Raw genomic sequence first — 57,671 nt, forward strand, 5'->3', positions numbered from 1 at the left:
AGTTGCAAAGACGATAAGTGATACCCGAACACAATAATTAAGGTTTGGTGAAGAATGAAATATGGGTAAACTGCATCGTTAAAGTAACTTAGCTTAGTGGAAGGTTTGTTCCAATACTTTGCTGCTAAAGCAAAAACAGTGAGTGCCCCTAAGACTCTTAACAAACTGTAATTAAATAACCCTAGTGAAATTAACCATTGAGGGTGATTACTGGTGCCGTGGATAACATCTAACCAAACGAGGTTATAAAAGACAGCAAAAACACCATAACCGATAATTAAACTTACCAACAAGATTAAGCCATTACTTTTAACACGTTGCCAAAATAACGGATCCCAACCGATCAGATAACCATAGATCATCAAGGTAAAACCGACAGGATACCTTACTTCATCCATGCCCCAATTTAACTGAATAATAAATAACGGAGTGACAGCAAGGCCAAGCGCAATAATCCCTGGTTGCCTAAACAGCCATTGCATTGAGGCAGTTCCCCAACGGCTGTTTAGCAGAGGAAGTAAGCATAAAATTACTAAAGAGTATTGCCATAGCGAGCGAATAAACCACAAATGGTTTACATCGATATGAGGCCAAATACCATAGTTGTACTTGGCGAAAACTGTCGTGTCAGTGGAGAAAAACTCGCGAAGAAATTGCCAATAGCTCATTGACAAGTCACCATTATAGGTCATTTCAACATAAAGCTGTGGCGGCACGATAACGAGTACACCAAATAATAGGGGCAGCAATAATCGGATACTGCGCATGACAATAAAACGTCCGGCAGATACTTTTGCCATAACAAAACGAATAGCGATGCCGGCGATTACCCAAAGCACTGCCATTCGCCATGGCTCAATGGTCAGCATCACGGTCTCTAGCCATTGTGAACGATAGTCACTTTTTATATGCCATCCCCAGTTTAAGGTGTAAAACATACCAGTGTGGAATAATATTAATAACCCAAATACTGTAATTCTCAGCCAATCTAAATCATAGCGCCTAGCCGGCATATCGATGGTAGAGGGCTTAAAAAGTCGCAGGACATTAGCGAGCAATGAGTGATGTTTATTGAGATACATAATCCTTTTCCAATGCGTTAATATGGGATTATCATCACGGAAAATGGTATTAATTAAATGCCTAAAAGGTTGAAATAACAAAGGTTAGGGATAAGTGGTGGTATAGTGTGATGAAAGTTTTTAAGAATTAATAATACCAACTCCAATAAATACTAAGTCTTTCAGAGCTTGACCAGAAGTTTCATTTCAAGGCAACGAAATGCAGGAATGTTTAACACCTTTCAAATTACGTTAACAAAGAAAAGGAACTTCTGGAAAGCTTCTTTGATGGGGTTATAAAGACTTTTTGCTTTGTTGAATGTACTTGACATAGAATGACTATGCCTGCATACCTTCGCCGCGCTTAAAGCCTTTATAGCACCCACTGAATGATTGAATACTTAATGGAATTGGTATAAGGAACAAACAATAGTGTCACGTCTTGCTCATTTTCAACAATACAAACTTCGCTACGAAGTATTAATGCTGTTTTGTTTTTTCTTTATTAATGCCACGATTATTGCCACTTCGGTGATCATGGAAGCTAAGCGTGATGATAAGCTATTGCCATTTGATTTGTGGGAACCTTTTGTTTGGGAATATACCAGTGGGTTTGCATCGCTGTTGTTATTTCCATTAGTCGCACAACTTTTAAAAAGATACCCTTTCAACTGGCAAGCGATCAAACGCTCACTTGTCGCATATTTTATTGCTTCGATTATTTTTTCGCTTTGTCACGTTGGTTTAATGGTGATATTTCGTGAGTTGATCTATCTACTGATGGCAGGCAATTACGATTTTGGTGATATCGGCTACGAACTGCTATACGAATACCGTAAAGATTTATGGAGCTTTTGCTTTTTTATTGTTCTAATCCAAGCCTATGGCTTTATTGTTAGCCGCCTGCAAGGAGAAGCTAATCCAGTTTCGGAAGGCGAAGAGGCAATCAGTCCGAGTTTTGATCGCCTATTGGTAAAAAAACTAGGCAAAGAGTTTATCCTTAGGGTTGAAGATATCGAGTGGCTTGAATCGTCTGGTAATTATGTCAATTTGCATAGTAAAGGACGGATTTATCCAATGAGAACAACCTTACAAAAATTATCAAAGCAGCTTGAATCAAAAGGTTTTTGTCGTATTCATCGTTCCGCGGCAATTAACATGGATTGTGTTGACTCTATTACGCCACTGCCGAGTGGTGACAGCGAAGTTAAATTAAACACGGGCAAAGTGCTAAATCTTTCAAGGCGTTATAAAGAAGCATTTAAAGAGCTACTCACCTAGCTGATTGTTTAAATAAATACTGAATTTTCGACAATATGAATATTTTATGGAATTGAATGTAGACTTTGATCCAATGCAAGGTCATGTCGACAATATGGACGCCTATCAAGCGCAATTGTCCACTCCACCTTTGAGTAACTGGGTAAATAGCTTTTGGCAGCTTAATGTTCCTCACGGCAGGTTTAACTATCATAGTATTCCGGATAACTGTGTTGACTGGGTGATCAACTTGAATTGCTTCGAAGACAATTTTGTTGTTCGGCCATTTTTAGCGCCGATTGTTTACGAAATTTCTGGGCCCGCGACTTACTTTGGCGTCAGGTTTACCATTCTCGGACATCAAGGACTATGCAGTATTCCAGTCGGTGCATGGGGAAATGACGATGCCATCAACGCTTCTGATATTTTGCCAAGCTTTATTGTTGAAGCAGTATTTGAGCATCTTAATAACACAATATTGTTTGAAGAGCGTTGTCAGCAGGTGTCTCAGGTATTTTCTTCTTATATGTCCGCTCAAGTTTTTGATACAAGGGTGGTACGTTTTATCCAGTATTGTCATCATAATTCGACGTCTAACATTAACCTGTCTAGCGAACAGTGCATGGAGTTTGGTTTATCAAGCAGGCAGCTTCGGCGTTTAAGTCAGCTATATTTAGGTGTGAGCCCGAGAGACTTCGCTAGAGTGATCAGGTTTCAAAGAGCCATTAAGTTGCTTAGAACAGCACCTGATAAAATATCTTGTTACGGGCCATATTATGATCAATCACATTATATTAAAGAGTTTAAAAGACTGTCTGGCATGACACCCAAAAATTTTTGGAAGATGTCCGTTTTGTACAATTCTTCGTAGCATTGTTAAGTCACACTAACTCCTAAGCATACTTATACATTTAGGAGAAAAGTCAATGATTGAGATAGATGCAATGTTTCCAGTAATGGTGTCATCGAAACTGGAAGCAATTAAACTGTTTTATGAGTCATATTTTGGTTTCAATGCGGTTTTTTATGATCCCAATTTTTATTTACATCTGGTTTCACCTAATTCAGGAATTCAGCTTGGATTTTTATCGCCCAACCATCCATCGCAGCCTCAATTTCTTCACTCGTTAATGTCACCTGACGGCTATGTCATCTCATTTGAGGTTAAGAATGCCGCGCTGGCTTATGATCAAGCAAAGAATGTGGGCTTGGACATTGCGATGGAGCTAAAAGAAGAAGTATGGGGGCAAATACATTTTATGGTAACTGATCCTGACGGGTTTAGAATTGATATTGTTCAACACGTCGATTGAGCAAGGAAAGCGTAAAAATAGGAAAACTGCTGCTAGCTGGTATTAAGCAATAGCTATTCAATGAACTTGGTTAATGATTAGTCAAAAAATATCACTAGTGCACTATGCAGAGATTGCCTAAAAGTTAATCTCTGCATATCTTCAAGATAATCACTATTTAATGATATTTCTAATTTTGTTCCACCTAACATCATAGTTTGGTAAAGTCGAAAAGTTGGTCGTTTGACCGCATTTTATTAAGGAGCTTTGGCGTATGATGAGGTTTAGAAAAGCCAATAGTGATGACATCGCGGCAATGTCCCAAATCAGGCTTTCGGTTTCTGAAAATGTTCTTTCAGATCCGAGTTTAGTGACATTACAAATGTATGAAGACTATCTTGAGAAGTTCGGTAGTGGATGGGTTTGTGAGAAAAGTAACCAAATTATAGGTTTTTCATATGCTGATAGAGAAAATTCTTCTATTTGGGCGTTGTTTGTTAAGCCAGAGTTCGAAGGAATTGGCGCAGGTAAGGAGCTAATAAAACTAGCGAGTCAATGGCTGTTTGAACAAGGGGCTGAAAAAATAACCCTAAGCACAGACGCAAATACTAGAGGCGATAAGTTTTATAAATTGCAAGGATGGACTCGAGAAGGACTGAAAGATGAATGCGAGGTTTTTTATTCATTAAGGCGAAATAGTATACGTTAATTCTGTTTATCATCGAAACCCTCTGATATTGGTAAGTAATCTAGATAATAATGAGAAAAACGAGATTAAGAGATTTGCAAGGGTTTGGCCCTAAAAGTGAAGAAATATTAGCAAAGGTTGGTATTCACTCCGTAGAAGAATTCATGGCTATTGACCCATTTGAACTGTATAAGCAGTTAAAATTAACCGTTAAAGGTACTGGATTAAACTCTATTTATGCCATTATTGGTGCGCGAGAAGGAAAGCATTGGCAAGAAATAGCAAAGACTCAAAAGACAGACATATTGTTGAAATTGGATGATATGGGACTAGCGCCGAAATAACCGGTATTATTTACAAGTAGACCTCACGGTCATTCATCTATTAAGGAATAGGGTATGCCTCACTGTATTATAGAGCATTCTAGTGATATCGATGCACAACCGCTTATCGAAAAAGTTTATTTAGGTGCGTTGAACGCTAATTTGTTTGCTGCTGATGGCAGCGATATTAAGCTTAGAACCATGGCCTATGAACATTATCAAACTGGTGAAGAGCGCCAGAGTTTTGTGCATGTTAATGTGCGAATACTTTCTGGCCGTAATCAGCAACAAAAAAGTCATTTGTCAGATTGTGTTATTTCTAAGCTCAAGCTAATAGGCTTACGTGATGCGTCTTTAACTGTTGAGGTTATTGATATCGATCGCGATAGTTATGCAAAAGCCTTGGTCTAATATAACCTCAGCTCTGCATAAGGAATGCATTTCTAACGCCTATTTTTACTTACTTCTGCGTTATATTGTGGTGAAATAGCTGGCTATTCTTACAACAATACGCCTTGAATTAAGTAAAAAGTAGCCAGCTAGAAAATGACAGTGAGTTTAAGTGTTTGATTTTATTATTTTTGTGCTATTTCTTATACAAACCTGAGGTTACTATAGAAAGCATTTAGATCCTCTATTCTTTAGAGAAGCTTTTACCGAGTAACTCTTGTTTTACGTCATCTTGATAGGTTTTTGATACTGGCACTTGCAAGTCATTTTCTAAAACAACCACGAGCTTACGCCGATCTTTTTGCGTGCAAGCAACAGCATCTTTAGCCACCCACCAAGAACGATGGGTTTGAATACCGGGAAAATGCTCCAGTTGCTTGAGTGCATCTTTGAAACGCATGAGCAATAAATGATGTCCTTTATCCGTATGCACTTTAAGGTAATGATCAGACATCTCTAAACATAATAACTTTCCACGTTTTTCGATAGGCAATTGTTCAATAAATTGTTGAAAATTTTTGTCATGTATTTGGTTGGTGGCTTGTTGCTGAGCAGATAATTTTGACTGGGTTTCTCGTAACGCTATTCGTTGTTTTATAAGACTCTCTTTGAATAACATGATAAGGGTTACCACTCCTCCTATGATAATTGCTTTAGGAAAAATAGTTACAAATTGATAGCGAGGATTGATTGTACTATCAAAAATCGCCCAATCTAAAAAAGGGATCGCTAACGACATCAATGCACTTGCGACGGTCGAACTGATAGCAATACGTATCCAGAGGTGATTTACTTTCTTACTAAGAAAGTGTTCGCCAGCGTTTATGCATGAGCTATAAATTAAATAGCCCATAATACAGATTAAAACCCAATAAAGTATGGTAATGGAGCGCGGTAAAGCATGCATACCAAAGGGGGATAAGTAGCCTAAAAACATCCCTATTGCGGTACAAAGTAGAAGATTAAATATGAACTGTTTGATAGATGGATTCATTTTAAGTTTTTGTTTATTAATGTTTATTTAGCGATTCGTGAGTTGGGCACTTTATTGTGAGAACAATTGACGAAGTATATGTTTCATTTGGCGAAATCTCGCTTTGTTTTGTCACTTAGTCATTTTATCTTCTTTATCGAACAACGCAATTAATGCGCAAATAAATATATGTATAGAGGGAAAAATTAGATGAAAAGCCAATCATTGTTGTTAGTTAGTATATTGTTAGCGGGTCTATCTTTAATTACAGCATCGGCAAGCGAGATTAGATTTGATATTGAAGGTATAAAAAGCGAGCAAGGTAAGTTATACATTCAATTATTTGAAGGGGAAGATAATTATTCGAATGGGAATGCATTAAGAGCAGCAATTGTTGCGGCCAAAGAAGGCAAAGTTACCGTTAAGTTTGACGGCATAGCTCCTGGGGAATATGCCATAAAATTTTTTCATGATGAAAATGACAATGCTCAGTTAGAAACCAACATCTTTGGTATGCCTGTAGAAGGGTTTGGCTTTTCTAATGACGCCAAACCGAGTTTTGGGCCAGTAAATTATCGTGATGCGAAGTTTGATATTTCAGTTGAACAAGTTGAAGTGGTAAATACAGCAACGGTTATTTATTAGGTTCATTGAAGTAGGGAGGCATTATGAATAAATTTACTGAAAATGACCAATGGCAACATCGATGTTCGTTTAAAATGTCTGCAACCAGACGACAATTGTTAAAAGGCTTAGGTGTCGCGAGTCTTACAACAGCTCTGCCATTGTCTTTTAGTGCACTTGCGAAAGGACAAGTTGGTGGTAACCTTGCAGCATTTAATGTTAAAGCACTTTTTAATGAAGCCTTAGCAAAACGCCCAGAACTAATTGGCTTTGCCAATGTTGAGCAGAACCTTAGTGCGGATTCTTTGTCGATTGAGGGGCGAATTCCCCTTGATTTACAAGGGCAGTTTTTAAGAAATGGCCCTGCAAAGCATGAACGAAATAACATTCGCTATAAGCATGTTTTCGAAGGTGATGGCATGGTGCAACGTTTTGAGATTGCCCAAGGTAGGGTTAGCCATATCGGGCGATTTATTGAAACGCCAAAATACACCAAAGAGCAAGCTGCTGGTAAGTTTCTATATTCGGGGCCAGATACAAAAATAGCCAATGCTAAAGCTGTTACTCATCCAAACGTTATCAATACAGCCAATACAAATATTATTAATGTTGGCAACGATTTATGGGCACTATGGGAAGAAGGCGCTGCTTCTAGGTTAGATAGTCAGACGCTTGATTATAAAGAACAAATTAATCTAGGCGCGAAAGGTAAGTATGGCAACACACTAAAAGGCTTGCCATTTTCTGCTCACCCTAAAGTCGATAGCAATGGTGATATTTGGAATTTTGGCTTAGACAAATCTGGTCATGTTGTGGTTTACCACCTATCCGCATTGGGTAGCGTTAAAAACGCCGGTATCGTGAGAGCCAACTATAAAGGCTTGATGCTGCATGACTTTTTGATAACACATCGTCATGTTTTGCTAATATTGCCTTCATTAGTAAGTGATAAGACGACTCCCGGACACTTCACAAGTATTGGTTTTGATAAAAACTTGCCTATGACGGTACTCGTTGTGGACAAAAATGATTTAACCGTGAAAAAACGGCTGGAATTGCCACCTGGGTTTGCCTTTCATTTTGGCAATGCCTGGGAAGAGGCTGATGGCACAATTCATTTTGATGGCAGCTTGTATGACAATGTAGATATTTTGCATCAATTGTCTGATGTCATGTCTGGAAAGGAAAAACCTAGCACCACTTATGGCCAAGCAACCTTGTTTAGTCTGTATTCTAATGGTGCAATTAAATCGCACGTTTTTAAGGGGAAAAGTGAGTTTCCACGCATTTCGGCTCATTTAACTGGACGTAAAAATCGTTATCTTTATCACTTATCAACGCAGGCCGATAGTATTTGGGATGATACAATACGTGCAATAGACCTACACACAGGTAAATTGGATAGCTATTTTTATGGTGAAGACTTCTTGGTAGAAGAGCACGTGCCATACAACCCCAAAGGTGTCGAAGGGCAAGGCTATCTAATCGGAACTGCTTTACATGTGCCTAGTAAACGCACATGCTTAAATATCTTTGATTTAAGCGGCTTATCACAAGGACCTATCGCTAGAGCGTGGTTACCTTATCACTTGCCGCTCGGTTTTCATGGTAATTTTATTGCCAGTTAAATAAATAGGTGCTTAGGCAGATACTTCGTTTTGAAATAGCTAGCTGTTTATATCAAGGTATTTAAACAACTAGCTAATCAATTTTTTCACCGTCCACCCGCCGCTTAACAGGTTAAATGACCGCTTATATAAATTATCAATTATTCGGTGATTATCGGCAGTAAGATTGTTCCCTACGTTAAAAGGAGTAATCAGATGAGAAAAGTTATACCAGTGATTATAGTTGCAGCTTTTACTGCTGGCTTAATAGCATGTGGTGACAATGTTACGGCAAATGATGATAAGCCTAGTGCCAGTATGAATATGGAAACGTCGACAAGCTATAACCAAGAATTGATTGGACGTTGGGTCGGTACATTACCAGTGAATGAATCTCATTCGTTAGAGATGACATTATCGCTAAAACAGGAGGAACAAAGTGTTGCAGCGATTATGGATGTGCCATCGCAAGGCCAACTTGGTATTCGTTTTGATAAAGTAAATCTTTTAGACAATCAAGTTAAGATAGCTCTGACTGCAGCAGGAATAACAATTGAAGGAACATTACAAAACGGAAAAATAGTCGCTCAATATCAACAAGGTGGATTTAGCGCGCCAATTGAATTTACCCCTAATGCAACAGTGGCTAAACGTCAGCCAAAGCCTCAAGAGTTAGGTGGTAAAGATGAATACCAAGTCGTTGATGTGAGTTTTGAAAACAAGCTTGCCGGTCATAAGCTATCAGGTACATTGACGATACCGAATGGAAGCGTAAAGCATGCTGCGATTATCCTATCAGGATCTGGTCCTTCAACCCGCGATGGCGATGTGTTTGGCCATAAAGTTTATAAGGTTTTGGCTGACCAACTCACTAAACATGGAATTGCTGTTTTAAGGTATGATGATAGAGGTGTTGGTGAATCAACAGGCGACTTTGCATCAGCGACAAGTGCTGACTTTGCAACCGACGCCAATGCTGCGCTTGAGTTTTTAAATAACTACGATGCACTAAAAGATACTAAAATTGGCTTTATCGGTCACAGTGAGGGGGGGTTGATTGCCGCAATCGCGCTGACGATTCAAAGTGCACAAACAGCCGATTTTTTTGTTTCACTTGCAGGCCCTGGTACGCCAGGGCAACAGTTGATGGTTGATCAACTTCAAATGATATTAAAACAGCAAAATGTTCCTGAAGATGCTTATCAACAAGCTTCTGGTCAACAAAAACAGATAATGGCGGCAATCGCTAATGATACCGCTAAAGAAACATTGTTTGAGTTGTTACTTGAAATGGGCATGCAAGAGCAGCAAGCACAAGGAGAAGCAGCACAATTAACCTCAAAGTGGATGCGTTATTTTGTTAAAAGTGATATTCAGCAGTATTTAAGGCAACTCAACATACCGGTTTTAGCGCTTAATGGTGCAAAAGATGTACAGGTGCCAGCCAAACAAAATATCGATGGATTTATCGCGTCAGTTGATGAAAAATGGTTGGACTATAAAATTTACCCAGAGTTAAATCATTTGTTTCAACCCGCAAAAACAGGATTGCCCGCTGAGTATGGTAAAAGCGAAATCACGATATCAGATCAGGTTGCTGAAGATATTTTTGGCTGGTTGAGCGCGCTATGAATCATTATCTCTCGTTTTGGCTAGTGCAAGTGATGGTGTGGGGCAGCTTTACGCTGCTCAACATGCTGGTACGCGGGTATTTTGTTAATTTCAACCATGTCGAACTAATTAACTCGCTTACACTCTTTATCGCCTTGATGTTATCAAGTGCCTTTATGAAAAAGTTTTATCAACAACGCAACCCCGACACTATGCCTCAAGTAATTAAGTACAGTGTGCTGGGCAGTGTTATCGGTACGCTAGTCGCGGTTATTGTTTTCGCCATTGTCTTGCTTCCCAACAAGGCGCTCATTCTAGGAAGTATGGCTAAATATGCTTATCTACAAATTCTTTCATCTATTCCGTTTCTATTTACCCTTTTATTGTGTTGGTCGTCAGTCTATTTGTTAATAAAAAGACAATATGCGTTGCGCATGGCTCAAATTCGAGAGCGAGAGTTAAATGAGCAACTTGCCACGAGTCAAATGGACTTATTGCTGAACCAATTAAATCCACACTTTATGTTTAATGCTATTAATAATATTCGCGCGTTAATTTTGGAAGACACTGAAAAAGCGCGAGAAAGTTTAGCGCAGTTATCCGATGTCTTGAGAGTTACATTGCAAGCTAAACAAGATAAGCTTTGGCCTCTTGCTCAAGAAATAGAGCTAACAAAAAGTTTTATAACTCTCAATGAGTTGCAGTTTGAAGATCGGCTAACCGTTCAATGGGATATACGAGGAAATATCGATTCATGGCAGGTGCCCACGCTTTCGTTGCAGCTATTGGTTGAAAATGCTATCAAGCATGGTATTGCGAAAAAGGTAAAGGGTGGTGAAATAATCATTAGTATTAGTGCATTCGATACATTGGTTATTGAAGTGACTAATCCAGGAAATATAGAAGTCCATGATAATAGTTTGGGGCTAGGTATTGTTAATATCCAGCAGCGCCTTCAATATTTATTTGGAGAGTTTGGCACCTGCTCATTACAACAAGAGGGAAAACTCGTTAAAGCTCAGATAAAATTGGATGAAAATTTATGTTCCGCGCCATGATCGTTGAAGATTCGAGATTAGCTAGAGTCGAATTAAAATCACAATTAACGCACATAGAAAATATTAATGTGGTTGCTGAGGCTAACAGTCTATCAGAAGCTCGCCAGTATCTGAATGACAGTAAAATTGATGTGATATTTTTAGATGTAGATTTGCCTGATGGCAATGGCTTTGATTTGCTAACCGAGTTAATGCCAGCACCCAACGTTATTTTTACCACCGCCTTTGAACAATATGCGCTCGACGCTTTTGATAACAATGCTGTTGATTATTTACTAAAGCCGATAACACAAAAAAGGTTAGTTAAAGCATGCCAGCGATTAGTTGAAGTCACCAACAAGCAACCTCCCAAAGAAGAAGCTAAAATGCTGTTAGAGCAACGATTCTTTGTTAAAGACGGGCAGAATTGTTATTTAATACCATTAGAAAATGTCGAGCAATTTGAAGCCATGGGTAACTACACCAAAGTGCATTTTGACAGAAAATCTCCAATGATTCATCGAACACTGGCACAAATTGAAAAACGCCTGCCTCAAGCACACTTTTTTCGTGCAAGTCGCAGCAGTATCGTACAGTTGGATAAAGTCGTTGCGGTCCAAGCGTGTAGTTCAGGTGGTTTAGAACTGACGATGACGAGCGGTGCTATTGTCGAAGTTTCTCGTCGTCAAACAAGCCAATTTAAAAACCTCTTTTCACTTTAAAAACATTTTCAGCGGCATTTCATCCGTTTCTGGTCAGTCATTCATTGCCAATCTGCACTATCATGGTGTTTCGCTCCATTAATGCACGATTTTTGTGCAAAGCAATGTCGAGTCTCTAAAAGGAACCAACATAAATTAGACGACTAACTCGTTGATATGTTGTTTTATTTTAGAATTTCTGCTTTGCTGGCATAAGAGTTGATTGCTTCACTATTATGAATTGGTAAGGAAAACACTATGTTGACAGCGTTTATGAATAAGCATCGGTTACCAGATAGTTTTGCGAAATTAGCAACACAATGCTATCAGCCAGAAGCAGAGCGCATTTACCAGCTAGCTCAACAGGCTAGAAGAGCCCCTTTTTTTGTAGGTATCAATGGCTGTCAAGGTAGTGGTAAGTCAACTTGTGCACAGTTTTTAGCCGATTATCTATCTGAGCGCTACCACCTAACTGTGTTGTCGATGTCTTTAGATGATTTTTATTTTGATCGCCAGCAACGTCAGCACTTAGCAGAAACAGTGCATCCTTTGCTGATTACTCGCGGCGTACCCGGTACTCACAATACCACTCAATTAAGCGATGTTTTAACGAAGCTTTCTCAACATGAAAGTAACCTGAAGATCCCAGGGTTTGATAAAGCCACTGATAACCCTAAATCCCAAGAGCAGTGGTGCCATATTGATTACCCTGTCGATATGGTTTTAGTTGAAGGTTGGTGTTGGGGAGTACCGGCACAAACTGAAAAACAAATGCGAGAACCAGTCAATCCACTTGAAGCGACTTATGATGCTGACGGTGTATGGCGTCGTTATGTGAATACCAGTTTAGAGCGTGATTATCAGCCATTGTATTCGATGATGGATTATTGGTTAGTGTTACAGGCACCCAGCTTTGACGTTGTCTATCAATGGCGGGCTGAACAAGAATCCAAGCTTTCACAAGATACTGAGTGCTCAAATGACAAAAATAGGTTGATGAATGATCAGCAACTTGCTCATTTTATCCAACATTTCCAGCGATTAACCGAACATGGCTTTCGAACACTCCCAACTATCGCTGATAGTTGCTTATATTTAGATGCGCAGCGAGAAGTAATCGCTCAGCAAAGTAAGGGGTTAAGTTAATGAAAGAGCACGTTGTTATTTTTACTGACTTAGATGGTACGTTGCTTGACCATTATAGCTATCGAATGGATGAAGCACGTTCAACGTTAGATGCGCTGGCAGTCGCGAATATTCCGCTGATAGTAAATACCAGTAAAACAAAAGCCGAACTCGACGATATTGTCGGTCAGTTACCGATAAATGCGCCTTTTATCGTAGAAAATGGCGCCGCTATTTATATTCCAAAGCAAACTTTTCCATTTCAACCATCAGAAACCATTGCTGATGGTGACTACTGGATTAAGTCTTTTAGCCAACCGAGAGGTCATTGGTTAAATTTACTCGAGCACTTTTGCCAGTCGTATACTCATCACTACACTGGCTTTTCACAATTAACAGTATCACAACTAAGTGAGCTGACCGACTTAACGGCTGTACAGGCAAGTAAGGCTAAGCAACGGGATTATAGTGAGCCACTATATTGGCAGGGTGATCGCCAATCGCAAAATGAATTTATTGAATACTTAACAGAGTTGGGTGCTTGCGCGGTTAAAGGAGGACGTTTCCTTCATGTGAGTGGTTATTGTGATAAAGGTCAGGCGATGATTTGGCTGGCGCAGCAATATCGCGAGCTATACCAACAAAGTGATGTTATTACCATTGCGCTAGGAGATGGTGAAAACGATGTTTCGATGCTCGAAGCTGCCAGTATCGCTGTGCAAGTTCGCTCTCCTGTTCATGATTTTCCTCGACTAACGCGTTATAAGGCGACTTTACAAACGCAATGTTGTGGCCCAAAGGGCTGGGCTGAAGCGTTAACTCAATTACTTCCTTCACAATTATCTACAGAGGTGCAATATGGCTGATTTCTATCAAAATGGTTTAGTGACAACATTACACAATTTGGCACAGCGACAAGCCTCTGATCTAGAAGAAGAGTTGTTAGCGTTTTCTAAAGTCAGGCCATTAGGATTATTGTTGCCTTCACTTTACTCAGAATTAGAAGGTAAAGCATTACCTGATATTCTATCCAAAATTAAAGATGTGAAGTACTTATCTGAAATTGTCATTGGTTTGGATCGAGCCGATGAGGAGCAGTATCGTAAGGCGCTAAAATTCTTTGGGCAATTGCCGCAACATCATCGTGTACTTTGGAATGATGGGCCTAGATTAAAAGCTCTTGATGCGAAACTACAGCGATTGGGGTTAGCGCCCAAGGAAATGGGGAAAGGACGCAACGTCTGGTATTGCATGGGCTATATTCTGGCATCAGGTCGTTCTGAGTCGATTGCATTACATGATTGCGACATTTTAACTTATGACAAGCAGCTTCTCGCAAGGTTACTTTACCCGGTCGCTAACCCGTTGTTTAATTATGAATTTTCTAAAGGCTTTTATGCGCGAGTCGCGAGTGGCAAAATAAATGGCCGTGTTTCTCGCTTGTTAGTCACGCCGTTGATTAAAGCATTGAAGAAAACTGTTGGACCTTGTGATTACCTCGACTATATGGATAGCTTTTTATACCCATTGGCAGGAGAGTTTTCTTTTAGACGAGATGTCCTAAAAGATCTGCGTATTCCAAGTGATTGGGGTTTAGAGATAGGCGTGCTATCAGAAATGTATCGAAACTATTCTTCTAACCGTTTATGCCAAGTTGATATAGCGTCGACTTACGATCATAAACATCAAGACCTCTCACTAGATAATGACCAAGGCGGCTTATCTAAAATGTCGATAGATATTAGTAAAGCGTTGATCCGTAAACTAGCGACACATGGTGAAACCTTTACCTCAGAGAAGTTTCGCACGTTAAAAGCCACTTTTTATCGTATTGCACTCGATTATGTCGAAACTTATCGAAATGACGCGATTATGAATGGTTTAACACTCGATATTCATAATGAAGAAAAAGCAGTAGAAATGTTTGCTAAAAATATATTAAAAGCGGGTAATGTCTTTCTCGAGCAGCCAATGGAAACACCTTTTATACCTTCGTGGAGTCGAGTTGTTAGCGCGATGCCGACGGTGTTAGAAGAACTTAAGCAAGCCGTAGAGTTAGATAATGCTGAATTTGGTAACATTCAAGCACAACAAACCGTGTTAGCCAATGCCTGTTAGTATGCTAGCGCAAAAAGTCGCTCAACAGTTAACGATAATCTATCAAGATATTGATATCAGTATCTCGATTGAAGCGTTAACAGAGCAGCTGATTGCATTAATGAGAATTGATTCACAACAACCTGGACCAATGCCCTATAGCAATCATTGGTCAGAGCAAGACGTGGTCTTGATCACCTATGGCGATAGCGTTGTTGAAGATGACAAATTACCATTGGCGACATTGTATGAATTTTTAGATAAGTACATCGCTACTCACATTAATTCAGTTCATATATTGCCATTTTTTCCTTATAGCTCTGATGATGGCTTTGCGGTTATTGATTATTCATCTGTTAATGAAGCCTTAGGGAGTTGGTCGGAGATTGAAGCCATCGCGCAGCGCTGGCATTTAATGTCGGATGTGGTGATCAATCACTGCTCAAGCCGCAGCATGTGGTTTGAAAACTTCATAAAAGGAGAGGGCATTGGACATGATTTTTTCTTTACTGCCGATTATGAAGATGACCTATCAAAAGTGATCCGGCCTAGAACATCACCATTATTGAGAGAGGTTTCAACCAAACAAGGGACTAAACATGTTTGGTGTACGTTTAGCGCCGATCAAGTCGACTTTGATTTTCGTAATCCCGAGGTGCTTAAGCAGTTTGTTGTCATTATTCGTCAGTACTTGGACTCTGGGGTAAAAATATTTCGACTCGATGCGATTGCGTTTTTGTGGAAGATACCGGGCACTTCTTGTATTAACTTGCTTCAAACTCATGAAGTGGTGAGACTTTTACGGACTTTAATAGAACACGCCCGCCATGATGCTATTATTATTACTGAAACCAATATTCCGAATACGCAAAATCTAACTTACTTTGGTAATGCTAATGAAGCACACGCCATTTACAACTTTTCGTTGCCGCCTTTATTGGTCAATACCTTACTGACCGGAAATTGCTTGTATTTAAAGCGTTGGCTAATGAGTATGCCTCCAGCTCAAAATGGTACGACTTACTTTAATTTCATTGCTTCTCATGACGGCATTGGCTTAAGGCCCGTTGAAGGATTGTTAAGTGAAGAAGAAATAAATCAGCTAATTGAAGCGATTCAGGGCTTTGGCGGTAAAATTTCGTGGCGAACTTCAGAAGATGGGCATCAAAAGGCGTATGAAATGAATATCGCTTTATATGATGCACTTAAAGGTACCGTTGCAGGCGAAGATAATTACAATTTTGAGCGATTTATTTGCGCTCATGCAATTATGTTGGCATTAGAAGGTATTCCCGGCATCTATATTCATAGCATGTTGGCAACGGGTAACGACTATGTAAAGCTTGCCAATACTCATCATAACCGAGCAATTAATCGTCACCGTTGGCAAGCAACAGTACTTGCCGAGTGCCTGACAAATGATAATAGCCAACATGCTCGAGTATTAAGGGCGTTAAACGGTTTGATCGCGACCCGTATTCAGCAAAAGGCATTTCATCCTAATGCCATTCAGTTTACCCTTCATTTGGGCTTATCATTGTTTGGTTTTTGGCGACAAAGTGTAGATCGAAAGCAAAGTATTTTTTGTATTAGCAATATCACTGACAGTACCCAAATGTTGCCATTACATGAATTAAACCTAGTGCTAACGTGTCAATGGCATGACATTATTACAGGATTGCCAATCACCGATATTAGCTCAGATATGCCATTAGAGCCTTATCAGACCGTATGGATTGCTAATATTAACTAGGCTAACCTTAGCTTTATCTAAGAAATGCAGTGCTGTGAAATAGCTGGCTATTCCTACAACAAGATGCCTTGAATTAAGCAAAATGTAGTACGCTAGCAAGGTATAGTATCTTTAATTGCTTGTTCGTATTAACGTTGTGTTACTTCTCATAAAAACCCGAGGTTAAGTTAAGATTTTGGAATAGCCCAACGTTGATAAACACCGTCACTGGTTACCGATGCAATGGTGTGGTTATCAATAAAATTAACACTTAATACCGAAGAGCGTTGACGAGTAGGTTCTTGATATGTTTGCCATTGATAGGCAAGTTCGCCAGTGGTCACTCGCCACAGCAACAGCTTTTTATTAGGTCCGCCAGTTAATAACCATTGCTTATCGGGTGAAAATTGTGATTGATTGAATTCGAGAAAGCGAACACTGCTTTTTAATTCAGAGAATAGTTTTCCGCTGGGCAACAACCAAAAAAACCGATCACTGATGGCATCTAGCGAAAAGCCCATATTACCATCGTTACTTAATACCACATGATTTACGCGCATTTGGTGTTCAAAGCTCTTTTTAATATCACCATCGGTTGTACGCCACAGTTTCGCAGTTTTATCGGCTGAGCCTGTAAATGCTAATCGTCCATTGGCTGAAAGCGCGACTTTATTAATGTCTAGTCGATGGATGTCAAAGGTTTTAACGCTCGCCTCTTTGACCCCAACGACACTTGCTTGTCCATTTCTAAAACCAAAAAGTATGGTGGAGTCGTCTGCTGACAGTGCGATATCGTTAATAATGTTATCACCGGCTGACCAAACTGAAACTAAACGGCCAGTCGCCAGTTGGTATAAATGCACGTTAATGCGATTAGACGTGTAAAAGTATTGCCCAGATTGGCTAATGCCTAGTAGCTCGATTAACTGTCCATCGGCGCTAGCGATACACTCATATACCTTGCTGTTGGCGATATTATCCCAAAGACATACTGATTCGTTATTGCTTAAAAGGGTATATTGCCCATCTTGCGAGATATCAGCGGCTTTTATCACTTTCTGATCATATCGCTGCGTAACCTCAGCAGGAATATTAACCAAAGTGGGATCTGAGCAGGATGCGAGGTTTGTTAATATTAATAAGGCTAATAAAAGCTGTTTCATGATTAGATCCAACGTCTAACTTGTTGTTGATATTTGATAAATTCATCACCAAAAACCTTGGTAAGTATGCGCTCTTCCGGAATGATTTGTAGGTAAGTTAGAAAAATAATAAAGGCAACAACCAAGCCGACGGTATTTAGGTTATTTAAAAAAATCGCCCAAGCGAATAATGCTAAAGCAAAGCCAAGATACATCGGGTTACGAGTCACTCGGTATATCCCTGACGTCACCAGCGCTGATGCTTGCTCTGGTTTGATTGGATTGACGGTGGTTTTTGCTAATCGAAAGCTATAGACACCAGAAATGATAATGAAGCCACTTAATAAGAAAAGCACTATTGATATTTCGAGTCGAAACGTTTTTATCAAAGTGATTTGATTAAATGATGCGTCTAATAGCCACATTAGTATGCCAACGAGCAGGGTGAGAAATAACGGTGGTATTTTGAGTTCAAAAGCTTTTAGCATGTCGTTTTATAATTATAAGGTTTTTGAATGGGTATCTTAAATGAGCACTAGTTTATCATCGCAACTAATCAATGGTAGGGTTAATTGCCAATATTTATGCTTTAAGGTGCTTAGGCAAACTAATGGTGAACTCGGTACCGACGTGCTGGTTATTCGTTAATTGGATTTGCCCGTGAAGGTTTCCCCGAACAATGTTGCTAACGATACTTAACCCTAAACCGGTATTGCCGCCTTGGCGGTTAGTGGTAAAGAAAGGATCGTAAATTTTATCGATAATGGCGTTATCAATACCAACACCATTGTCATGGATAGTAAAGTTTACCATTTCACCGATACTTGAAACGGTGACATTAATTGCTTTACTAGTGCAATTAAACTCTTTCGGAAAGCCGTGGGTAATGGCATTAGTAATTAAGTTGGTTAATACCTGCGATAGTTTTGATGGATATGATTCAATCGTTAATGTCTCATCATCAACCCATAGTGATAACGAAATCGCTTGTTTTTTCATAATTGGTCGCAAACTTGAGCATAAGCTATCAAGCCAAGGTTTTAGCTCAATGGTGCGTAATTCATCGATATTGCGTTCAACCGCAACTTGTTTAAAGTTTTGTACAAGTTGCGCAGCTCTGTTTAAGTTATAGCTGAGCGATTCTTCACAACTTTCGATGTCATTTAAAGCCGTAGCTAGAGCGCTTTTTGACAAGGTATTGCTTTCGAATTGCTTCTTTAACTTTCTAATAATTTCTTGAATATTCGATGCACTTAATACTGCAACCCCTAATGGTGTATTGATTTCATGAGCAACGCCAGCAACAAGATTACCCAGAGAAGCCATTTTTTCTTGTTCGATAAGTTTATCTTGTGATTCTTTTAGATGCGCCAGTGCTTCGGATAGTTCTTGAGTTCTCGTTGCTACACGTTCTTCTAAGTTGTGATTGAGCTCATAAAGCTCTTTTACTTTATCTGAGCGCTCGATCTCAGCTGCGATTCGCCCTGACAATAATTCAAATAAGTTGGCAACAAATTGGGTATCAGCGATTTCGTTCTCGAACAAGGCGACAATCAAACCCATCACTTTGCCTGAAGAGTCATGCAAGGGGGTACCGACATAACCTTCTATTTCCATATCAAAGAGCAGCTGATCATCGGGAAAGCGCTGACAAATACCCTGAGGGTACATGCAAACCGAATCGTCTGAAACATCAGCACAGGGTGTTGACTGCAATGAATATTCGAAATTTTCGGCAATATCTCCCTTGGCAACCAAACTAATGGTGGTAGAGACATGTCTTTTGGCATCGATACGGGCAATAAAGGTATAATCCGCACCGATAATGTTATGCAACTGCATGGTTAAGGTGTTTAGTAATTCTTCACCATAGGATGACTTTAATGTGGTCAATATCGTTGAGATATATTGTTCAAATTGTGTCATGGCTAATGCTCATCTTTACTAATGATTAAATTCTCAATCGTTAAAATAATATTGATAGAAAAAAGTTTAATAAGACGCAGAGACATTGGCGTAATATCACCAAGGCACTTGAGTACGAAAGCAGCCTCTGTACCTTTTTTAGAGCGATAATAATGGCAATAATAAGGTGGTTTGATCACATGGTCTTTCTGAGCAAAACACTGTTTAGCGATAGTGCTGACTTCTTGGTCTTTTGGCGTAGCTTGCTGGTCTTCTAGAAATACCGCCGAAGACTCCGCCACCGCTAAATTCCATTGATGCTTGTTTGTTTCAATAAGTGAAAAGGCTTCAGTCTCTTTGATCAGAAAATGGGTATTTTCGGCGTTGAGTACACTTTTCATCTGTACGAGAACCGCATTGGAAAGCTCGAGAATATTATCGATTTGCGTAACGCTGGCAATAGAATCGATTAACGCTTCTAAGCCACGTTGATAGTTTTGAATTCTTACTAAATCGCGGTATGAGCGTAATGCTATATAAATAGCGTGGTTTAAGGTACTGACGGTCAGTTTGGTTTTTGCTTTGTACCCGTCGATATCATAGTCTCGGATCACCTCTTCTTCCGGGGCACTGCCAGGCTGCCCTGTACGCAAAATTATCCGCGTATAATGATTTTGTAACGTTTCTCTGATGTATTTGACGACGTCTAAACCAGCGTGGTCTGATTCCATAACCACATCTAAAAAAACCAGTGCGATATCATTATGGCTCGCAAAGTACTGTTTAGTCTCTTGCCCACTGTATAAGTGAATGAATTCAAGTTTACGTTGCTCAAAGCTAAACGTTTTTAAGGTCATTTCAGTGACCTTATGCACCTGTTCATCGTCGTCAACGATCACAACTTTCCATGGGGGCAGATTCAGTTCTTCTGCTTCGCTCGTATCTTCCGCTAACCAGTCCACGCTTTTCCTATGTCCTATTATCTGGTGCTATCGAATCATAATTACCCAAGTTGAATTTCAAACCTACCTGTAGCGAACAATATATTAATCTGCTATTGAACATTCAATTGGCGCTAATTAATTTAAGTGTAATTGCACATTGCAAAGAGCGCGAATATCCAATGCAATTTTTTTAGAAACAAATATCGAATAGAGAAGGGAGGCTAGGGTCTGTTGACCTTTGTTTATTTTTTCTGCAATAGGGTATTCTTGATAAAAGCAAATCAGCGTGATCAAGGTTTGGTTATTCCAAATATGCAAACGCTAATGCCGCGAGTATTGAAAATAGCCATTGCTCCTTTTGTTAAGGTCTCGGGGCTGAGGCCAAAATAACGTTGCTCTGCGGTACAATCTCGTCGTTTAGCCCACGAAGCTTCATAGTTTTTGCCTTGATAACCGTCATTTAATTATTCAGAATATATTAAAAAAATAACAGACCCTAGCATTATTTGAACATAACTAGAGCGTGTTGATCTTTGATGTACATTTTTGCAGCAGTTCATTTGAAGTTTATACAAGACAGAGCCTATGTCATGTGGTTATTCCCCATAAATAGACAATAACGAAGTAGAAATTTCAAATGGGCGCTGTCCTTCGGATTCGTTTAAACGTGATTTACGCTTTGTTGTAACTCATTTGTATAGAATAACTATACGGTATTCGCTACGCCTCGATTAAATCACGTTTAATTCGAACAAAACTTGTACCGCAAAGATCAACACGCTCTAATGCTACGCAGATTGTGTTTTATTTTGGAAAAGCTCCTGCAAACGAGATAGTAGTACCTGACTGCTAAGCGGCTTTAAGATAATATTTTTTGTATACTTTTCGTCACTGACTGGGCGATTTGAGTGATCGGTATATCCGCTCATCAATTGAATTAAAACATTTGGGTGGCGTTTTTCAATTGTTTGCGCAAGTTGATAACCATCGACATCAGGCATAATGACATCAGAAATTACCAAGTCTATTGGATGATTTTCGAGAAGTTGTAATGCTTCTTCCGCACTTGCAGCGGATAAAACACGATAACTTTTTTCAGTTAATAGTTCACTGGTAACGCTAAGCAGCTCAGGCTCATCATCTACCACCAATATTGTTTCTCTTGGCTCACCTTTTTGCTTTATTTGGCATACGGTATGGTTTTCTTTTACAACTTCCTCGTGACAGCGAGGGAATAATAGCGAAAATTTGGCACCATGAGCGGGTCTTGAATAGACATGAATGGCACCGTTGCTGCGTTGCATAAAGTTATAGATAATAGAAAGCCCTAAACCAGCGCCATCTTTACCTTTGGTGGTAAAAAAGGGGTCAAAAATTTTATCTTGAATATCGAAAGGGATTCCGTGTCCGGTATCAGCAATATCGAGCTGTACATAATCGCCTTGATTTAATTCAAAGAGACTCGCTTGTTGAGCACTTAAGGTGATATTGTGAGTTGTAATGGTTATTTCACCATTTTTATCAATGGCATGCATAGCATTAATGATCAAGTTAATAATAACGTCTTCTAAATCACTGGCATCAACAGAAATATCCCAGAGATCGCTGTCTAGGTTACTTCGCAGCGAAATACGAGAGGTTAATGTTGACGTGATCAGATCGGCTCGTTTCTCGATAACCTCATTAATATTAACCTGTTCTACATTAGTGCTTTTTTCGCGACTTAAATTCAGTAATTTTTTGGTTAACTTTGCACCGCGCTTACTGGTGTCGTGAATATTATTGGCATATTTCAATAGTGCTGGCTGGTCTTTTAATTTAAGCTGCAATAATTCACTGTATCCGACAATTATGCCTAGCATATTATTGAAGTCATGAGCGATTCCTCCGGTGAGGTTACCAAGTGACTCTAGGCGCTGTGTTCTGCTAATGTGCTCTTGTTGCTTCACTTGTTCTGTAATGTCTGTCGATACATTACAAATATTGTAAACTTGGTTATATCTGTCTAAAACAGGGAATTTCACTGACAAATAGTGGTGCATACCATCTTTTAAAGGGAGCTTTTCTCTTGTTTTAATTCGCTCTCCTGTCTCAAATACTTTTTTATCGATTGCCGAGCGCTCCAATGCGAAGCTTTTGTCAAAAACGTCCTCGTCTGTTTTGCCTTTTATTTGCTCATTGCTAATGTGTAGGATCTGTTCAAATGCGTTATTGATAAATTTATATCTCCCGCTTTTTCCTTTGATGTAAATAAGGCTAGACGTGTTGTCCATAATCGCTTTAAAGTGCCACTTTTCTAAACGCTTATGCACTATTGACCGTGTTAACAATAATAGCGGGATAAACATTGCCAATAGGAATAGTAATAAACCAAGCCTAAATAAGTTTATAGAGAAACCAAAAACGTCGGATTGCGATTGCCTCGTGACATAATTTTGCCAACCAACTTTGGGGATGGCTTTGATTGTCCAATGACCATAAGGTAAATTGATGAGCTCAGTAATTGGTTGAGCATTATTTGAAATAGCTTGTCCGTATAATGATTTATTGCTAAGTACATTGACAATACTTAATTGGTAATCCGGTGATAGTTCACTTAACTTACTTTGTTTGAAAAAGCCTTCGCTGTCGATGACGGAGGATAATATGCCAATAAATGCACTTTTATTGTTGGTCGAGTTTTCATAGACGGGAAAACGGGCAATAAAGCCGGTGCCGCCCTGTACTAAGTCAATTAAATCTGTAAACACCAGTTTTTGGCGCTCTTTGGCAATTAATATGTCAGATAGCTGTGCTGGTAAATTCGCATAATTCAAACCGATTACATTCTCATTGCCTTTTATCGGGTTGACATATTTAACAACTAACGCAGGGGCGTAGGCGATATTGCGAATGCTATTATTTTGTTGCAGCAGTGGTGACGATAACGCTAGAAAACGTTGATAAGATAAATCAGGCTCAGTGCTAATTACCGCTACCAAACCATTAAGCAGCATTGAATGGCTTAATATTGTGCCTTCAATATGAGCGCGAAAAGTTGCTAATTCTTTGCGCAAATCTTCTTTTAATTCATTTTCGGTTTGTTGGTTGTGAAGGTAATCTGCAAAAACAGCAATAAATATTAGCAACAAGCTTACGATTAACAAAGGTAAATAGTTAATCAGTTTATAGCTAACTGCAGATGTGAATTTTGCCATGAGTTATTTCTTTAATCTAGCGCACGTTGGTATATTAAAATAGACCATAGAAAAATTAAGGATAATAACTACCATAGCTTATTAGTGGTGACTAAACAAACGAAATTCGCTGACAAATTCACCTATTCACCTGTCGGTCTGTTTTGCTAAAGGGGTAACTTTTTATTCGTTAACGGCAAAAAATACACTAGTATTATAGAGGTTTAGGTAATAACAATAAGAGGTTTCAGGGAATGAGAGAATTAATTGTAGATATCATGAATACAGAAGTATTCGTTGCTAATGTTGATGACTCGATAGCAGACATAGAAAAGGTGCTGTCTCAAAATTCGCTCTCTTTTATGCCGGTAATTGATAATGATGGGCACTGCTTTGGAGTGATAAGTGATTCTGATATTATTAAGTTTCATCGAGATAAACGCAATGCAAGCATCGAGAATGTCTGGCAAATTTGCTCCCATTCAGTTGTTCAGGTAGACGAAAATATTTCAGTAGAAAATGCTGTGGATTTGCTGCTAAAAGAGAGAATTCATCACTTGGTAATTGTTAAAGATGAACAAATTAAGGGAGTTGTGTCGTCGATTGATTTGGTGCGTTATTTAAGAAACAAGGTTGACGCTAAATGAATCACGTTATTCTTTTAAATAATTAATTTATTGCAGGCTTTTGATTGTCTTGTGTGTTGATATTTCTTCTATAAATAAAAGCTTTGATGTTTAGGTAAAATGTTAGCTAGTATCATTATTAGAGTTCTAATTAAATTATTTTGTTTTTAGTGAGAAATAACACATTTGTCTCAAGTTTTGCCTTAATTGATTATATTCCTTTAGATTGTTATTATTAGTGCTCTAATTTTTTAGTAGGTGAGTTATGGGTCAAGCTGATGTAACATTTGAACAGCTGGCTGACCGGTTTGAAATAAAATACACTATTGATAAGCAAGCGCGGATTATGCAGGTAAGTCATCTTGGTCGCGCTAATATTGTGCAATTCGCTGCGGCAGTAAAAGAATTTGCTAGCCATTACTCCTTGAATTTAATCTCAGTAAAAATAAAACAACAACAAGCTATATATCTATTTCAACAAGGTTTTCACCTAGAAGCCCCTATGATGGCTTTTGACGGTTGTCAAGACACGCTAGACGTTGTTTATCAATGTAGAGATAACCAAAACGTTTATCACACGCATCAACGCATTCCAGCACCGATAGTACAGTCGCTCTCCTTTAAGAATAATCAACGTATTCCTCGTTTAGAAGATAAGTTTGCTGGTTTTCCTGTCTTATCGTTAAAACATCAACACATATTTATCAGTCAAGACCATGACGAACTTGTTCAGCATAATAATAAACAAAGGTTTTATGCGCACCTTGATGGTGATGTCGTTGCAACAGCCGATGCGATAAGGTATTCACCAGATAATATCGTAGAGTATCTCGACTTTAATGTTCAGCGACACGAAAGTGCGAGCCAAGTACTTTACCTATTATTGTCTGATATGACCGAGTATTATCAAACCTTAGGGGTTATCACTGCCTATGCGCTGATACCAGTGAGCCATTTAGCCATTAACCGACTATTTTTAAGTAGGAAATTTGAATTTGGTGGTCAGTTGGCCAATCATATTAACGTAGAAGGTAAGGTGGAGTGCTTAAATACTTGGTTCAAAACTTTAACACTGGAAGGCAAAAGTGACAGATAAAAACAAGCAATGGTCTAGAGCTTCGCTGCAAACCGGTTTAGAACAGTTATCCTCAAGGCTTAATGAGTGCTTTTTAACCCATGCCATTCAAAAGTTGATGCAAGAACGTGCCAGATATTTTGATCAGCTACTCATTGAATTGTGGCGTCACTTTGAATTGGATCAATCAACTAATCTTTCATTAAATGCGGTTGGTGGCTACGGAAGAAAGGGGCTGCATCCTTATTCGGATATTGATTTAGCGATTATTTATCATGATGATCTTAGTGAGATACAAGAAAGCCAACTTTCGGACTTTCTCACTAAACTGTGGGATCTCGGTGTAGACATTGGGCAATCGGTTCGTACTGTTGAACAATCGATTAGCGCTGCACAGCAAGATATTACCATTGCCACTAACTTATTGGATTTACGTTATTTAATTGGCGAGCAAGAACACGCATTTACCATCCAAAAAGCCTTATATTCAAATCAGTTGTGGTCGAGTGCGTCTTTCTATCAAGCAAAAATTGCTGAACAAGATGAACGTCATCAAAAAGCCGCCAATACTTCATTATATTTAGAGCCTAATTTAAAAAATAACCCTGGAGGATTGAGAGATGCGCACACGATTATGTGGATAGCGCAAAAACACTTTTCAGTTGATAACAGTGAAGCACTTAAAACGACGGGTTTTTTGCAAGCAGACGAATTGGCAGAATTAAATGAATCCTATGATTTTATTTGTCGTGTTCGCTGGGCTTTGCATACCGTGACCAATAGTGCGCAAGAGGTGTTGCTGTTTCAGAATCAGGCAGATGTTGCAAAGTTTCTCCATTTTGGTAGTGGTAGCAATAGTCAAACTGCGATTGAACGAATGATGAAACAGCTGTATCGGGCAATGACCCGTGTTCGTGAGCTTAATCAAATGATCAGCGACTCTTTTAAGCTCGATACGCTTGAGGAGCGAGGCAGTGAGTTGGCTGTCGAGATAGATGAATACTTTGAAGTTAAGGATGGCTTAATCGAGGCTAAATTTGATACTGCGTTTATTGATAAGCGTCAGGTGATCCGATTATTTAAATTAATTGCTGACAACAAAAAAATTCAAGGCATTGCGCCAGAAACATTACGTTTATTGAGAAAAACTCGTCGTGGATTACTTGGCGAATTACAAGATTATCAAGGCTGCCGAGAAGAGTTTTTGGCGGTGCTTGGTCATCCTACCGGAGCGCAACGAGCGCTGGCGTTAATGCATCGCTACAGTATTCTCGCGTCTTATTTACCGCAATGGCGATTGATTGAAGGGCAAATGCAGTTTGATATGCATAACGCCTTTACGGTAGATGAACATGCTTTTAAGGCCTTGCAATTTATTGAATCGTTTAAACAAATTAAAGACAAATCGAGTTTGGCATACTCGGTATCGCAAAGTGTTAAAGATGAACTTGCATTAAAATTTGCCGCCTTGTTTCACCATTTGTCTGGCAATCAGGCAATCGATAAAAATGAATTAAGCGCCATGCAAGCAAAAGAGGTTGCCGAGCTACACCAACTCAAAGCATCTGCAGTAAAGCGTATCTATTGGCTCATCGCCAATCAAGACTTATTAATTTCCGCGATCCAAACTAAAAACATTAATGAACCTGAAGAAATAAGACGATTGGCACAGGCAATTGGCTCGCAAGAAAAGCTCAATGCACTTTATATTCTTACCATGGCCGACATGATGGCCACTAACGAAAACTACTTTAATGATTGGCACGAGTATCAATTAAACCAATTCTATTTATTAGTGAGAGATGCGTTAAATCAGGGGTTAGAAAATATTTTCGCGTCAAGGGAAGTCATTCGAGAAAACAAGCACGATGCAATGGAAAAGCTCGACGAGCTAGGTATAGGACCTGAGCAAGTTAAAGCGTGCTGGGCGTTATTACCGAATAACTTTTTTAGTCATAATACTCTGCAAGATATTATTAGTATCAGTGAATTTTTATTAACAAAAGATGAGCAGAGCAGTGCGTTTGCGGTTAATAATCACGAGCAAAACATCACCACTCTGGTGGTTTACACTGAAGATAGACCTAAACTTTTTTCTGATTTATTCAAAACCTTTTCCAGCTCTAAGTTGCGGGTCAAAGATGCACAAATACTGCGAACCAAGAATGATTATATTTTAGAGATATTTAAGTTATTAGATCATAATGACGATGCTTTTGATGACAAATATCGTTTGAAATCGGTGTTAAAACGAGTAGAGCAAACCGTTGCCAATCAGTTTACCCCATCATCGTTAGCGACACCTTTATCGGTGAAAAACTTTGACCACGCCCCTAATTTTGAGCTGTTACATACCACGAAGAAAAACCAAGCGTTGTTAAAAGTAAATACCTTGGACGACCCTAGGTATATAGAACAGATTTGTGATTTATTGGCAACTAACCAATTTTTTATCCATTCCGCTAAAATCAGTACCTTGGGCGAAACGACAGAAAATGTTTTTCTTGTCTCTAACAGTGAGCAGCAAGCGATTGAACAAGAGCAATTGCTTAATTTATTAGAGCAGGAAATCTCTTAACTCAACGAGCAAGCAGTGACGTATTAACCTCAGATTTATTAGGATAAGTCGCTGTTCTTTAGGCTTTCTTAACAAACTGCGCAGTTATCATCATGTCTCCGGCGCCATCAACCTTGCAATCAAGCTGATGATCTTTGCCGTCAACAATGCGTTTAATGGTGGCTTTGGTGCCAATTTTTAACACCAGAGAACTGGCTTTAACTTTCAGATCTTTTGCTAAGGTTACTTTGTCGCCTTCAAGCAATGGCGTGCCGTTTGCATCATTGACCGTTACTACGTCTTGCTCGTCTTGTTCGCTTGGATTCCACTCAAAACCACACTCCGGACAAACGAGGTGGAGCTGATCTTGATAAACATATTCAGATTGGCATTTTGGGCAATTAGGTAGTGTCATAGTAAATTGCAGTTAACAGTAAAAATGTGATTCTAACGATAAAATAATGACATTAAAACTGCGAAATTAAGCTGTTCTGATCTTTTAGCCTTGCTAACAGAAGTTCATTCATCTTAGCTGCCTGTTGTCCATGGGTTTCGCTTTCGTTAGACATTTCACTAATGGTCATTATGTTCTTATCGACTTGTTCGGTAACCACTGACTGTTGTTCGACAGCACTGGCGATCTGGATACTGATATCGGCAAGCTCACTAATTTCTCGGTGGATTTCAGTTAAGGTATTGCCGGATTTTTCTGCAAGGGTGACGCATGACTGAGATAACTCATTTGAACTATTCATCGCATTAACTGCTAATGCAGACTCTTCTCGTAAAGTCGTCAGTAATGCAACTATTTCTTCGGTCGACTGCTGAGAACGTATCGCTAACGCCCTTACTTCTTCAGCAACGACGGCAAACCCTCGGCCATGTTCACCCGCTCGGGCAGCTTCGATAGCGGCATTTAAAGCGAGTAAATTGGTTTGTTCGGCCATGGCGTTAATTTCATCCAGTACGTTTTCAATAGCTTGGCTGCCATTGACCAAGCGTTGAATTGCTTGATCAACATGGTTTAATTGAAGCGATAATTCTTTTATTGAAGCGATGGTTTGCTGGACGACAGATTGACCATCCTGGCTGATGTCTAATCCTTGTTGACTGGCAAAAGAAGCATGATTAACCACTTGTGAGATTTCTTGAATTGTCGCTGACATTTGATTGATTGCCGTTGCGATTTCCACGGTTTGTTGGCGCTGTAACCCGAGAGTGTCGGCGACTTGATAGCCACGTTGTTTAGATTGATTAGCAGCATCAACTATCGATTGAGAGTCGTCGCTCACCCGGCCGGTAATTGCTCTAAGTTCAGCTTGCTTCATTTGTAAAGCAAGATAGATAGCTCCCACATCATCGTTATTTTGCGAATAGAGGTAACTCATTAATGGGTTATGGAAAGATTGCTTGGCAAGTTCGACAACTTTTCGATAAGAGCGGCGCCAATGAATAAAAATGACACCAGCAGCAATAGCGATAACCGCTGTTAAGATATTTAGCCAGTTATGGTGACTTGTTAGGAAGCTACTAACTGTCGCACAAGTTGCAATAATGAATACCATTACTAGTAGCCATAATGTCATATCAGTTTGAAACTTTAATAAAACAGGAGTCTGGCCGTTATTGAGTTTTTGATAGAGTTTATTGGCACGATAAACTAGTTCTCTATCAGGAGAGGTGCGAACTGATTGATATTCATAAATTCCTCCTTGAGCGTCTTTAATTGGGGTTACGAAAGCATTTACCCAGTAATAGTCGCCGTTTTTGCAGCGATTTTTCACTGGCCCCATCCATGGCCGACCACTTTCTAAGTGTTGCCACATGTTTTTAAAAGCTGATTTAGGCATGTCAGGGTGGCGGACTAGGTTATGATAATTACCAATCAGTTCATCACTACTATAACCTGAAATACGACAGAAATTATTGTTCGCGTATTTAATACGGCTGTCTATATCTGTTGTTGATAATAGAATATTTTTTGAAGAAAATTTTCGTTCTTGTGCCACAACTAATCCTCACAACTGATACCACATAAGTTAATAGCTTCGGTAGGATATCATTATCCTTACATTAATTGTGGTTAAAGTTTTGTTAGAGCTAGGCTAATTAAACAAAGCTTATTTTAGATCAAAAAAATCGAGATGGCATACGCAACCTTAACCCACGACTTCGTCAAATATGGTTGAGAGAAAATACTAAAAATGTGGTTTAAACGCTGTCCTATGGATTCGTTTAAATGAGCTTTGTCTTTTGCCTATAGGACGTAGGTACTTAGCGTGAGCAGGACGCGGAAGCTGTACAAGGATTTTACTTAGAATAACTTTGCTACATTCGTTGCGCCGTGATCAAAACACATTTAACTCGAACAAAAATTAAACATGAAAGAACAACACGCTCTAGTGCAGGAAGACATTGATGATGTTAGCCAACAGTGTTTGTGCAAAAATTTCTCGGATAAATTAGGTTATTCAAACCTTTGAGCGCGCTTAATATCATGGAAAGCTAATTTTTTATGTAAGTAAGACCTATCTATGGCAAGTTCATTTGCTGCTTTGGTAATGTTTCCTTCATATTTTTGCAACTTCTGAATTAAGAAATCGCGTTCTTTAATGTGAAGGTATTCTTTTAAGGTTAACTGATCTTCTTCGTTATTTGTACTTGCTCTGCAGGAAGCTATATCACTTGGAATATCTGCTTTTATCAATTTTACACCTCCCATAATGATCATTCTCTCAATCACATTGATAAGTTCTCTTACATTGCCTGGCCAACGATAGCGCGTCAAAATCTCATAACAACTAGGGTCAATTGACTTCCTATTAAGGCCATGCTTTGTGCTTAAAGATGCAATGAAGTGATTCACTAGCAATGGGATGTCGCTGCTTCGCTCTCTCAAAGAGGGTGACTTTAAAGGGATCACATTTAAGCGATAAAATAAATCTTCTCTAAAATCTCCTTGAGATACCAGTTCTCTTAGGTTTTTATGGCTGGCGGCAATGATTCGAACATCAACTTTTGTAATAACATCTGAACCTACTTTTTGTATTTCTTTATTCTCTAGTACCCTTAGTAAGCTAGCTTGAGCAGCAAGAGGAAGATCAGCTATTTCATCTAAAAATAAGGTGCCGTTATTTGCTGTTTCAAAAAAACCTTTTTTATGCTTATCTGCGCCTGTAAAAGCGCCTTTTACGTGACCAAATAGTGCGCTTTCAATAAGCTTCTCTGGAATAGCAGAGCAGTTTACGGTAACAATGCTTTGTTTAGCTCTGTCACTTTTTTCATGTATCGCTTGAGCTATAAGTTCTTTACCTGTGCCGCTTTCACCAGATATCAAAACGTTAATATTATTTTTTGCTATTTTATCAATATCGGCACGAAGGGCCTTCATCGCCCGATGTTCACCTATTAAGGTATGAGCAGATTGCTTGAGTTCGATAGCCTTAACTTTTCTCTCTAAGCCATAAAACTTCAAACAATTATTTACTGTGACTATAAGTTTATCCGCATTAAAAGGTTTTTCTAAAAAATCATAGGCACCAAGTTTTAATGACTGTATTGCTTCATTAAGCGACGCATTACCAGAGATAAATATAACGGGGATATCAAATTTTTCTACTTGCATTTGTTCAAACAACTCTACGCCGCTATATTTCCCAAGTCTAATATCGATTAGGGCAAGATCGTAAAGCGTGGTTCGTAAGCTTTTCAATGCATTATTCGGGCAAGTAAAACTTTGTATTTCGTAACCTTCAGGTGTAAGACAAGAGTCAATACTCCTACAAATATTGACTTCATCATCGATTACTATTACTCGTTTTAAGCTCATGGTGCCTCACCCATCATTTTTTAGAATATACTGTACTGTGTTTTGATAACGGTAAAGTAATTTTAAATGCAGCCCCTTTCTTTAATGGTAAACAGTAAATTTCACCATTATGATCAAGAATAATTTTTCTAACAATAGCCAAACCGATCCCCATGTTTTCTGAATGCGTGTTAGTAGAACAGTTACTACTGTAATGCATTTTAAAGATACGCTCTTTGTCTTCGTCTTTGATTATCATGCCATCATTAAATATTGTGATGGCAACTTTTGATGCTCTTCCTGAATTGAATTCAAGTTCACTTGTTATCACAATATTTAGTTTTTCAATTTTGGGGTTTGCTTGTACAGCATTATTGATAATGTTAATGAAACATTGGTTAAAAAGAATGGTATCCAAATTGACCATTAATTTAGCATCGAGTTCATGCTTTTTATTGTTTGGAATTGAAAAATTAACGGTTTGCCAAGCAGAGCTGTACTGTTTGACAAACTCTGTAAGGTAATGACGAATATTACAATTAATCATTACGGGTTCAGGTAGCTTAGAAAAATGATTGAAGTGGCTTACCATTGCTTTAAGTTTTGCTATTTCTTCTGATACAACAGTTTCGGTAACACGTAAGTTTTCTTGAAATGTTTTCTCATCAGTTTTCGTATAAATTCGTGAAAGGTTACTGACCATCATTTCTATTGGAGTCAGTGGGTTATTTATTTCGTGAGCCAATTTACCGGTTACAATTTGCCATTCATCAAAGTAACTTAGTTCTTGTAGTCTTTTTGCTTTGTTAATATCACTTTCCATTAGGCGGCGATAGGATCTTGCAACTTTACGACTGAGTAACAGTGCAGCAGATAAAGAGCAGAGTAATACAATAATAAATAATATTAAGTAATAGGTTAAATAAGTATCTCTTAATACCTTTTTGACTAAATGAGGTTGTTGATAAATGACTAGTTCGTCCGTTGTGTCGTTAAAGCGAGACCTATAGATGTGTTCTTTTTCAGGAGCTAGCTTTCTTAAGGTTTTTAAATCTTGTTGGTAATCTAACAATATCTGCTTTGTTTTTGGCTTAACGACAAGAGAGATGGCGTTGTCGATGATTTCATCAATAAGCAAATAAGAAGCAAGAAATGGCAAAATAGCTAGTGTCAGAATCGCACTGATGAGATAAACACTAACCTGTTTATTTTTCATCGTTCAGCGCCCCTAAATTAACTGATAGTGTCGCAACCTCACTACTCCATAAATAAGCTACATCGTCAGGGCCAGAGTATTGTTGTAGTATTTTATCAAATAATTTCTCAAATCTCGGACGAGCTGGTGCTTGACTGGGAAAACTCATCGTTTCCACACTTTGCTCTTCATTTAAATTAGCATTCGAAGGTGATTCATTTATTTGCGTATTGCTGTTTTTATCGGAGTCAACCGAATGGCCACGACTTGTTGCAATCCAGTTTTTGATTCTTTTAATGCGTTTTGCTTTGACAGGATTCACCAATACTTTTGCTTGGAAAAGATAGACGTCATTTTTTGTTATTTTTGCTAGAACTTCACTACAATTGACGCTAATTGTATTTAGAAAAACAAGTATTTCTGAAGAGCTTCCCAATAGTTTAGTTGTCCGCAAACCATTATTTTTCTTAATAGTAACTACATAATTTTCATCCCATAAATCATAAGTGATTTGAAACGAAAGGTCGCAATTATGAATATTCTTTTTATTTTGATTAACAGCAATAGACACTGAAATATTATTTTGTAAGCCACTGTTTAATTCTTTTTCCAACATTGATTGTGGGTAATTAATATCAGTGATAATTGCAGTTAACTGCCCTGAATCAATTTTGACATTTAGATGAATAGCATTAGCGGTAAATACAAAAAATAAGTTGAAACAAAAAGCAAAATATATGCGGGCATTATTCGAATATCCAAACACCTTACTTGGTCTCATTCAAACTAACCTCTAAGGTAAATCGATAGACCATATTTTCAGTTTGATAAATATACCCTGCATTAAGCTCAGTAATATGGTTATTTTTATCAAGGGTACTACTATATTGTGTTTTTCGGTTAAAGGCTTCAATACCAATGTACCACCCAGCATATTCACCTTGCATTTGATTTAGCGGACGTAAATTTGAATATTTAACCGTTAAAGCTAGATCAATATTTTTAACAAAATAATCATCAGTTAACTGCTTATAATAGGAACCTTTACTGCCTAACGAAATGGCACTCTGGTTAGTTAGATTAAAGTGTTTGATATAATAAATCGCATAACGGTTAGCATTATCGAAGATACTTTTACTCAATAAAAATTTGCTACCCTTTGTCGGTAGCAAGAAATCGTTTTCACTATTAAAACCATAGTTTAAACGATATGACTGGTTAATTTTTTCAGTCAAATTCCCGCTCATATTTACCGAAAAAAATGAATGCCGAGCAAAACGTCGTCCAAAAGAGAACCATGTTCTAGCATCATTTTCTGAAGTTGCAGGCTCAATATACTCGCCATTTATATCGGCTGAGTATGATGTATTTGTCAACCTAGTTAGGTCGAGGTATGCGTGAAAGTAAAAATAAGGTGAGTTAAAAAAGTGCGGGTCATAATACTGAATATTTACATATTGTGTCCGGCGTATATCACGACTTGACCAATTGTCGATGTGCTTTGGCTCCGCAGGGGCATAAATAAAATTTTCAGATTGGTTATCTGTTTTAGTTTGTACTATTTCAAATGTTAATTCCTTCCCTGAGCCGAGAAAGTTAAAGTTTTTAATATTGGCATAAAGTTGGTTGTTTACATCGGTTATGTTGTTAACGGTGCGCTCACAGAGGTCTTTCCTTCCTTGATTGTATTTGGGTGCATATTCTTTATCACAATTGTAAAATGTATCATTGGTTTTTCTATACTGGTGTTGGTAAACCATTTCATATTGAAGGTTACTGGCTTCTTTAATATCAAAAACAACCACAACATGGCCGCGCTGGTGACCTTTTTTTAAATAGACATCAATATGTTTAAATTGTATGAGCGTGCCAAGCCTTAACTTGGCATCGATTATTTCATCAGGATCGAGTACATCGCCGATTTTTTGATAATACTTTTTACTAATAAAACTGCATTGCGTTGTTTCATTACCAATACAGGTAATGTCATCAATGATAAGAGTTGGTGATGCGACATCATGATCCTTATGATCAATTTCGTCTTCCTTAGCCGCCGCCGATAGAGTTGAAAGTGCGACTGCAAAGCATAGAACAAGGACTATTTTTGTAATAAAATACTGATTCAAAAATTGTTCCAACTAAAAGGTAAAATGTTAATACCAAGAGCATATAAACGGCTGACTTGGTAATACTTGTGTGAACGTAAAGAGGTGTTACTTTCTAACATGATTTATGGACCAATGCTTTTTCGATAAAACATTATACTTAAAAAGCATTAGGTGTTTATAAAATATATGCTTTTGGCGGTTATTCTTTGTGAAACGCTTTTATGTAAAAGGCAATGCGACATATCCATAGCCAAATAACTCGCCGTTTGGTTTCCTTTAAATGTTAAACTATCAGGAGGTACAATGAGCTTATTACTTAATTGTGCTATGCCATAGCTAAACTCACTATCAACAGGCCTTGAAACTTCATAACTGCCCATATAACCATGTAAACCATAAACATTTTTAGTTGCTTTCGATAAGTTGATAACAAACATGCTAAGACATAAAACGATTACATAAGAATAGAATCCTCTCATGTTCATTTTAAATGACATTTGTTTCATCGTGATATTGATTAACGTGACAAATGCGCTAGCTGTTTGATTTAATTGGTAACTTTTATCGTTGTCAAGCTCTGGGTCTAAAGCATTCGTTTGTTTTTTATTATTCATCGTTTCTTATCCTTGCATAATTGACAGTATTTTTAAAAGCGTAAAGGCTAGAGGTCGTTAGGGTCTGTAGAACTTTGTTTACTTTTTCTGCAATAGGCAATTTTTGATAATAGCAAAGCAGCGTGAGCGACGTTTGGTTATTCCAAATGAGCAAATGCTAATGCCGCTAGTATTAAAAATAGCCATTGCCCGCAGGGCTGAAGCTAAAATGACGCTACTCTTCGTTAAAAACTTATCGATTAGTTCACTAAACTTCAAAGCGTTTCCCTTGATTATCGTCACTTTATTACTCAGCAGAAATTTTAAACAAAGATCAACAGACCCTAGTGTTTATATACAATAATGTGTTGTTAATTGAGAGGTTTCATTTTGTTAATATCGGTGATAATTGTTGATAGTCCTTTAGTTATATAAGACCAACGTGCATCTTTTATCCAATCACCTCTAGCGCTGCCATCATTGGTAACGTAATCTCGAAAGCTATTGGAAAACCACACTATTTCGGCCTGTGTATGAGGGCGATCACTGACGTTAAGCACACCTAATCTGATGTTTTTTGGATCAAATGGATATTCAGTGCCCCAAACTCCATACTGAGCGAGAAAGTCATCAACAGTAAAGCGAATTACTCTCTCAGCATCGACTTTTGTGTTCGAGCATCGCAATGCATCTCTATCACTTCGACAGTTTTCTAAGATAGGGTTAACTAACTTGTAGTATGATTCAGTTACTTCGTGAGCTTGTTTGAGTCCCATCATATATAATAAGATATCAGACCAAATAAAGCGTTCGTCATTTTGAGGTGTTAGATGAAAACTGCCATCTGCTTTTTGTGTTAAGTACACTTCTACTTCATCACCATTTTCTAGCTGCAATTTAACGGGATATGGCCACCCCCTTGCAGGATCCCAAAACGGGCCTTGCAGATCTCCTGTTAATGTTGTGTCACTGTCTAAGTGCATTCCATCGCCAACGTTCCATTGTCCATTCCCAGGTTCTGGAAAATTGATGGTTTCTATTCCTAACAATCCATGACCTAACTCATGAGAAAGACCAATAAACTCAGGTGAGTCCATGCTGATCACCCCTAAGTATTCCTGATGCTCTTTGCCATCACTAATGGTAAAGCCGTGTGAGTTCGGCTCATATGGAGGTTCAAATCCTGTACCCGTGATATTATCATGCACCCGGGTATATCCTTGTCCACCAACCTCTTCTCGAATCGTCATTACGAAAAAGTCAAACACGTCACCTGCAAGAGACCATGCTTCTTCACAAGCGATACATCGAGCTGGATTGTGAAGTGACCAGGTTCCTTGGAAGCGCATATCATAATCTTCTCTTAGAGCGATAAACATGCCGCTATCATTAACCCGCAGACGCTCTGAAACTGTCGTTACAGGAGCTGAGCCACGATATTTGGTGTTGATAAACCTTATGTTGTTCTCATGTATATAGGTTTCATTTTGAATGTCTTTGTTTAAATACAAACAATCGCGAGTAAAAACACCGTCATTTGCCGTTACATCTCCATGGGTACCATCATCAAATAATTTGTTTGATGAACTGTCGATTTTACTAGCAAATGTGCCATTAGCTAAGGGGGCATAGATGATAGTGTTATTTGAACTGCTACCACGCATCATAACGGTAAAGGTTTGATCTTCAAAAAGAATCGAAGGCTCTTTTAATTCTTGATTCTTTTCTCTTAAGTGAAGTCTCGCTCTATCGAGCACAGGTGAAACGTTTTCACCTGACCGACAATCATCAATCGATGACGGCTCCCATGAAGGAAAAGGACCATCTGCAGGAATGGGCAAAATCACAACGTCTGGTGGTGTCTTTACTGTTCTTTTTGCCTTTTCGTCATTACAAGCCAGTAACAATAGACTCGATGTTAAAAGTAACCCCAAATTAAGAAAATTTTTCATAGAAAGTCCTTATTACAATATTCAATCAATTAACTTTAATCGGCACATACGCCTTCAGGCGCGAGCTCTTGCTTAACGACTATAGGCACATAGCCCACTTCTAATCCTTTAGGCGGTGTAACGATTAACCGTTCATCAAAACTTGCTAATGTGCCACTGCTAACTGGGGGCAAATATTCTTTGTCAATGGTCCAGTTAGCATGCATTTTTTCAATTAATGCTTGAAAATTATTTCTCTCATCAATTGACCAGTTGTATTGTTGAAAAACTGGTTGGTCGATAAAGCGATACCACACATAAGTCACTTGAGTGCAGTCACCTAAAATGACAGTGTGATGTTCGCCTATTGGTCCAGGAGATTGCCACGCTCCTATTAAAGGTAATGCTGAATAAGGAGGTTTATCTGTCGATGCATAGGGAAATACTTGCTCAATTAGCTTTGTTTCTAGTGGCACTTCTTTTTCACTAATGGCGGATACATTATTATTTCCTTCTTTAAAATACCGTGGAAATTTGCCAACCTTTTCGCCTACGTTATTTGAAAATTGCAGACCAAATGATCCATCACTAAAAATTTTTAGTTCGAAATCTGTGTTAAAGCCAGTTAATGGTTTCTCATTTTGTTCGTATTGTTCAAAGTCAACGTTTAGCAAAGCTTTATAAGCATTCTCAGTATTAATTTGCCCACTTGGAGTATCACTACCATCACGCCATTGCATCACACTCTCAAAAAGTGCTTGTTTAGAATAAAAATATAGGTCTTTAAGTAAGGCAATCCTTCCATTGTCATCTAAAGGGAACTGTAATTGTGGAATTTTCGCATATCGAGTGCCTAAGGAGTCTGTTGATTGAAACTGCGGCACAGTATTTATTTCCATGGCTATAGCAATGTTGTTTTTTAAGCTTTTTGAGTCTAAACCTCTGCCACGATCGAAAGGATAGTCAATTGCAATTTCACTCCACATTTCAGGAACAAAGAACGCAAGTGGACCTTTAAAGTTTGTAGAATTAAGAAATAACGTCCAATGATGATCACCTGTTTGCTGTTCATCGTTGGGTTTATCTCTCAACGGTAATGCAAAGTAGCCATAACCAATTAACTCTCCATTTGGTGTCCCACTAAAAGGTAAACCATCAGGTGGCATTAACATACGGTTACTAAGCTGAGCTAAACCTAATTTATTATCGGCCAAAGGTTTTGAGTACCAAAAAAATGGCCAGCCAGGAGTTGCTACTTCAGTGGTATAACAATCAGGAGTAGAATTCATACTATATTTTGGTGACGTAGTTTTAAAACGGCTTAACAGCCAATATCCCGAGCTACCCTCAATGGTTTGAAAAACACCATCCCATGTAGGCCCCCAGCCGGGCCACTTATCTCGACCAAAAGTACCTTTTGGGCATAGAGGTGTTTGTTCGTTATCATCATTATTCGGTGACAACCAAGTGCCAGGAAGACCAATTTGAAAATTATCGATAGGTCTTTCAATTAAAGACCAGACAGGGCTGTAATGGCTAGTGCCAAATAAATAGTTATCAGGAATTTCTTTTGCGAAGGCCGGGATATATCCACCTAAACCATTGTTAGTTTTATAATTCACTTGGATATTGTTAAGTGGGGGGGCAGGGGCATCTTTGGTCTTGTTAGAATCATTGTTTCCTAAACACCCAACTAGCAAGGTAACCACAACAAAGCTTATTATTATTTTCATGCTTAAATCTTATCCATTGTTAATTACTTAGAGCTCATTGCAAATGACAAGCCAATATAGTTAAGAAATTAAGGCTCTGTTTTTATTGGTTTTTATTTTTTCGTTTGGTGGGGAGAACTGTTTTTTTATTCACAGTTGTGGGGAAAAGTACACAGTTTCCATAAAAATGGCCCCGGGTTCATACATTTTTATCGACTTGTCTTCGCAATAGAATATCCACAGGGAATGAATAGTTTGATCTTAGGGGTAAGGATTCAGTTTAACTCCTTATAAAGTTGTAGCAGTAACTACTTCAAGTATGTCCCGAGAATCAGCCTGAAACATAGGGATAAAAAACTCAAAGAAAAGTAGGGAGATAGTAGACTTAAACCCACGCCATAATCAGAAATAGCGGAATCACTAATGATTTCGTGTGTCGTGGAAGTTAGGATTAGAAAACTCAAAGAAAAGTGGGGAGATAGTAGACTTAAACCCACGCCATGATCAGAAATAGCGGAATCACAAATGATTTCGTGTGTCGTGGAAAATAGGATTAAAAAACTCAAAGAAAAGTGGAGTGATAGTAGACTTAAACCCACGCCAAAACAGAAATAGCGGAATCACAAATGATTTCGTGTGTTTTGAAAAATAGGATTATAAAACTCAAAGGAAAGTGGGGTGGCATATGGGACTTAAATCCACGCCAAAACAGAAATAGCGGAATCACAAATGATTTCGTGTGTCGTGGAAAATAGGATTAAAAAACTCAAAGAAAAGTGGGGTGATAGTAGACTTAAACTCACGCCAGAACAGAAATAGCGGAATCACAAATGATGACGGTAGTCGTGACATGTTAGTGACGTTGATGTACTAATAAAAAAATAGAGGAAAAGTGGGGTGGCATATGGGACTTGAACCCACGACAACCGGAATCACAATCCGGGGCTCTACCAACTGAGCTAATGCCACCACTGAAAGGTATTCAATAAATGTGTATTTATTGAAGAGCGCGAATTCTAAAGTATTTACCTAGCTTTTGACAAGCGCTATTTTTCAAAAACGGGTAATTACGGTTAAAATAATAAGTATCTTGGTTAAAAAGTGAATGATTATGTCTTTGGATAAGCTTTCCGCCCAATTAAAAGAACACTCAGCGCAATCGATGCCCCCAGTAGAGCTTTGGGACCCGCCTTATTGTGGAGAAATGGATATACGAATCGCCAATGATGGCACTTGGTTTTATAACGGCACACCTTTTAAGCGCATGGCGTTGGTTAAGCTTTTCGCGTCAGTGCTGAAATATGAAAAGGGTGATTACTTTCTGGTGACCCCTGTTGAAAAAGTTAAAATTACTGTCGATGATGCACCATTGCTATTAACTCAATGGCAATTACAACAAGCCAATGGACAAAGTGTTATTGGCGCCAGTACTAATTTAGATGATAGTTTTTTTATTGGTGAAGAGCACCCGGTAAGTCAAAACCAGCAAGGAGAGCTTTATGTGGTGGTCAGAAGAAATTTGAACGCCAAAGTACATCGAAATGTATACTATCAGTGGGTTGAACTAGGTAAAGAAACTAAGACAGATAATGGAATAGAGTTACTGGTAACCAGCGGGGATTACCAGTTTAGTTTAGGCCGATTAGACTAGTAAAACGTTTAAGATTCATTTTGGCCTCAGCCCCAAGATCTTAACGAAAGGGGCAAAGGTTATGTTGAATACTAACGGCATTAGCATTCGCTCATTTGGAATAACCAAACGTCGCCCATGCTGCTTCGCACTTATCAAAAACAGCCTACTGCAGAAAAAAAAGGTTAACAAACCCTAAATAACTCTTGAAAAGCGTTGTTGATTAATATGTTTTTGCATGTAAGCGTCAAAGGTCATGCAAATATTACGTATTAGTAATCGGGCGCGTTGGCTTACCGCTATAAAGTTTTCACTGTTTTCGACGAGTTCATCGTCTATAAAGCAGTTTAGTAGCGGTAATTCGTCCGCAAAATAGTCATTAAAATTGATATCGTATTTTTTATTAATGAGCTCTTTATCTAAATAGTAATTACACATTAATTGTTTAATGACGTCGCCACGGATAATATCGTCATGGGTCAAACTAATGCCTTTTTCTAGGGCATGTCCACAATTATCAAGCGCTCGATAGTAATGACGTAGTTCTTTAACATTTTGTGAATAACTATTGCCGATTGCACTGATAGATGAAACACCTAAGCCGAGTAGGTCGCAATGCCCATGAGTCGTATAGCCTTGGAAATTTCGGTGTAGATGCCCTTCACGTTGTGCAATGGCAAGTTCATCATCAGGCTTAGCAAAATGATCCATACCAATGAATTCATAGCCATAGCCGCATAGCAGCTCGATGGCTAGTTTCATTAACGCGAATTTTTCTAAACCGTCAGGTAGCCACTCGTCTTTTAGTTTGCGTTGAGCGGCAAATCTGCTCGGTAAATGGGCGTAGCTGAATAGTGAAATTCGGTCGACATCCATTTTATAGGCTTGCTCGATGGTTTTACCAAAGGTTTCTAACGTTTGGTGAGGAAGACCATAAATAAGGTCAACATTAATTGATTTGAAACCGACTTTTTTCGCGTGCGCAATAAATTCAGCAATAAATGCCGTAGATTGTTCGCGATTGATTGCTTGTTGTACTTTAGCATCGATGTCTTGTACACCTATACTTAGGCGATTAAAACCTAGCTGGTGTAAATGATCGGCAAGCGAGAGCTCAATCTCACGCGGATCAATTTCTATACTCATTTCAACCTTATTAGCAAAACTAAAATGTTTTTTCACAAGCGTCACTAAACGGTCAATTTGAGCTTTGGTTAAAAAACTTGGTGTACCGCCACCCCAATGCATTTGTGTGACCGTATATTCTTTAAATAGTGGCGCTTTCGCGATGATTTCTTTGGCTAAGTAGTCTAAGTAATCGTCCGCTTTATCTCGGTGTCTGGTGACAATTTTATTGCAACCACAGTAATAACAAAGACTGTGGCAAAAAGGGATATGAATATAAAGTGATAGTTCTCTGTTAGCGGATTGCTTGACGGCATTAAGCAAATCGTCATGGTTAAAGCTATCATTAAACTCGAGCGCGGTAGGATATGAGGTGTAACGTGGTCCACTGGTATTATATTTATTCAGTATGCTTCGGTTAAAAAATTGCTCGGTTTTCATTATTACCCTTAACTATTCAAACTTACGACTAACCGATGGCATTATACGTGGGTTTAGTTGATTCATTGTTGATCTTGCGCAAAGTTAGATTAATACGCGCTATAGAAAACGCCAGCTTTAACACTGGCGTTTGAATCTTTGTGTTGGACAAATTCGACTATTGCGAAGCAATAGTTGTCTCAGCGCTAAAGGGTTGCGCTATTGTCTTGTTGAGCATAAACGTGACGAGGAAGTAAAGTAGCATCATTACCTATTCGCGTATTAAAGACGTTAAAACCACTTGAAATATAAGGGCTCCAGCCCAACGGATTTTAACCCCTGATGGGCAGCTATTAGGCATGCTACGGTCGACAAATTACACTTCACCTAAACTAGTTACTAACGCAATACCTGCTTGTTCAGTTTGCTGATAGCACGTGCAAATTACTGTAAAATGACATTACTGTAGCAAAGGTGCTTTTAGTGCTTGCTTCTAAGTAATGATAGTTTATCTAACGCAAATTGATATAACAGGTCGAGTTCTTTTACGATATCAGGGGTTAATCGTGCCTCTGCTTTTGTCCGTTCTAGGTCAAACTTCATGCGCTCTTGTTTGGCTAACTTTTTTCGTTCTTCCAATATTGGCATGTGCTTTATTGCATGGTACAGCTCAAAAATACTCGGAAATTCTCGCTCGAGTTGATCAATGCTTTTCAGTGAGTCTAGCAAAACACTGATACGCCAACATCCTTCACTGTAATCGCACTGTTCCTCTTTCATCGCTTTAACAATAATAACAACACTATCAAAAATTTTTTTATCATGTTGCTGATGAGCGCGCTCTGCTTCAACCATTGCCTGTTGTTGCATTTTTGTTTGCGCGCGTAACTGCATTAATAATTGTCCGGCGTAAAACGATAAGCCAGCAACAATAACGACAGCGATTACTAGAAAAATTTCGATGTTATTTTCAATCATTACGACTCATAATCTGATAGGTTAGTTTTGTCTAATTTATCCCATAAGGCTTCTTCGTCTAGGGCATCACTTTGCTCAACATCTAGTGCTTCTTCTTGATCAAGCCCGAGTTGTTCGCTGATTGCCTGATGACGTTCCATTTTTTCGTTAAAATAATCAACCTCATCTTCAGTTAAAATGATATCGTCTTCTTGTTTACTTAATATCTCTTGAAGTTTGCTATCGTTTTCAATTGCTTCTAGTTCTTGATGTAGCTCATTTTGATTATCTACTACACGGATCGCCGCTAAAGGTTTTTCTTCAACTTTTTTCTTGGCAGGAGTTTTCGTCTTCGCTTTTGTGGTATTTAGCTCATTACCAAGCACAATCGGTTTTTTGCTACCTATTCTCGGATCTTTATTCGTTTTTGCTGAAGGTTGGTTTTTATTTGTTTTTAGCGCTTCTTTTTGGCGATTACCAGACACCTTACCTTTGTGTTTTTTCGGTTTTTTATCCGCTACATTGGCAATTTTTTTGTCATCCTTGCTGGCACTCAGAGGTGCTAAGCCAGGCTTTCTTGATTTTTTCTTACGAGTCATAGTGAACAGTCAAATGATGAAATTAGTACTTATTTTACGTTAATTTCTTAAGGAAGCCAAAGAATAGCATGGGTAGGGAGAAATCTTATTAGGACAGAAAGAAAAAACGATGGCATAGCCATCGTTCTAGGAGAATATAATTGTAATACATGAAGCAATTATTGTTAGTTCCAAATTCTTAATGGGTTATCCTAACCTCGTTTCATCGTCCCTATGATCTCTGACAGTTATCCAGTATTGTTATTAGTGCATTCCTAGCGATAATTTTTTGTTTTCGGTCTTCCTAACACTTTTTTGGGCTATCCGTATGTCCTCCAGGACTAATATGTTAATGATCTTCCTGAGTGTAGCTAATCATCCATATTCGAATAAAGTGTATTTATGTGCAAATACGTTGAGCTTTCCGTGCGTATTTATGTCCTTTTTCTTTCGTTGTCTTAAACAACTGCCCCATACTTTACTTCACTGAGCGCATAGAGCAAGTTAAAAATTAATCGATATTAATAAAATTATATTCGAAATTCTATAACGCTCTGTATTGGTTGTTTATTTTATCGAAAGAAAACATTTCTTTGAGAAGAATAAAAATCAAAAATGGCAAATGTCTTACAGGTTTTATGGCTAAAATCTCGCAAATGGAGAACTAAAACAAGTTACGATATCATTCGTACTAAATTTTGTTTCGTTTTTTTGATAATTATCGACCTAACTGGTCAATAAGTTGCTCAATCGCCGATATAATTAAGTCTGGCTTTTGGAACATCAATAAATGACTGCCATTCTTCACCGGATAATATTGGCCTTGCGAGTCGTCGGCTATTTTTTTGCTCCAGGCACTGCCTTCTTTTTGCCAAGTCAATATTTGTTGGTATTTCTCGTTGTCAGGCTTTATATCATGCATTTCAAAATCGGTATCGATAACGGATATCGGCTGGTGAAATGGCGAATAAACTTTGGCAGCTTGCTCCAAATCTTCTTGATAGTTCGCGATTTCAATGGCGACCGTCTGTTGATTTTCGATTGTTAAACGCTGTTGCTGCATTGCGTTAAAGTATTTCCAGTCCATATCATTCACGTAATTTTTAGGGATGAGCGATTCAATGGTGATAACTTGATCATTATTACGCGTAAGTGTTTTAGCTAACCAATTTTGTTTAGCAATATGAGGTAAAATGTCATCTATCTTTTCCTTGTACCAATTAGCTGGGAAGCCAGAATACAAAGATATCGAATGAGGTAATAGGATATCCGGGTCTATCCACAGTTGTGCTTCAACTCTTAATTGAGTTAATTGTTCATTTAAAAAGACACTGACTAAGTTACTACTGGCAAAATTAACGAGAATAACCCGCTCAAGTGAGAGTTGCTCAAAAATGGCTGGTACATTGTTGGCAAATGTTTGATAAGACGTATTTGGGGCAAACGAGCTCCAACCGTTGCCAGCTCGGTCAATACTAATCACATGGTAATGTTGCGCTAACAATGGCTGTAATAAAGAAAACCAGGCACTATCACTATGCCAATGTTGGTTAGGACCCGAGAGTAAAACAATGCTGGGTGCTTGAGTGCGAGCGCCCATTTCTCTGATGTGAAAATGATGCTGATTAACTTCTAACAAGCGTGAATGCGCGGGTAATTGCGCAGAATGTACTTTAAAAGACAAGGCTAAACTGCTCAATACAGTTACGGTAGCTAGCAGGTATAAAAAGGGTTTAAACATAGTCATAGCGAAGACAAGTAAGTAGTAAGCACTATATTGCGCAAGAAAGGTAATAAATAGAAGTGTTTACAAACAATTAGTAACAATTTAAATGTGAAACACCAGCTTATGCTGGTGTTTCACATTACGTTTTCAACGGGTTAAAGCTTGTTGATAGCTTATTGTTAATTAAGATTCTTCGTGTAACCAAGCAGCATGACGAGGAGCTCGTTTGGTAACGGCCCATTCATTAATCATGTCGTGAGCAACTTCATTAAGTTTCTTATATTGCTCTGGCGTACCAATGTTTGCAGCCAGTTCTAAGCGGTGTCCACTTGGATCAAAAAAGTAGATTGATTTAAAAACACCATGATGGACAGGGCCTAATACATCAACACCTTTACTTACTAACGATTCCTTAGCAGCGATTAATGCATCAACATCTTTCACTTCTAGCGCTAAGTGTTGTACCCATGCAGGTGTGTTTTCATCGCGACCCATTTCGTCTGAGTTTGGAAGTTCAAAAAACGCTAAAACATTTCCCATGCCAGCATCTAAGAAAATGTGCATGTAAGGATCAGGCGCTTTTGTTGACGGAACTTCGTTTTCAGCAATAGCCAAAACCAGGTCCATATTTAACTTATCTTTGTACCATTCAACTGTTTCTTTCGCATCTTTACAGCGATAAGCAACATGGTGCACTCTTTCAATCTTGATCATATTTACCTGCCATTGATCGGGTTTAGTTATTTTGCTGGTATTTTTACATAAAGCTAATTATCGCACTATCGATGTAAAGCAATATTCTGATGTTAACTTGTCAGCAAAACTCTACGCTTAGTGTCATCAATTCAACCGAAAACTTTTTGCCAATTAGCTGCTTTATTCTCATCGGCGACTCGATAAGATATCGCTAGTCTAGGAGAATCGGCGAACTTAACCGATGTTGTCATCAATTGGTCATCTCTGAAAAAATGACAGGTGACTTCCGCTTCTTTTGGCAAATGTGCCGCAATAGCTTGTATTGTCTTAGTTTTTGCTTTGACATTATCGAGTGCAACAATGACATCGTTAACAGCCAAACCTGCCTGTTGTGCTGGAGAGTTTGCTAACACGACAGAGAGCTTTAAACCGTGATCAGATTCACTAAATTGCGCACCAATATATGGAACGTAATCTTTACACTCACTGGTGTCGAGCGAGTTGATAGCGGCGAATTTTGTTAACGATTGCTCAATACCAAAATCAGCGAGTATCGGTTCAAGATTTATGCGGTCAGTCTCAAACAATAGGTGCTTTAACTGAGTTTTAACTGCAGGGTTTGCTAACTGTTCGACCAGGCTGAAGTAATCATCTAACTTTGTTCCAATGTTGTTTTTGCCAAATTTTTGCCAAAGCAGGCGCATTAAATCATCAAGGCTGTGTTTGCCTTGAGAGCTTTTACGGATAGATAAATCAAGCCATAAAGCAATCAGTGAACCTTTAGTGTAGTAACTGACAATATGGTTAACCGCATCTGGACCTTGTTGATAAAACTTAGTCCAAGCGTAAAAGCTTGAATCGATGACATTCTGTTGTAATTGGCCATCACCACGATTGACGCGAGTTGCGGTTTTGGCCAGCGTGGCTAAGTACTTGTCAAAATCAATTAAACCGGCGCGATAAAGTGAGAGGTCATCATAATACGAGGTGATACCTTCATATGCCCATAGTTGCTCTGTGTATACTTCTTTGGCTAAATCATAGGGAATAAACTCTGCTGGTTTAATACGACAAACATTCCATGCGTGAAAATACTCATGCGAGCACAAACTTAAAAATGTTTGGTACCCTTCGCTAGTTTCTTGTTGATTGTTTGGGTTAGGAAGATCAAATCGACTCGCTTGTAACACTGTCGAGTTCTTATGCTCTAAGCCACCAAAACCTTCACCGAGCAAGTGCGTGATAAACCAATACTCTTCAAAAGGGGCATCACTAAATAGGGCGATATGGTGTTGGCAGATTTTAGTCAAATCATCGATTAACCGTTGTTGGTCACCATAATGCTTTCTGGTGAATACAAGGTAGTGAGGAATCTCATTAACGGTAAACTCAATCGCATCAAAATCACCAAGCGCAACGGGACAATCAATTAAGTGTTGGTAATTTTCCGCTTTATAGTGGCCAAATTGATAGAGGTCAGTCCCCTTTGCTCTCGGAAGACCTGTGGCAACTCGCCAATTGTCCATCAAATCACTTTTGATGATATCGAGGGTGCACGGTTGCTCTGATAACTCTTCAATTTCAATGAAGGTTGAGCTACCGTTAAAAAAGCCTCGTTGACTATCGAGATAGGCGGTACGAACTGATAGATCAAAGGCAAACACTTGGTAAGTTAAGGTGATTTTTTTATCAGTAGCAGTTACATGCCAGCGCTGTTTATCAAGTTTGCTCAACTCAAGTGCAGCACTATTTTCTGAGACTGCGGCAAGCCGGTGAATGTGCTTGGCAAAATCTCTAACCATATAACTGCCGGGTAACCAAGATGGTAGCCTTAAGTGGTAACACACACCTGGTTTAGTGTCGAAAGTGATGGAGACATCGAATAAATGCCGACGAATATCGTCAGCAGTAATAGCGTATTTAATTGTCATGGATATCGAAGTTTTCTGCAGACTAGATAGCGTTAATGTAACAGATTATCAATAGCGAAAACATGTTTTCGAACACTATACAGTATTGCTATGTTTTTATAATCAACGTTATAAATGTGTTTTTAATAATACTTAAATTTGGCTGTAGGGATTTTTTATGTCTAATTTTAATTTCCCCAATGTTCTTTCGTAAATATAGGTGAAAATGTTGCTAAACCAATATTTCTTATGTTCGGTAATTTGCCCCAAAGCAAACGTAGAGATTGAAATAGTAAGGACTAATAAAAATATATCACTGATACTACTTGGATTGTGATTATATAGTTTTATCCATATTGAAAGAACCAAAAAGTGCACCAGATATAAGGTAAATGTATAGTTAGAGATCGTTCTAATGGGGTTTTGATACTTAATTAATGAGTTAAAATTAAAGTATCGGGCGCAATGGAAGTTGATGATGATGATTATCGCAACAACATAATCACCTAAATATCTATCTGCACTTCCTAGAGACAAAAAGTCAAAAGGCCAAATATCATTACCAAACACCCTTAACGCTATATCCAAATCAAAATATTTATAGAGCCCCAAAATAGATATGCTAGCAAACCAAACGGCTCGAGCAGCTTTAATATTAACTGGGTACTTTTTTTGATAATGATACAAGGCTACACCTGATAACCAAATAGGTAACAAGAGCCATAGTTTGTAACCTAATAATAAAAAGACCATTCCACCTATTAATACCCTCTTCATGCCAGAAAAGAAATATACACTTGCGAAAAAAATGTAATACCAAACTTCATAGCTAAGAGACCAATATGGAGTTAACCAAGGTGGTGTTTCCGAAAGAGTCCATATTTCACCTAAGAAAAAGCTATGAAGAGTAATATAAATGTGGAAATTATCTAACTGATAGAACTCAATATTAGTAAAGTTTGAATAGGCAAATACACTAAAAAAAGCAAGAAGAAGAACTGGTAGGGCAACTGAGTAAATTCTTGCCGCTCTAGCTATCAGGTATTCACTAAGAGTAGGTTTTTTTAGATCACAGGTATATGCAATTACGTATCCTGAGAGAACAAAAAAGATTATTACAGCCTCTCTACCTAAGTCGGGAAGGTAATGAGATGTGCTATCATCAATCATTTTAAATTGGATTAGATGAGCTAGAACGACCAAAAATGAAGCCAAAAAACGGGTGATGTCTAAATATAGTGAGTATTCTTTATCCATTTTCATTTGGTAACCTATATCTAATCCGTTAAGCGACTTAGGTCGGCGTATTTATAAAACATATAATATAGAAAGTTTCAAATTATATGAAGCAATTTAAAAAATCACACAAATTATACACTTAAAAAATTACCGTTTTATCGCCATTTAAACAGATACGTTGCTCTGCATGAAGTCTTACTGCATGGCTAAGGGCATTTGCTTCTAAGTCATGACCTAAATGCACCATTTGTTCAATGGTGTAGGTGTGGTTTATTGGCTTTACCTCTTGAACGATTATCGGCCCTTCATCTAGATCGGCAGTCACATAATGGGCTGTCGCTCCAATCACTTTAACGCCGCGCGCATGTGCTTGATGGTAGGGGCGTGCTCCTTTGAAACTTGGTAAAAAGGAGTGGTGAATATTAATCGCCTTTCCGGCTAAATCGCGACATAAGTCATCAGAGAGAATTTGCATATATCGCGCCAATACTAATAAGTCAGTTTCGGTCTTTGTTAGCAGTTCTCTAAGTTGCGCTTCTTGCTCTGCTTTAGTGTCGGCAGAGATCGGTAAATGATAAAATGGGATGTTGTGCCACTGTGCCAATTGCAGGCAGTCAGTATGGTTGGAAATGATAGCAACAATATTGACAGGTAAAACTCCTGCCTTCCACTTAGTGAGCAAAGAAACCAAGCAGTGGTCATCTTTAGATACTGCAATAGTGATATTGGGTAAATGCTGTTTTTCTCTCAGCTCAAAACTGATATTTAATGGCTTAGCAAGCTCAGCGATGGCTTGATGAAGCTCTTCTATCGGCACCGTAAGATTTCTATCATCAAAGGCTACGCGAGAAAAAAACGTATTGGTGTCAGGATCACTATATTGAGCGGTTTCGGTAATAAAGGCACCATGTTCAAAAAGGCTTTGCGCTACACTAGCCAACACACCTGAGGTATCAGGACATTGCCACGTTAAAATATAGTGATGAGTATTAGTCATTTGTAGACTCGGTAATTTAGGTTTAGGTCATTGTGCCAGTATTTTTGTACAAAAATAAACAAAAACGTCCTAAAGCAGTTAAAGCGAATTCAACTGAGATATAGTTTTGAATAATATGGATGTAATCAACATTATTCAGTATGCAATTTGTGTTTGTTTTTCACGTAAAAGGTTTCTACTTTCTCTCTTGCCCAAGGGGTTTTGCGAAGAAAGTTTAATATTGATTTAATACTCGGGTTTTCTTTAAAACAACGCATGTTAAATTGTTGGGCTAACTGGGCGTAGCCGTAATGATCAACCAATTCATTGACGATTGTTTTAAGGGTAATCCCGTGTAGCGGGTTAAAGGGTTGCTCTTGCATTGTTTTTATCTGCTGTGGCGTAATATAACGAGTGATATTTGTAGTGTAACATTTTCAGTACGTTAAAAGTTAGATCTGTTACGAGGCTTGTGTTAATTAAACGTTATCAAAGTTTTGGCATTCTTCTTTTGCAGTGGTAGAGTGTCGTCCAGCATAAATAAAATAATACATGAAGAGATATGCAAGTGCTGCCGTTAAAGTTTGCTCATAAAATTATTGTTGCTACCGTGGTGTTACTAATTGCTGCGTTAAGTGTTTCTACTGCGATTAATTATACATCACTGAAGCGAGATACCGAAAATAACTTAGAAAAAGCCATTGATGAAATCAGTCGCTCCGTTGCCGGAAATGTTGCCAATTGGCTAACCGCCAGATTGCAAATTATTACTGCTATTGCTGAAAATTCTAAATTTGATGACACGCCAGAAGAAATGTTGGTTGCTGTTCAGCAAGCGAATAAAGCAGGGCAGCTTAAAAATACCTATATTGGTGTTGAGAAAACCGGGCAATTTATTCTCAATGACTTAACCATTCAACTTCCTGAAGGGTTTGATGCAAGGGGAAGGCCTTGGTATGTGCAAGGGAAAACCGAGCGTGCACCATCTTTTACTGAAACTTACCTTGACGCTACCATTAACCAACAAGTGATTTCGGCGATCGCCCCAATTGTCAAACAAGGACAGTTTATCGGTGTAGCAGGCGGCGATATATTTTTAGATGAAATAGCCAATATTATTAATAGTATCGACTTTCTTGATTTGGGTTATGCCTATTTACTCACGTCAGATGGAAAAATTTTGAGTCACCCCAATAGTGAGATGGTCAATAAAACAGTCAAGGACCTCTTGGGTGTTAAACCAACATTTAATAATCAGTTAATCGAAGTTGATGATAAAAATTTAGTGTCGTTTATGAAAATAGACGGTATCGCTTCGGTTGATTGGTATATTGGTATTGTTCTTGATAAAGAAAAAGCCTATCAGTCAATGGTGTCGGCTCGAAACTCTGCCATTGTTGTTGGTATTGGTAGTTTATTGGTTACCGTGTTGATTTTGCATTTCTTATTTAACCATTTGATGCGACCTATTCACCGACTCAATGTTGCAATTCGTGATATATCTCAAGGCGATGGTGATCTAACTCAACGTTTGACTATTGATAGTCAAGATGAGTTTGGTCAGTTATCAGAAAACTTCAATGGCTTTATTGACACGATTCATAAATCGATGAAGCAAGTTCACAGTGCTGCAGATTCACTTGAAAAACACATTAATCAAGTAAGAGAAAGCGCCCATTTGGGGATTGAAATGGCTCAACAGCAACTCAGTCGCGGTAGCAATGTGTCTGGAGCGATTAATGAATTAAACAGCTCCTCGCAAGAGATTTCCTCCAATGCCGTTACCGCATCTGAATTGACTTCTGCGATGCAAGTACAATCTAACGAAGGGGTTAGTGCGCTTAATGAAAACATTCGCTCGATTGGTCAGCTATCTGAAACCATGAGTCGCTCAAGTGTTGAAATAGAAAAGCTAAGTAGTGAAACTGCCAACATTGTCAGTATTCTCGATGTAATTAAAGGCGTTAGTTCACAAACTAACTTACTGGCACTTAATGCTGCAATAGAGGCTGCTCGTGCAGGTGATGCGGGTCGAGGTTTTGCGGTAGTGGCTGACGAAGTGAGACACTTGGCACAGCGCACTCAAGAAGCGGCCACCGAGATAGAAAGTTTGATTGAAAACCTTGAACAAGGCACTGTGTCAGTCGTTGAGTCGATGACTCAAAGCCAACAAAATAGTCAAGAAAGTGTAGAGAAAGCAAATATCGCAGATACTAAAATGCAGCAAATTATTGATGCATTATCTAAAGTTGATATAGAAAACCATGCCGTGGCCGATGCCACTCAACAGCAAACTTTAGTGATTAAAACGATAGATGACGATATTATTGAGTTAATGCACCTCAATGAACAAGGGGTGAACAACTTAAAGCAAACAGAGCAGGCATGCGACAGTTTGCAATCTCAATTTAGTGACTTAAATACATTAGTTGCTAAATTTAAGGTTTAACATCAATTTCGTCCTTATGAATATGCCGATAAGCTTGATTTAGTTTGTTGGTGATCTCTTCTTGGGGGCAGGGTTTGGCCATATAGTCGTCAAATCCTGCTTCGATACATTTTTCAGTAGCACCAGCGAGGGCATCAGCGGTAACTGCGATTAACCAGTGGGGTTGATTATTTTCTAATTGGCGTAATTGTCTTGCCAAAGCAAAACCATCCATATTGGGCATGTGACAATCAGAAATGATGATATCGTAGTGATTTTCTGTATGCATAGCGAAAGCTTGCGCACCATCATATGCGACATCGGCTTCGATCCCTAATCTGGCTAATTGAGCGGTTAGCACTTTAATGTTTACTAAGTTATCTTCTGCAACAAGGACTTTTAGATCTTTAAAGCGTTGATCCCCTTCAGGGTTGACTATACGGTTATTCTTGCGGCGCTCAACAGGTTCTTCTAGTAGTCTGTCTTGGGTTAGCGACAAGGTAAAGTAAAACTCACTGCCTTGGCCCTCAACGGAATAGATATGGATTTTACTGTTCATGGCACGAATAATCTCTTGACTGATACTCAAGCCAAGCCCAGTTCCGCCGTATTTGCGTGTTGTGTCATCTTCAGCCTGAATAAACGGCGAAAATAGCGTGCCTAATTTTTGTTGGGAGATACCTATTCCGGTATCTTTAATACTCACCCTGATGTCACTCATATGTTGATCATCTAAGGTATAGTCTTTGACTTTTTCAATCGATAAAATGACATGACCTTTGTCGGTAAACTTTATTGCATTGCTGATTAAGTTATTGAGTACTTGATTGAGACGTGTTGGATCCGATAAATAGTAGTGTCTAATGTCGGCATCAACTTTCAAATGAAGCTTTAAGGTACGATCTTGCTCAATATGGCGATAGCTGGCAATCATATTGCGGGCCAGTAAATGAAAGTTGATCGCGACAGACTCTAACGTCAGTTTGCCAGCATCCATTTTGGAAAAATCGAGGACATCGTTTAAAAGCGCTAATAAATGGCGTGCGGACCCCTGCAGAGTTTCTAATAATTCTTTTTGATCATTGGTTAGGCGAGTAAAGTTCAATGCTTCCGCCATACCCAGTACGCCATTCATTGGTGTACGAATTTCATGACTCATTCGCGCTAAAAACGATATTTTAGCTTCCGCTGATTTTTCAGCGGCTAATCGAGCCTTTTCAGCTATTGCTAATGCTTCATTTACACGTTTGTTAGCACGCTGTTGCACACGTTGTTGTCTAACATAGGTCAACGCTAAAATGATGATTAAAATGGTCGCGATAGCAATGCCAAATTTCGCTTTACGATAGAAATCAGTTAAATATAATTCGACACCTTGTTCAACATTACTACTTTTATTCCAATGGCTATAAATTTGATCAAATTCCGCTTGTGTAATTGCTGTAATCCCACGGTTGATCAGCTGCATTGGTTGCGCATTGCGATTTAAAAACGCAAAACTTAATTGGGTGTTTTTTCTAAAATTAAGTAGCGGCTCACTCACCAAGTTGGCGAGTCGATTTTTCTTGATCATATAATCAGCGACCAAACTGCGCTCGACTAGCAGGTCAGCTTGATTTTGCGCTACACCTAGGATAGCTTCATTGACACTATTGTAATTAATAAAACTGGCGTCTGGTAGCTGTGCTTTCAACTCCTTTGTACTGTTAAAATCTTTAACGACCGCAATTAATTTATTGTTCCAATCGCTGCTACTGAGGCTTATATCATCTTCTTTGCGATGGATCATGCTGTAATTTACATTGAGATAGGGTTTAGAGAATGCAAATAGCGGATCTTGCGCTTTGTATTCTGCTAAACCAAACATATCGGTGTCACCAACTAGCACAGAGCGATAGGCTTTTTGGAAGTTATCTACGTATATGGGTTGGAATATTAGCCCTGTTTTTTCTGAAATTAACCTCATAATGTCGACACTAAAGCCATGGGTGACAATATCTTGTCCATTACTTGGTATCAGATAAGGAGGAAAGCTGGTGCGTGGTAATGGATAAGTAACCACAAGTTGATCGAGTAATAAATTTTGTTCTTGTTCGGTAAGCTCGGTTAAGTAATTCCCGAGTAGTAAATTTATCTCATCATGCTGAGCGAGCGTATATTTTTTTCTCCAGATATTGGCGAGGTCGGGTGAAATCATCCGAATACTCTGATTGATGTTAAGCATTAACTCCCTATCGCTGTCGCGAGTGACAAAGTGAAAGCTAATCTCAGGGGTATTATCTTTGCTGATATGAAAGTTTGCTTTCAGTTTTTTTTGCTCCAGTAGCTTTTCGAGTTTCCAAGGGCTGATCGAATAGATAGCATCAAATTCATCTATTCGGTCAAACAAGCTATCAAGGTCTAAAAAATAGGTTTTATTCACACCTTCGTTGAGTTGTTGTAAAACGGATTGCCCCGGTGAATGTATGGCTAGGTTAGTCACAGCGTTACTGCTGTTATTGATTTTTTTAAATAGCTTTTGTTTTAGTTTTGCATAGGGGATACTCAATAAAATGCCATCGGTGTTTTTAGGGAGAATACTGATCGCAACGATGTCTACTTCATTCGTTTTTAAGGCCTGATAACTCTCCACTAATGGAATTTCGATAAATTGAATATTCGTTTGGTTATCAATAGCCCATATTTGCCAAAACTCTTTAAGAAATAGTGTAAGTTGTGGCGACATTTCTTCCATCGCTTCGTTCTCTGGTAGGGCGATACGAAGTATCTTGTCTTCGTTGGTTGAAAGTGATTTTATTGAAAAGCCTAAGGTGACTGAAGGTGTCGTGAGCATCAGGCAACAACATAAAGCAATCAAAATTTTGGTTAGGTTTAGGAAGGCAAAGCTTTTGGTTAAATGTCGCATATTACTCTTAGATAAATAGCCTTATATTAAAACGGATACTAGGGTCTGCTGACCCTAGGACGTGTTGACCTTTTAAGGTTATATTTTATTTGACTTAATTCAACATGCCTTAATCAAGTCTAGAGGCAATTTATCATCACTGTCTATTTTTTTAATCAAAAACACCTTTAAAGACAGTTGCTATTATTTCGGTATTTCGCTAATATCCGAATAAGCGAAATAAAGAGGGCATGATAATGAGTGATGTTTTTCAGGCACTTTCTAGTTCAGTTAGGCGAGAAATTCTCACCATGCTGAAAGAAAAAGACTTAAGTGCCGGTGAAATAGCTGAGCGAATTGCGGTGAGTAAATCAACCCTATCAGGACATTTAAATGTATTAAAAGCCGCTGACTTGGTTTGTTCGCATCGCAGCGGTACAACGATTACCTATAGTTTAAAAACCAGCGTGGTAGAAGAGCTGGTTGGTAGTGTGATGACAATGTTTGGCTATGAAGGCCAAAAGGAGGAAAAATGAAACCATTAAAATTTGCTTGGGGTATATGGATGCTTTCATTATGCCTTTCATTGGTGTCTATATTTATGTTACCAGCCGACATGCAAATACCAGTGCATTGGAACGCAGCAGGAGAGAGCGATGATCATGCGAGCTTATTGGTAGCTTTATTAACTCAACCGCTAATTATGCTGTTAATTATTGGCGTATTTATTGGTATTGGATTTATCGAGCCTCGACAAGCCAATATGAAAGAGTCTAGAGCGGCAAAAGAGTGGATGGCATTGGCAACAGTTTCGTTGTTAGCCGTGATAAACTTGGGATTAAACGCCTATGCACATGGTTATCAATGGTCCATGGGCAAGCTAATACTGGGCGCCGTGATGGTGCTTTGTATAATTGTTGGCAATTTTTTATCTAAAACTCGCTCAAACTTTTTTATCGGCATTCGAACACCATGGACGCTTTCAAGTGAAGAAGTATGGCGCAAGACACATCGCTTGGCTGGCAGGCTATTTATGGTGGTTGGTTTGATTGGCTTAGTTGCAGTCGTTTCTTTAGACATGCAATATGCAATCTATCTTAACATTTCTATGGTTATCGCCACAGCACTCATATCTTGTATATACAGCTGGGTTAAGTGGCGTGGAATAGAGCATAAATCATAGCTATTAAGTGATGAACATGATAAATTGCACCTTAAGTTGTATATACAATTTAAGGTGCAATTATGTCGAATACCTATACGTTGGTTGAAGGGAATGTTCCGCTGCTAATTAGTATGCCTCACAACGGGCAAGATATTCCAAAAGAGATCGCAGCGAAAATGACGGATTATGCCAAACAGGTGCCAGACACAGACTGGTATAAAGATAAGCTTTATGACTTTGCAAAAGCACTGGGTGCCTATTTGATTATCCCTCATTATAGTCGTTATGTTGTTGACCTTAATCGTGATCCTGATGGCGTAAATCTTTATCCAGGGGCTAACTCTACCGAACTATGTCCAACCACGGCATTTAATTTATCACCGTTGTACTTAGACGGTTATTTACCGTCAGCATCAGAGGTTTCTCGTCGAGTAGAGCTATATTGGCGCCCTTATCATTCTCAACTTCAAACCACATTGAATAAAATGAAAGAGAAGTTTGGTTGTGCGGTATTACTTGAAGCACATTCGATTCTGTCAGAAGTGCCTCGCTTTTTTGAAGGGCAGCTACCTGATTTTAACTTT

General features: G+C 38.6%; 49 protein-coding genes and 1 tRNA gene (2 of these 50 running past the window's edge). 23 read left to right on the top strand and 27 right to left on the bottom strand.

Translation table 11 applies throughout. The annotated features are described in order from the left end of the window. Positions 1-1,082, bottom strand: partial view of an acyltransferase family protein gene (locus tag ACSLUH_RS04315; protein WP_448564965.1) — the 5' portion only. Its footprint begins 205 nt before the window's first position; only the first 1,082 of its 1,287 coding nucleotides appear in the window; its start codon is at positions 1,080-1,082; its stop codon lies beyond the left edge, outside the window. Positions 1,083-1,544: 462 nt separating this feature from the next. On the opposite strand from ACSLUH_RS04315, the gene ACSLUH_RS04320 reads away from it, so the two are divergent. From ACSLUH_RS04320 to ACSLUH_RS04345, 6 genes are all read left to right on the top strand, one after another. Then, entirely contained in the window at positions 1,545-2,342 is a 798-nt protein-coding gene (locus ACSLUH_RS04320; RefSeq protein ID WP_448565219.1) for a LytR/AlgR family response regulator transcription factor, read from the top strand. Positions 2,343-2,388: 46 nt separating this feature from the next. After that, positions 2,389-3,192 (top strand): helix-turn-helix domain-containing protein, encoded by an 804-nt coding sequence (locus tag ACSLUH_RS04325; RefSeq protein ID WP_448564967.1) that lies wholly within the window; start codon positions 2,389-2,391, stop codon positions 3,190-3,192. Between the two features lie 55 nt (positions 3,193-3,247). Continuing rightward, entirely contained in the window at positions 3,248-3,634 is a 387-nt protein-coding gene (locus tag ACSLUH_RS04330; RefSeq protein WP_448564969.1) for a VOC family protein, read from the top strand. Positions 3,635-3,887: 253 nt separating this feature from the next. Beyond that, positions 3,888-4,322 carry a GNAT family N-acetyltransferase gene (locus tag ACSLUH_RS04335; protein ID WP_448564971.1) on the top strand — a complete coding sequence of 145 codons (435 nt, stop codon included), beginning with the start codon at positions 3,888-3,890 and terminating at the stop codon, positions 4,320-4,322. A 50-nt stretch (positions 4,323-4,372) separates the two neighbouring features. Next, a complete protein-coding gene (locus tag ACSLUH_RS04340; protein ID WP_448564973.1) occupies positions 4,373-4,645 on the top strand; it encodes a TfoX/Sxy family DNA transformation protein in 273 nt (90 codons plus the stop codon). A gap of 54 nt (positions 4,646-4,699) precedes the next feature. Next, complete coding sequence (locus tag ACSLUH_RS04345) at positions 4,700-5,035, top strand: 5-carboxymethyl-2-hydroxymuconate Delta-isomerase (RefSeq protein ID WP_448564975.1); 336 nt, start codon at positions 4,700-4,702, stop codon at positions 5,033-5,035. Positions 5,036-5,258: 223 nt separating this feature from the next. Here the strand turns inward: ACSLUH_RS04345 and ACSLUH_RS04350 are convergent, their stop codons facing one another. Next, entirely contained in the window at positions 5,259-6,068 is an 810-nt protein-coding gene (locus ACSLUH_RS04350; RefSeq protein WP_448564977.1) for a LytTR family DNA-binding domain-containing protein, read from the bottom strand. A gap of 189 nt (positions 6,069-6,257) precedes the next feature. Between ACSLUH_RS04350 and ACSLUH_RS04355 the strand changes: the two genes are divergently transcribed. From ACSLUH_RS04355 to ACSLUH_RS04395, 9 genes are all read left to right on the top strand, one after another. Continuing rightward, a complete protein-coding gene (locus ACSLUH_RS04355; protein ID WP_448564979.1) occupies positions 6,258-6,692 on the top strand; it encodes a DUF2141 domain-containing protein in 435 nt (144 codons plus the stop codon). A 23-nt stretch (positions 6,693-6,715) separates the two neighbouring features. Further along, positions 6,716-8,299, top strand: a complete 1,584-nt coding sequence (locus tag ACSLUH_RS04360; RefSeq protein WP_448564981.1) for a carotenoid oxygenase family protein — start codon at positions 6,716-6,718, stop codon at positions 8,297-8,299. Between the two features lie 195 nt (positions 8,300-8,494). Further along, complete coding sequence (locus tag ACSLUH_RS04365) at positions 8,495-9,910, top strand: alpha/beta hydrolase (RefSeq protein WP_448564983.1); 1,416 nt, start codon at positions 8,495-8,497, stop codon at positions 9,908-9,910. Next, complete coding sequence (locus ACSLUH_RS04370; protein ID WP_448564985.1) at positions 9,907-10,947, top strand: sensor histidine kinase; 1,041 nt, start codon at positions 9,907-9,909, stop codon at positions 10,945-10,947. The genes ACSLUH_RS04365 and ACSLUH_RS04370 overlap by 4 nt, the downstream gene beginning before the upstream one ends. After that, complete coding sequence (locus ACSLUH_RS04375; RefSeq protein WP_448564988.1) at positions 10,932-11,648, top strand: LytR/AlgR family response regulator transcription factor; 717 nt, start codon at positions 10,932-10,934, stop codon at positions 11,646-11,648. The genes ACSLUH_RS04370 and ACSLUH_RS04375 overlap by 16 nt, the downstream gene beginning before the upstream one ends. 237 nt (positions 11,649-11,885) lie before the next feature. Then, positions 11,886-12,773, top strand: coding sequence for a kinase (locus ACSLUH_RS04380; protein ID WP_448564990.1), 888 nt, complete (start codon positions 11,886-11,888; stop codon positions 12,771-12,773). Further along, positions 12,773-13,618, top strand: a complete 846-nt coding sequence (locus ACSLUH_RS04385; protein WP_448564992.1) for an HAD-IIB family hydrolase — start codon at positions 12,773-12,775, stop codon at positions 13,616-13,618. The genes ACSLUH_RS04380 and ACSLUH_RS04385 overlap by 1 nt, the downstream gene beginning before the upstream one ends. Then, complete coding sequence (locus tag ACSLUH_RS04390) at positions 13,611-14,870, top strand: glycosyltransferase family protein (protein WP_448564994.1); 1,260 nt, start codon at positions 13,611-13,613, stop codon at positions 14,868-14,870. Before ACSLUH_RS04385 ends, ACSLUH_RS04390 begins: the two co-directional genes overlap by 8 nt. Then, a complete protein-coding gene (locus ACSLUH_RS04395) occupies positions 14,860-16,602 on the top strand; it encodes a sugar phosphorylase (protein WP_448564996.1) in 1,743 nt (580 codons plus the stop codon). Before ACSLUH_RS04390 ends, ACSLUH_RS04395 begins: the two co-directional genes overlap by 11 nt. Positions 16,603-16,769: 167 nt before the next feature. Here the strand turns inward: ACSLUH_RS04395 and ACSLUH_RS04400 are convergent, their stop codons facing one another. From ACSLUH_RS04400 to ACSLUH_RS04420, 5 genes are all read right to left on the bottom strand, one after another. Then, positions 16,770-17,744: a WD40 repeat domain-containing protein gene (locus tag ACSLUH_RS04400; RefSeq protein ID WP_448564998.1), complete on the bottom strand. Its 975-nt coding sequence runs from the start codon at positions 17,742-17,744 to the stop codon at positions 16,770-16,772. Positions 17,745-17,746: 2 nt separating this feature from the next. Continuing rightward, positions 17,747-18,148, bottom strand: coding sequence for a methyltransferase family protein (locus tag ACSLUH_RS04405; RefSeq protein ID WP_448565000.1), 402 nt, complete (start codon positions 18,146-18,148; stop codon positions 17,747-17,749). Positions 18,149-18,305: 157 nt separating this feature from the next. Continuing rightward, the gene (locus ACSLUH_RS04410) at positions 18,306-19,649 is read right to left on the bottom strand and encodes a sensor histidine kinase (protein ID WP_448565002.1); all 1,344 of its coding nucleotides are present in this window, start codon (positions 19,647-19,649) and stop codon (positions 18,306-18,308) included. A 2-nt stretch (positions 19,650-19,651) separates the two neighbouring features. After that, complete coding sequence (locus tag ACSLUH_RS04415) at positions 19,652-20,590, bottom strand: DUF3369 domain-containing protein (protein WP_448565004.1); 939 nt, start codon at positions 20,588-20,590, stop codon at positions 19,652-19,654. Between the two features lie 770 nt (positions 20,591-21,360). Then, entirely contained in the window at positions 21,361-23,769 is a 2,409-nt protein-coding gene (locus ACSLUH_RS04420) for a response regulator (protein WP_448565006.1), read from the bottom strand. 233 nt (positions 23,770-24,002) lie between these two features. Between ACSLUH_RS04420 and ACSLUH_RS04425 the strand changes: the two genes are divergently transcribed. The 3 genes from ACSLUH_RS04425 (at position 24,003) to glnD (ending at position 28,027) form a co-directional block, all read left to right on the top strand. After that, positions 24,003-24,395: a CBS domain-containing protein gene (locus ACSLUH_RS04425; protein WP_448565008.1), complete on the top strand. Its 393-nt coding sequence runs from the start codon at positions 24,003-24,005 to the stop codon at positions 24,393-24,395. A gap of 244 nt (positions 24,396-24,639) precedes the next feature. Then, entirely contained in the window at positions 24,640-25,470 is an 831-nt protein-coding gene (locus tag ACSLUH_RS04430; RefSeq protein WP_448565010.1) for a hypothetical protein, read from the top strand. Then, complete coding sequence (gene glnD, locus ACSLUH_RS04435) at positions 25,460-28,027, top strand: [protein-PII] uridylyltransferase (protein ID WP_448565012.1); 2,568 nt, start codon at positions 25,460-25,462, stop codon at positions 28,025-28,027. The genes ACSLUH_RS04430 and glnD overlap by 11 nt, the downstream gene beginning before the upstream one ends. Positions 28,028-28,085: 58 nt before the next feature. Here the strand turns inward: glnD and ACSLUH_RS04440 are convergent, their stop codons facing one another. From ACSLUH_RS04440 to ACSLUH_RS04485, 10 genes are all read right to left on the bottom strand, one after another. Beyond that, complete coding sequence (locus ACSLUH_RS04440) at positions 28,086-28,421, bottom strand: zinc ribbon domain-containing protein YjdM (RefSeq protein ID WP_448565015.1); 336 nt, start codon at positions 28,419-28,421, stop codon at positions 28,086-28,088. 52 nt (positions 28,422-28,473) lie between these two features. After that, a complete protein-coding gene (locus ACSLUH_RS04445; RefSeq protein WP_448565017.1) occupies positions 28,474-30,015 on the bottom strand; it encodes a methyl-accepting chemotaxis protein in 1,542 nt (513 codons plus the stop codon). Positions 30,016-30,473: 458 nt separating this feature from the next. After that, entirely contained in the window at positions 30,474-31,835 is a 1,362-nt protein-coding gene (locus ACSLUH_RS04450; RefSeq protein WP_448565019.1) for a sigma-54-dependent transcriptional regulator, read from the bottom strand. Positions 31,836-31,848: 13 nt separating this feature from the next. Then, complete coding sequence (locus ACSLUH_RS04455; protein WP_448565021.1) at positions 31,849-33,030, bottom strand: sensor histidine kinase; 1,182 nt, start codon at positions 33,028-33,030, stop codon at positions 31,849-31,851. Then, positions 33,020-33,790, bottom strand: a complete 771-nt coding sequence (locus tag ACSLUH_RS04460) for a hypothetical protein (protein ID WP_448565023.1) — start codon at positions 33,788-33,790, stop codon at positions 33,020-33,022. Before ACSLUH_RS04460 ends, ACSLUH_RS04455 begins: the two co-directional genes overlap by 11 nt. Next, positions 33,777-35,135 (bottom strand): BamA/TamA family outer membrane protein, encoded by a 1,359-nt coding sequence (locus ACSLUH_RS04465; RefSeq protein ID WP_448565025.1) that lies wholly within the window; start codon positions 35,133-35,135, stop codon positions 33,777-33,779. The genes ACSLUH_RS04460 and ACSLUH_RS04465 overlap by 14 nt, the downstream gene beginning before the upstream one ends. A gap of 149 nt (positions 35,136-35,284) precedes the next feature. Further along, positions 35,285-35,731 (bottom strand): hypothetical protein, encoded by a 447-nt coding sequence (locus ACSLUH_RS04470; RefSeq protein WP_448565027.1) that lies wholly within the window; start codon positions 35,729-35,731, stop codon positions 35,285-35,287. A 350-nt stretch (positions 35,732-36,081) separates the two neighbouring features. Beyond that, complete coding sequence (locus ACSLUH_RS04475) at positions 36,082-37,662, bottom strand: choice-of-anchor X domain-containing protein (RefSeq protein WP_448565029.1); 1,581 nt, start codon at positions 37,660-37,662, stop codon at positions 36,082-36,084. Between the two features lie 35 nt (positions 37,663-37,697). Next, positions 37,698-39,374: a hypothetical protein gene (locus tag ACSLUH_RS04480; RefSeq protein ID WP_448565031.1), complete on the bottom strand. Its 1,677-nt coding sequence runs from the start codon at positions 39,372-39,374 to the stop codon at positions 37,698-37,700. An 872-nt stretch (positions 39,375-40,246) separates the two neighbouring features. After that, positions 40,247-40,322, bottom strand: a tRNA-His gene (locus ACSLUH_RS04485). A gap of 142 nt (positions 40,323-40,464) precedes the next feature. Between ACSLUH_RS04485 and ACSLUH_RS04490 the strand changes: the two genes are divergently transcribed. Further along, positions 40,465-41,004, top strand: coding sequence for a DUF1285 domain-containing protein (locus ACSLUH_RS04490; RefSeq protein WP_448565033.1), 540 nt, complete (start codon positions 40,465-40,467; stop codon positions 41,002-41,004). A 174-nt stretch (positions 41,005-41,178) separates the two neighbouring features. Here ACSLUH_RS04490 and hemN read toward each other — a convergent pair whose 3' ends face one another. From hemN to ACSLUH_RS04535, 9 genes are all read right to left on the bottom strand, one after another. Then, a complete protein-coding gene (gene hemN / locus ACSLUH_RS04495; RefSeq protein WP_448565035.1) occupies positions 41,179-42,549 on the bottom strand; it encodes an oxygen-independent coproporphyrinogen III oxidase in 1,371 nt (456 codons plus the stop codon). A gap of 459 nt (positions 42,550-43,008) precedes the next feature. Then, complete coding sequence (locus ACSLUH_RS04500; RefSeq protein WP_448565037.1) at positions 43,009-43,506, bottom strand: DUF2489 domain-containing protein; 498 nt, start codon at positions 43,504-43,506, stop codon at positions 43,009-43,011. Beyond that, positions 43,506-44,084 (bottom strand): Der GTPase-activating protein YihI, encoded by a 579-nt coding sequence (yihI, locus tag ACSLUH_RS04505; protein WP_448565039.1) that lies wholly within the window; start codon positions 44,082-44,084, stop codon positions 43,506-43,508. Before yihI ends, ACSLUH_RS04500 begins: the two co-directional genes overlap by 1 nt. Positions 44,085-44,781: 697 nt before the next feature. Continuing rightward, a complete protein-coding gene (locus ACSLUH_RS04510; protein WP_448565041.1) occupies positions 44,782-45,747 on the bottom strand; it encodes an alpha/beta fold hydrolase in 966 nt (321 codons plus the stop codon). 225 nt (positions 45,748-45,972) lie between these two features. After that, entirely contained in the window at positions 45,973-46,503 is a 531-nt protein-coding gene (locus tag ACSLUH_RS04515) for a VOC family protein (RefSeq protein WP_448565043.1), read from the bottom strand. A gap of 131 nt (positions 46,504-46,634) precedes the next feature. Continuing rightward, positions 46,635-48,416 carry a M61 family metallopeptidase gene (locus ACSLUH_RS04520; RefSeq protein WP_448565045.1) on the bottom strand — a complete coding sequence of 594 codons (1,782 nt, stop codon included), beginning with the start codon at positions 48,414-48,416 and terminating at the stop codon, positions 46,635-46,637. A 132-nt stretch (positions 48,417-48,548) separates the two neighbouring features. Then, positions 48,549-49,658: an acyltransferase family protein gene (locus ACSLUH_RS04525; protein WP_448565047.1), complete on the bottom strand. Its 1,110-nt coding sequence runs from the start codon at positions 49,656-49,658 to the stop codon at positions 48,549-48,551. Between the two features lie 115 nt (positions 49,659-49,773). Further along, complete coding sequence (purU, locus tag ACSLUH_RS04530) at positions 49,774-50,631, bottom strand: formyltetrahydrofolate deformylase (protein ID WP_448565049.1); 858 nt, start codon at positions 50,629-50,631, stop codon at positions 49,774-49,776. 131 nt (positions 50,632-50,762) lie between these two features. Further along, complete coding sequence (locus ACSLUH_RS04535; RefSeq protein ID WP_448565051.1) at positions 50,763-50,993, bottom strand: VF530 family protein; 231 nt, start codon at positions 50,991-50,993, stop codon at positions 50,763-50,765. A 179-nt stretch (positions 50,994-51,172) separates the two neighbouring features. Here ACSLUH_RS04535 and ACSLUH_RS04540 point away from each other — a divergent pair, with 179 nt between their 5' ends. Continuing rightward, a complete protein-coding gene (locus tag ACSLUH_RS04540; protein ID WP_448565053.1) occupies positions 51,173-53,059 on the top strand; it encodes a methyl-accepting chemotaxis protein in 1,887 nt (628 codons plus the stop codon). On the opposite strand, the gene ACSLUH_RS04545 is transcribed toward ACSLUH_RS04540, so the two are convergent. Beyond that, positions 53,049-55,871, bottom strand: a complete 2,823-nt coding sequence (locus ACSLUH_RS04545) for an ATP-binding protein (RefSeq protein ID WP_448565055.1) — start codon at positions 55,869-55,871, stop codon at positions 53,049-53,051. The genes ACSLUH_RS04540 and ACSLUH_RS04545 overlap by 11 nt on opposite strands. A gap of 308 nt (positions 55,872-56,179) precedes the next feature. Here ACSLUH_RS04545 and ACSLUH_RS04550 point away from each other — a divergent pair, with 308 nt between their 5' ends. From ACSLUH_RS04550 to hutG, 3 genes are all read left to right on the top strand, one after another. Further along, positions 56,180-56,458: an autorepressor SdpR family transcription factor gene (locus ACSLUH_RS04550; protein ID WP_448565057.1), complete on the top strand. Its 279-nt coding sequence runs from the start codon at positions 56,180-56,182 to the stop codon at positions 56,456-56,458. Continuing rightward, the gene (locus tag ACSLUH_RS04555; protein WP_448565059.1) at positions 56,455-57,105 is read left to right on the top strand and encodes an SdpI family protein; all 651 of its coding nucleotides are present in this window, start codon (positions 56,455-56,457) and stop codon (positions 57,103-57,105) included. The genes ACSLUH_RS04550 and ACSLUH_RS04555 overlap by 4 nt, the downstream gene beginning before the upstream one ends. A 62-nt stretch (positions 57,106-57,167) precedes the next feature. Beyond that, on the top strand, positions 57,168-57,671 hold the 5' portion of the coding sequence (gene hutG, locus ACSLUH_RS04560) for an N-formylglutamate deformylase (RefSeq protein WP_448565061.1). It continues 291 nt past the right edge of the window; the window shows 504 of its 795 coding nt (coding positions 1-504); it begins with the start codon at positions 57,168-57,170; the stop codon falls past the right edge of the window.

The sequence above is a fragment of the Thalassotalea ganghwensis genome, assembly GCF_053485795.1.

Coding starts and splice junctions, on each gene's coding strand:
- ACSLUH_RS04320 (WP_448565219.1), top strand. CDS start 1,545: ATGCTGTTTTGTTTTTTCTTTATTAATGCCACGATTATTGCCACTTCG.
- ACSLUH_RS04325 (WP_448564967.1), top strand. CDS start 2,389: ATGGAATTGAATGTAGACTTTGATCCAATGCAAGGTCATGTCGACAAT.
- ACSLUH_RS04330 (WP_448564969.1), top strand. CDS start 3,248: ATGATTGAGATAGATGCAATGTTTCCAGTAATGGTGTCATCGAAACTG.
- ACSLUH_RS04335 (WP_448564971.1), top strand. CDS start 3,888: ATGATGAGGTTTAGAAAAGCCAATAGTGATGACATCGCGGCAATGTCC.
- ACSLUH_RS04340 (WP_448564973.1), top strand. CDS start 4,373: ATGAGAAAAACGAGATTAAGAGATTTGCAAGGGTTTGGCCCTAAAAGT.
- ACSLUH_RS04345 (WP_448564975.1), top strand. CDS start 4,700: ATGCCTCACTGTATTATAGAGCATTCTAGTGATATCGATGCACAACCG.
- ACSLUH_RS04350 (WP_448564977.1), bottom strand. CDS start 6,068: ATGAATCCATCTATCAAACAGTTCATATTTAATCTTCTACTTTGTACC.
- ACSLUH_RS04355 (WP_448564979.1), top strand. CDS start 6,258: ATGAAAAGCCAATCATTGTTGTTAGTTAGTATATTGTTAGCGGGTCTA.
- ACSLUH_RS04360 (WP_448564981.1), top strand. CDS start 6,716: ATGAATAAATTTACTGAAAATGACCAATGGCAACATCGATGTTCGTTT.
- ACSLUH_RS04365 (WP_448564983.1), top strand. CDS start 8,495: ATGAGAAAAGTTATACCAGTGATTATAGTTGCAGCTTTTACTGCTGGC.
- ACSLUH_RS04370 (WP_448564985.1), top strand. CDS start 9,907: ATGAATCATTATCTCTCGTTTTGGCTAGTGCAAGTGATGGTGTGGGGC.
- ACSLUH_RS04375 (WP_448564988.1), top strand. CDS start 10,932: ATGTTCCGCGCCATGATCGTTGAAGATTCGAGATTAGCTAGAGTCGAA.
- ACSLUH_RS04380 (WP_448564990.1), top strand. CDS start 11,886: ATGTTGACAGCGTTTATGAATAAGCATCGGTTACCAGATAGTTTTGCG.
- ACSLUH_RS04385 (WP_448564992.1), top strand. CDS start 12,773: ATGAAAGAGCACGTTGTTATTTTTACTGACTTAGATGGTACGTTGCTT.
- ACSLUH_RS04390 (WP_448564994.1), top strand. CDS start 13,611: ATGGCTGATTTCTATCAAAATGGTTTAGTGACAACATTACACAATTTG.
- ACSLUH_RS04395 (WP_448564996.1), top strand. CDS start 14,860: ATGCCTGTTAGTATGCTAGCGCAAAAAGTCGCTCAACAGTTAACGATA.
- ACSLUH_RS04400 (WP_448564998.1), bottom strand. CDS start 17,744: ATGAAACAGCTTTTATTAGCCTTATTAATATTAACAAACCTCGCATCC.
- ACSLUH_RS04405 (WP_448565000.1), bottom strand. CDS start 18,148: ATGTGGCTATTAGACGCATCATTTAATCAAATCACTTTGATAAAAACG.
- ACSLUH_RS04410 (WP_448565002.1), bottom strand. CDS start 19,649: ATGACACAATTTGAACAATATATCTCAACGATATTGACCACATTAAAG.
- ACSLUH_RS04420 (WP_448565006.1), bottom strand. CDS start 23,769: ATGGCAAAATTCACATCTGCAGTTAGCTATAAACTGATTAACTATTTA.
- ACSLUH_RS04425 (WP_448565008.1), top strand. CDS start 24,003: ATGAGAGAATTAATTGTAGATATCATGAATACAGAAGTATTCGTTGCT.
- ACSLUH_RS04430 (WP_448565010.1), top strand. CDS start 24,640: ATGGGTCAAGCTGATGTAACATTTGAACAGCTGGCTGACCGGTTTGAA.
- ACSLUH_RS04440 (WP_448565015.1), bottom strand. CDS start 28,421: ATGACACTACCTAATTGCCCAAAATGCCAATCTGAATATGTTTATCAA.
- ACSLUH_RS04450 (WP_448565019.1), bottom strand. CDS start 31,835: ATGAGCTTAAAACGAGTAATAGTAATCGATGATGAAGTCAATATTTGT.
- ACSLUH_RS04455 (WP_448565021.1), bottom strand. CDS start 33,030: ATGAAAAATAAACAGGTTAGTGTTTATCTCATCAGTGCGATTCTGACA.
- ACSLUH_RS04460 (WP_448565023.1), bottom strand. CDS start 33,790: ATGAGACCAAGTAAGGTGTTTGGATATTCGAATAATGCCCGCATATAT.
- ACSLUH_RS04470 (WP_448565027.1), bottom strand. CDS start 35,731: ATGAATAATAAAAAACAAACGAATGCTTTAGACCCAGAGCTTGACAAC.
- ACSLUH_RS04475 (WP_448565029.1), bottom strand. CDS start 37,662: ATGAAAAATTTTCTTAATTTGGGGTTACTTTTAACATCGAGTCTATTG.
- ACSLUH_RS04480 (WP_448565031.1), bottom strand. CDS start 39,374: ATGAAAATAATAATAAGCTTTGTTGTGGTTACCTTGCTAGTTGGGTGT.
- ACSLUH_RS04490 (WP_448565033.1), top strand. CDS start 40,465: ATGTCTTTGGATAAGCTTTCCGCCCAATTAAAAGAACACTCAGCGCAA.
- hemN (WP_448565035.1), bottom strand. CDS start 42,549: ATGAAAACCGAGCAATTTTTTAACCGAAGCATACTGAATAAATATAAT.
- ACSLUH_RS04500 (WP_448565037.1), bottom strand. CDS start 43,506: ATGATTGAAAATAACATCGAAATTTTTCTAGTAATCGCTGTCGTTATT.
- yihI (WP_448565039.1), bottom strand. CDS start 44,084: ATGACTCGTAAGAAAAAATCAAGAAAGCCTGGCTTAGCACCTCTGAGT.
- ACSLUH_RS04515 (WP_448565043.1), bottom strand. CDS start 46,503: ATGATCAAGATTGAAAGAGTGCACCATGTTGCTTATCGCTGTAAAGAT.
- ACSLUH_RS04520 (WP_448565045.1), bottom strand. CDS start 48,416: ATGACAATTAAATACGCTATTACTGCTGACGATATTCGTCGGCATTTA.
- ACSLUH_RS04525 (WP_448565047.1), bottom strand. CDS start 49,658: ATGAAAATGGATAAAGAATACTCACTATATTTAGACATCACCCGTTTT.
- purU (WP_448565049.1), bottom strand. CDS start 50,631: ATGACTAATACTCATCACTATATTTTAACGTGGCAATGTCCTGATACC.
- ACSLUH_RS04535 (WP_448565051.1), bottom strand. CDS start 50,993: ATGCAAGAGCAACCCTTTAACCCGCTACACGGGATTACCCTTAAAACA.
- ACSLUH_RS04540 (WP_448565053.1), top strand. CDS start 51,173: ATGCAAGTGCTGCCGTTAAAGTTTGCTCATAAAATTATTGTTGCTACC.
- ACSLUH_RS04545 (WP_448565055.1), bottom strand. CDS start 55,871: ATGCTCACGACACCTTCAGTCACCTTAGGCTTTTCAATAAAATCACTT.
- ACSLUH_RS04550 (WP_448565057.1), top strand. CDS start 56,180: ATGAGTGATGTTTTTCAGGCACTTTCTAGTTCAGTTAGGCGAGAAATT.
- ACSLUH_RS04555 (WP_448565059.1), top strand. CDS start 56,455: ATGAAACCATTAAAATTTGCTTGGGGTATATGGATGCTTTCATTATGC.